General features: G+C 37.1%; 65 protein-coding genes and 1 pseudogene (1 of these 66 running past the window's edge). 39 read left to right on the top strand and 27 right to left on the bottom strand.

The window, feature by feature from the left end; translation table 11 throughout:
• Positions 1 to 496 carry the 3' portion of a ZIP family metal transporter gene (locus G6R08_RS21530; RefSeq protein ID WP_079524998.1) on the top strand. It extends 320 nt beyond the left edge of the window, so only the last 496 of its 816 coding nucleotides appear in the window; its start codon lies off the left edge, out of view; it ends in the stop codon at positions 494 to 496.
• Between the two features lie 262 nt (positions 497 to 758).
• Here the strand turns inward: G6R08_RS21530 and mntR are convergent, their stop codons facing one another.
• The gene (mntR, locus tag G6R08_RS21525; protein WP_079524996.1) at positions 759 to 1184 is read right to left on the bottom strand and encodes a transcriptional regulator MntR; all 426 of its coding nucleotides are present in this window, start codon (positions 1182 to 1184) and stop codon (positions 759 to 761) included.
• Positions 1185 to 1498: 314 nt separating this feature from the next.
• Here mntR and spoIIP point away from each other — a divergent pair, with 314 nt between their 5' ends.
• Positions 1499 to 2635, top strand: a complete 1137-nt coding sequence (gene spoIIP, locus G6R08_RS21520) for a stage II sporulation protein P (RefSeq protein WP_079524994.1) — start codon at positions 1499 to 1501, stop codon at positions 2633 to 2635.
• Positions 2636 to 2812: 177 nt separating this feature from the next.
• Here the strand turns inward: spoIIP and G6R08_RS21515 are convergent, their stop codons facing one another.
• Both G6R08_RS21515 and G6R08_RS21510 read right to left on the bottom strand, forming a co-directional pair.
• Positions 2813 to 3802, bottom strand: a complete 990-nt coding sequence (locus G6R08_RS21515; protein ID WP_163531427.1) for a class F sortase — start codon at positions 3800 to 3802, stop codon at positions 2813 to 2815.
• Between the two features lie 570 nt (positions 3803 to 4372).
• Positions 4373 to 5812 (bottom strand): NAD-dependent succinate-semialdehyde dehydrogenase, encoded by a 1440-nt coding sequence (locus G6R08_RS21510; RefSeq protein WP_079524991.1) that lies wholly within the window; start codon positions 5810 to 5812, stop codon positions 4373 to 4375.
• Positions 5813 to 6101: 289 nt separating this feature from the next.
• On the opposite strand from G6R08_RS21510, the gene G6R08_RS21505 reads away from it, so the two are divergent.
• Positions 6102 to 6266, top strand: a complete 165-nt coding sequence (locus G6R08_RS21505; RefSeq protein ID WP_163531426.1) for a hypothetical protein — start codon at positions 6102 to 6104, stop codon at positions 6264 to 6266.
• Between the two features lie 470 nt (positions 6267 to 6736).
• Positions 6737 to 7345: a recombinase family protein gene (locus G6R08_RS21500; RefSeq protein ID WP_079524987.1), complete on the top strand. Its 609-nt coding sequence runs from the start codon at positions 6737 to 6739 to the stop codon at positions 7343 to 7345.
• Positions 7346 to 7515: 170 nt separating this feature from the next.
• Here G6R08_RS21500 and G6R08_RS21495 read toward each other — a convergent pair whose 3' ends face one another.
• The gene (locus G6R08_RS21495; RefSeq protein ID WP_139377029.1) at positions 7516 to 8115 is read right to left on the bottom strand and encodes an ATPase; all 600 of its coding nucleotides are present in this window, start codon (positions 8113 to 8115) and stop codon (positions 7516 to 7518) included.
• Positions 8115 to 8315, bottom strand: a complete 201-nt coding sequence (locus tag G6R08_RS21490) for a hypothetical protein (protein WP_079524985.1) — start codon at positions 8313 to 8315, stop codon at positions 8115 to 8117. Before G6R08_RS21490 ends, G6R08_RS21495 begins: the two co-directional genes overlap by 1 nt.
• A 230-nt stretch (positions 8316 to 8545) precedes the next feature.
• Between G6R08_RS21490 and G6R08_RS21485 the strand changes: the two genes are divergently transcribed.
• Positions 8546 to 9100 (top strand): recombinase family protein, encoded by a 555-nt coding sequence (locus tag G6R08_RS21485; RefSeq protein ID WP_079524983.1) that lies wholly within the window; start codon positions 8546 to 8548, stop codon positions 9098 to 9100.
• Between the two features lie 118 nt (positions 9101 to 9218).
• On the opposite strand, the gene G6R08_RS21480 is transcribed toward G6R08_RS21485, so the two are convergent.
• The 5 genes from G6R08_RS21480 to mobQ all read right to left on the bottom strand — a co-directional run bounded on the left by G6R08_RS21480 (position 9219) and on the right by mobQ (position 16476).
• The gene (locus G6R08_RS21480) at positions 9219 to 10793 is read right to left on the bottom strand and encodes a hypothetical protein (protein WP_079524981.1); all 1575 of its coding nucleotides are present in this window, start codon (positions 10791 to 10793) and stop codon (positions 9219 to 9221) included.
• 210 nt (positions 10794 to 11003) lie between these two features.
• Positions 11004 to 11879, bottom strand: coding sequence for a DUF6414 family protein (locus G6R08_RS21475; RefSeq protein ID WP_079524980.1), 876 nt, complete (start codon positions 11877 to 11879; stop codon positions 11004 to 11006).
• A gap of 596 nt (positions 11880 to 12475) precedes the next feature.
• Positions 12476 to 14023, bottom strand: a complete 1548-nt coding sequence (locus G6R08_RS21470; protein ID WP_338035457.1) for a type IA DNA topoisomerase — start codon at positions 14021 to 14023, stop codon at positions 12476 to 12478.
• Positions 13966 to 14499, bottom strand: coding sequence for a toprim domain-containing protein (locus G6R08_RS22400; protein WP_338035456.1), 534 nt, complete (start codon positions 14497 to 14499; stop codon positions 13966 to 13968). Before G6R08_RS22400 ends, G6R08_RS21470 begins: the two co-directional genes overlap by 58 nt.
• A gap of 27 nt (positions 14500 to 14526) precedes the next feature.
• Positions 14527 to 16476 carry a MobQ family relaxase gene (mobQ, locus tag G6R08_RS21465; protein WP_163531425.1) on the bottom strand — a complete coding sequence of 650 codons (1950 nt, stop codon included), beginning with the start codon at positions 16474 to 16476 and terminating at the stop codon, positions 14527 to 14529.
• Between the two features lie 237 nt (positions 16477 to 16713).
• Here mobQ and G6R08_RS21460 point away from each other — a divergent pair, with 237 nt between their 5' ends.
• Both G6R08_RS21460 and G6R08_RS21455 read left to right on the top strand, forming a co-directional pair.
• Complete coding sequence (locus G6R08_RS21460) at positions 16714 to 16950, top strand: hypothetical protein (protein WP_079524976.1); 237 nt, start codon at positions 16714 to 16716, stop codon at positions 16948 to 16950.
• Between the two features lie 11 nt (positions 16951 to 16961).
• Positions 16962 to 17216 (top strand): hypothetical protein, encoded by a 255-nt coding sequence (locus G6R08_RS21455; protein ID WP_079524975.1) that lies wholly within the window; start codon positions 16962 to 16964, stop codon positions 17214 to 17216.
• A gap of 193 nt (positions 17217 to 17409) precedes the next feature.
• Here the strand turns inward: G6R08_RS21455 and G6R08_RS21450 are convergent, their stop codons facing one another.
• Genes G6R08_RS21450 through G6R08_RS21440 form a run of 3 tightly spaced genes read right to left on the bottom strand, consistent with a single transcriptional unit; the run spans position 17410 to position 18672 of the window.
• Positions 17410 to 17586, bottom strand: a complete 177-nt coding sequence (locus G6R08_RS21450; protein WP_163531424.1) for a hypothetical protein — start codon at positions 17584 to 17586, stop codon at positions 17410 to 17412.
• Positions 17587 to 17638: 52 nt separating this feature from the next.
• A complete protein-coding gene (locus G6R08_RS21445; RefSeq protein ID WP_079524973.1) occupies positions 17639 to 18466 on the bottom strand; it encodes an ArdC family protein in 828 nt (275 codons plus the stop codon).
• Positions 18466 to 18672, bottom strand: coding sequence for a hypothetical protein (locus G6R08_RS21440; RefSeq protein ID WP_079524971.1), 207 nt, complete (start codon positions 18670 to 18672; stop codon positions 18466 to 18468). Before G6R08_RS21440 ends, G6R08_RS21445 begins: the two co-directional genes overlap by 1 nt.
• Positions 18673 to 19389: 717 nt before the next feature.
• Between G6R08_RS21440 and G6R08_RS21435 the strand changes: the two genes are divergently transcribed.
• The 5 genes from G6R08_RS21435 to G6R08_RS22555 all read left to right on the top strand — a co-directional run bounded on the left by G6R08_RS21435 (position 19390) and on the right by G6R08_RS22555 (position 21407).
• Positions 19390 to 20172, top strand: coding sequence for a ParA family protein (locus tag G6R08_RS21435; protein ID WP_139377028.1), 783 nt, complete (start codon positions 19390 to 19392; stop codon positions 20170 to 20172).
• Positions 20165 to 20605: a hypothetical protein gene (locus tag G6R08_RS21430; protein WP_079524967.1), complete on the top strand. Its 441-nt coding sequence runs from the start codon at positions 20165 to 20167 to the stop codon at positions 20603 to 20605. The genes G6R08_RS21435 and G6R08_RS21430 overlap by 8 nt, the downstream gene beginning before the upstream one ends.
• A gap of 15 nt (positions 20606 to 20620) precedes the next feature.
• Positions 20621 to 20842, top strand: coding sequence for a hypothetical protein (locus G6R08_RS21425; RefSeq protein WP_079524965.1), 222 nt, complete (start codon positions 20621 to 20623; stop codon positions 20840 to 20842).
• 24 nt (positions 20843 to 20866) lie between these two features.
• Positions 20867 to 21064: a hypothetical protein gene (locus G6R08_RS21420; RefSeq protein WP_079524963.1), complete on the top strand. Its 198-nt coding sequence runs from the start codon at positions 20867 to 20869 to the stop codon at positions 21062 to 21064.
• Positions 21065 to 21329: 265 nt separating this feature from the next.
• Positions 21330 to 21407: a putative holin-like toxin gene (locus G6R08_RS22555; RefSeq protein WP_420810429.1), complete on the top strand. Its 78-nt coding sequence runs from the start codon at positions 21330 to 21332 to the stop codon at positions 21405 to 21407.
• 452 nt (positions 21408 to 21859) lie between these two features.
• On the opposite strand, the gene G6R08_RS21415 is transcribed toward G6R08_RS22555, so the two are convergent.
• The 4 genes from G6R08_RS21415 to G6R08_RS21405 all read right to left on the bottom strand — a co-directional run bounded on the left by G6R08_RS21415 (position 21860) and on the right by G6R08_RS21405 (position 24330).
• A complete protein-coding gene (locus G6R08_RS21415) occupies positions 21860 to 22216 on the bottom strand; it encodes a YhjD family protein (RefSeq protein WP_079524961.1) in 357 nt (118 codons plus the stop codon).
• 99 nt (positions 22217 to 22315) lie between these two features.
• A complete protein-coding gene (locus G6R08_RS22325) occupies positions 22316 to 22450 on the bottom strand; it encodes a hypothetical protein (protein WP_275897963.1) in 135 nt (44 codons plus the stop codon).
• 464 nt (positions 22451 to 22914) lie between these two features.
• A complete protein-coding gene (locus G6R08_RS21410) occupies positions 22915 to 23205 on the bottom strand; it encodes a hypothetical protein (RefSeq protein WP_079524959.1) in 291 nt (96 codons plus the stop codon).
• Between the two features lie 24 nt (positions 23206 to 23229).
• Positions 23230 to 24330 carry a hypothetical protein gene (locus G6R08_RS21405; protein WP_079524958.1) on the bottom strand — a complete coding sequence of 367 codons (1101 nt, stop codon included), beginning with the start codon at positions 24328 to 24330 and terminating at the stop codon, positions 23230 to 23232.
• Positions 24331 to 24694: 364 nt separating this feature from the next.
• Here G6R08_RS21405 and G6R08_RS21400 point away from each other — a divergent pair, with 364 nt between their 5' ends.
• The 16 genes from G6R08_RS21400 to G6R08_RS21325 all read left to right on the top strand — a co-directional run bounded on the left by G6R08_RS21400 (position 24695) and on the right by G6R08_RS21325 (position 37578).
• Entirely contained in the window at positions 24695 to 25336 is a 642-nt protein-coding gene (locus G6R08_RS21400) for a hypothetical protein (RefSeq protein WP_079524956.1), read from the top strand.
• Between the two features lie 97 nt (positions 25337 to 25433).
• Positions 25434 to 25574: a hypothetical protein gene (locus tag G6R08_RS21395; protein WP_163531423.1), complete on the top strand. Its 141-nt coding sequence runs from the start codon at positions 25434 to 25436 to the stop codon at positions 25572 to 25574.
• Positions 25575 to 25609: 35 nt separating this feature from the next.
• A complete protein-coding gene (locus G6R08_RS21390; protein WP_079524954.1) occupies positions 25610 to 26116 on the top strand; it encodes a hypothetical protein in 507 nt (168 codons plus the stop codon).
• Positions 26117 to 26194: 78 nt separating this feature from the next.
• Positions 26195 to 26431, top strand: coding sequence for a CagC family type IV secretion system protein (locus tag G6R08_RS21385; RefSeq protein ID WP_079524952.1), 237 nt, complete (start codon positions 26195 to 26197; stop codon positions 26429 to 26431).
• A 12-nt stretch (positions 26432 to 26443) separates the two neighbouring features.
• Complete coding sequence (locus tag G6R08_RS21380; protein ID WP_079524950.1) at positions 26444 to 26791, top strand: hypothetical protein; 348 nt, start codon at positions 26444 to 26446, stop codon at positions 26789 to 26791.
• Positions 26792 to 26804: 13 nt separating this feature from the next.
• Positions 26805 to 27470, top strand: a complete 666-nt coding sequence (gene trsD, locus G6R08_RS21375) for a TrsD/TraD family conjugative transfer protein (protein WP_079524948.1) — start codon at positions 26805 to 26807, stop codon at positions 27468 to 27470.
• A 26-nt stretch (positions 27471 to 27496) separates the two neighbouring features.
• Positions 27497 to 29476 carry a VirB4 family type IV secretion system protein gene (locus tag G6R08_RS21370; protein ID WP_079524946.1) on the top strand — a complete coding sequence of 660 codons (1980 nt, stop codon included), beginning with the start codon at positions 27497 to 27499 and terminating at the stop codon, positions 29474 to 29476.
• Positions 29477 to 29496: 20 nt separating this feature from the next.
• Positions 29497 to 30879, top strand: a complete 1383-nt coding sequence (locus tag G6R08_RS21365; RefSeq protein WP_079524944.1) for a coiled-coil domain-containing protein — start codon at positions 29497 to 29499, stop codon at positions 30877 to 30879.
• 18 nt (positions 30880 to 30897) lie between these two features.
• Positions 30898 to 31929: a bifunctional lytic transglycosylase/C40 family peptidase gene (locus G6R08_RS21360; protein WP_079524942.1), complete on the top strand. Its 1032-nt coding sequence runs from the start codon at positions 30898 to 30900 to the stop codon at positions 31927 to 31929.
• 141 nt (positions 31930 to 32070) lie between these two features.
• Positions 32071 to 32634 carry a hypothetical protein gene (locus tag G6R08_RS21355; RefSeq protein ID WP_079524940.1) on the top strand — a complete coding sequence of 188 codons (564 nt, stop codon included), beginning with the start codon at positions 32071 to 32073 and terminating at the stop codon, positions 32632 to 32634.
• A gap of 13 nt (positions 32635 to 32647) precedes the next feature.
• On the top strand, positions 32648 to 33055 hold the full coding sequence (locus tag G6R08_RS21350) for a hypothetical protein (protein WP_079524938.1): 408 nt from the start codon (positions 32648 to 32650) through the stop codon (positions 33053 to 33055).
• 1 nt (position 33056) lies between these two features.
• The gene (locus G6R08_RS21345; protein ID WP_240339845.1) at positions 33057 to 34559 is read left to right on the top strand and encodes a VirD4-like conjugal transfer protein, CD1115 family; all 1503 of its coding nucleotides are present in this window, start codon (positions 33057 to 33059) and stop codon (positions 34557 to 34559) included.
• A 12-nt stretch (positions 34560 to 34571) separates the two neighbouring features.
• Positions 34572 to 35057 (top strand): hypothetical protein, encoded by a 486-nt coding sequence (locus G6R08_RS21340; RefSeq protein WP_079524936.1) that lies wholly within the window; start codon positions 34572 to 34574, stop codon positions 35055 to 35057.
• A 19-nt stretch (positions 35058 to 35076) separates the two neighbouring features.
• On the top strand, positions 35077 to 35922 hold the full coding sequence (locus G6R08_RS21335; RefSeq protein WP_079524934.1) for a conjugal transfer protein TrbL family protein: 846 nt from the start codon (positions 35077 to 35079) through the stop codon (positions 35920 to 35922).
• A gap of 271 nt (positions 35923 to 36193) precedes the next feature.
• A complete protein-coding gene (locus G6R08_RS21330; protein WP_079524930.1) occupies positions 36194 to 36964 on the top strand; it encodes a hypothetical protein in 771 nt (256 codons plus the stop codon).
• A gap of 356 nt (positions 36965 to 37320) precedes the next feature.
• Positions 37321 to 37578, top strand: coding sequence for a hypothetical protein (locus tag G6R08_RS21325; RefSeq protein ID WP_079524926.1), 258 nt, complete (start codon positions 37321 to 37323; stop codon positions 37576 to 37578).
• A gap of 190 nt (positions 37579 to 37768) precedes the next feature.
• On the opposite strand, the gene G6R08_RS21320 is transcribed toward G6R08_RS21325, so the two are convergent.
• The 7 genes and pseudogenes from G6R08_RS21320 to G6R08_RS22195 form a co-directional block, all read right to left on the bottom strand.
• Positions 37769 to 38026, bottom strand: a complete 258-nt coding sequence (locus tag G6R08_RS21320; RefSeq protein WP_079524924.1) for a hypothetical protein — start codon at positions 38024 to 38026, stop codon at positions 37769 to 37771.
• A gap of 94 nt (positions 38027 to 38120) precedes the next feature.
• Entirely contained in the window at positions 38121 to 38615 is a 495-nt protein-coding gene (locus tag G6R08_RS21315; RefSeq protein WP_240339844.1) for a hypothetical protein, read from the bottom strand.
• A gap of 217 nt (positions 38616 to 38832) precedes the next feature.
• Positions 38833 to 39531, bottom strand: coding sequence for a SprT-like domain-containing protein (locus tag G6R08_RS21310; protein WP_079524922.1), 699 nt, complete (start codon positions 39529 to 39531; stop codon positions 38833 to 38835).
• Between the two features lie 103 nt (positions 39532 to 39634).
• The gene (locus G6R08_RS21305) at positions 39635 to 40150 is read right to left on the bottom strand and encodes a hypothetical protein (RefSeq protein ID WP_079524920.1); all 516 of its coding nucleotides are present in this window, start codon (positions 40148 to 40150) and stop codon (positions 39635 to 39637) included.
• 616 nt (positions 40151 to 40766) lie between these two features.
• Positions 40767 to 40892 (bottom strand): annotated as a pseudogene (locus G6R08_RS21300) (DUF3231 family protein); the annotation flags it as partial.
• Between the two features lie 378 nt (positions 40893 to 41270).
• Positions 41271 to 42434, bottom strand: a complete 1164-nt coding sequence (locus G6R08_RS21295; RefSeq protein ID WP_079524918.1) for a D-alanyl-D-alanine carboxypeptidase family protein — start codon at positions 42432 to 42434, stop codon at positions 41271 to 41273.
• A gap of 554 nt (positions 42435 to 42988) precedes the next feature.
• Entirely contained in the window at positions 42989 to 43705 is a 717-nt protein-coding gene (locus G6R08_RS22195) for a ZIP family metal transporter (protein WP_079524916.1), read from the bottom strand.
• A 163-nt stretch (positions 43706 to 43868) separates the two neighbouring features.
• On the opposite strand from G6R08_RS22195, the gene G6R08_RS21285 reads away from it, so the two are divergent.
• The 6 genes from G6R08_RS21285 to G6R08_RS21260 all read left to right on the top strand — a co-directional run bounded on the left by G6R08_RS21285 (position 43869) and on the right by G6R08_RS21260 (position 48504).
• Entirely contained in the window at positions 43869 to 44249 is a 381-nt protein-coding gene (locus G6R08_RS21285) for an ArsR/SmtB family transcription factor (RefSeq protein ID WP_079524914.1), read from the top strand.
• 35 nt (positions 44250 to 44284) lie between these two features.
• On the top strand, positions 44285 to 45238 hold the full coding sequence (locus G6R08_RS21280; protein WP_079524912.1) for a cation diffusion facilitator family transporter: 954 nt from the start codon (positions 44285 to 44287) through the stop codon (positions 45236 to 45238).
• A gap of 382 nt (positions 45239 to 45620) precedes the next feature.
• Complete coding sequence (locus tag G6R08_RS21275; protein ID WP_079524910.1) at positions 45621 to 46235, top strand: copper resistance CopC family protein; 615 nt, start codon at positions 45621 to 45623, stop codon at positions 46233 to 46235.
• 13 nt (positions 46236 to 46248) lie between these two features.
• Positions 46249 to 47397, top strand: a complete 1149-nt coding sequence (locus G6R08_RS21270) for a copper resistance D family protein (protein WP_079524908.1) — start codon at positions 46249 to 46251, stop codon at positions 47395 to 47397.
• A 569-nt stretch (positions 47398 to 47966) separates the two neighbouring features.
• Positions 47967 to 48287 (top strand): YnfA family protein, encoded by a 321-nt coding sequence (locus tag G6R08_RS21265; RefSeq protein WP_079524904.1) that lies wholly within the window; start codon positions 47967 to 47969, stop codon positions 48285 to 48287.
• 16 nt (positions 48288 to 48303) lie between these two features.
• Positions 48304 to 48504, top strand: coding sequence for a hypothetical protein (locus tag G6R08_RS21260; RefSeq protein WP_079524903.1), 201 nt, complete (start codon positions 48304 to 48306; stop codon positions 48502 to 48504).
• Positions 48505 to 48657: 153 nt separating this feature from the next.
• Here G6R08_RS21260 and G6R08_RS21255 read toward each other — a convergent pair whose 3' ends face one another.
• The 3 genes from G6R08_RS21255 to G6R08_RS21245 all read right to left on the bottom strand — a co-directional run bounded on the left by G6R08_RS21255 (position 48658) and on the right by G6R08_RS21245 (position 52131).
• Positions 48658 to 49512, bottom strand: a complete 855-nt coding sequence (locus G6R08_RS21255) for a cation diffusion facilitator family transporter (protein ID WP_079524901.1) — start codon at positions 49510 to 49512, stop codon at positions 48658 to 48660.
• A gap of 128 nt (positions 49513 to 49640) precedes the next feature.
• Positions 49641 to 51755 carry a heavy metal translocating P-type ATPase gene (locus G6R08_RS21250; protein ID WP_079524899.1) on the bottom strand — a complete coding sequence of 705 codons (2115 nt, stop codon included), beginning with the start codon at positions 51753 to 51755 and terminating at the stop codon, positions 49641 to 49643.
• Positions 51742 to 52131 carry an ArsR/SmtB family transcription factor gene (locus G6R08_RS21245; protein ID WP_079524897.1) on the bottom strand — a complete coding sequence of 130 codons (390 nt, stop codon included), beginning with the start codon at positions 52129 to 52131 and terminating at the stop codon, positions 51742 to 51744. The genes G6R08_RS21250 and G6R08_RS21245 overlap by 14 nt, the downstream gene beginning before the upstream one ends.
• Before the next feature lie 290 nt (positions 52132 to 52421).
• Between G6R08_RS21245 and G6R08_RS21240 the strand changes: the two genes are divergently transcribed.
• The 5 genes from G6R08_RS21240 to ccsA all read left to right on the top strand — a co-directional run.
• Entirely contained in the window at positions 52422 to 53360 is a 939-nt protein-coding gene (locus G6R08_RS21240; protein WP_163531422.1) for a cytochrome c oxidase assembly protein, read from the top strand.
• 533 nt (positions 53361 to 53893) lie between these two features.
• Positions 53894 to 54583: a DsbA family protein gene (locus tag G6R08_RS21235; protein WP_079524893.1), complete on the top strand. Its 690-nt coding sequence runs from the start codon at positions 53894 to 53896 to the stop codon at positions 54581 to 54583.
• A gap of 4 nt (positions 54584 to 54587) precedes the next feature.
• On the top strand, positions 54588 to 55004 hold the full coding sequence (locus G6R08_RS21230; RefSeq protein WP_079525051.1) for a disulfide oxidoreductase: 417 nt from the start codon (positions 54588 to 54590) through the stop codon (positions 55002 to 55004).
• 93 nt (positions 55005 to 55097) lie between these two features.
• Complete coding sequence (resB, locus tag G6R08_RS21225; protein ID WP_079524892.1) at positions 55098 to 56720, top strand: cytochrome c biogenesis protein ResB; 1623 nt, start codon at positions 55098 to 55100, stop codon at positions 56718 to 56720.
• A 30-nt stretch (positions 56721 to 56750) separates the two neighbouring features.
• A partial coding sequence (gene ccsA, locus G6R08_RS21220) for a cytochrome c biogenesis protein CcsA (RefSeq protein WP_163531421.1) occupies positions 56751 to 57671 on the top strand: 921 nt, incomplete at its 3' end.

The raw sequence follows: 57671 nt of genomic DNA, 5'->3' as shown, positions 1-57671 counted from the left end.
TATCGAAGAAGCAGAGGGGATTCACCCGAATCAAAAAAGGCGAAGTACTTTATTAGTGCTTGCGATTACGTTACACAACATACCCGAGGGGCTTGCCGTGGGTGTTGCATTTGGAGCTATCGCAGCTGGGTTCCCGTCAGCTTCCTTGGCAGGAGCTATTGCTTTAGGAATCGGAATCGGTATTCAAAACTTTCCTGAAGGAGTTGCGGTTTCGATGCCCCTTCGTAGGGATGGAATGTCACGCAGGAAGAGTTTTATGTACGGACAGTTTTCAGGGATGGTTGAGCCTGTTTCTGCCATTATAGGGGTGATGGCTGTTACATTAATCGAGCCTCTTTTACCCTATGCTCTAAGCTTTGCTGCTGGTGCAATGATATTTGTTGTTGCAGAAGAAGTCATTCCAGGTTCCCAGGAAGAGGGAAATAAAGATTTAGCATCGATGACCTTAATGATAGGTTTTACAGTAATGATGATTTTAGACGTCGCACTTGGATAAATAAACTACTCGAAAAAGCTAGGATGGTCTCAAAAAAGTAAATGTTAGTCAGAAGTACACTGCTTTAATAAATCATTCTTTATTAATTGTCTAGAACACCTGGAATACTGCTTAAAGCTAGTCGATAGAAAGCAAATGAACACAGGTAGTCAAAATAATGATGACTGCCTGTGTTTTAAAATTGTATAAAACCCTACCTCTTTTTTAGTTTGCTTATTTAACTTTATGAGATTTGAAATTAGCTATTCAGATTAGAAATACATTACTGTTCACTATTATTTTTTCTTTGAATTTCCTGTAAATCCTGAATCCGTTGTTCATCCTCTCGAAAGAATTGGACCAAGTCGATAATACGACCTAACGTTTTCGAGCTAAGATGATGTTCAATCCCTTCCACTTCCTCATAAATATTTTCCTCTTCAACACCGATAATGCGAAAAAGGCTTTCCAATAATTCATGTCTATAAAGTAGATGTTTTCCCATTTTCTTCCCAAATGGGGTAAGTGTAATTCCACGGTATTTCTCATAAATTAGGTAACCTTCTTGATCTAATTTTTGAACCATTTTTGTTACTGAGGAGGGTTGAACACCCAGAATTTCTGCAATATTGGAAACACGAGCATATCCCTTCGTTTTAATAAGTAAATAGATTTGTTCAATATAATCTTCCATGCTAGGCGTAGGCATAAAACTCCCTCCAAAATATCTAATCCTTTTTACATTATAACGAAATTAAACTCATTGTTCCTCCTCCATCAGAGGTCATAGAAGCTATTGGCTCCTTTGCTATTCTCGAATTTGAAGAAGGAGATATAAGGTCTTTATAAGATACTTGCTCTGATACTTGCTATCACTCCAGAATGAAACAAGTATATTTGATAAATATTAAACCAAAATATTCTAATAATAAAAAGATTAACGCAAGGAATTTAAAGGATTAATATAGATTAATAGAAATGCATAGACTAAACTATTAAATTGTTAGTTTAGGAGAGGTATAAATGCATAAAAAACGTATCCCAAAATCTATGCGACTAATTATCAAATATACTTTGCCTATGATTATTGCTCTATATCTAATCATTACTCTAATCACAAGTACTGGATTAAAGGAATATTTCGTTTCTCCTTTTATTTATTCCATTTCAAAGGCAGCGCCTAAGGAGACGGCACTTTTTATCATGGCGCAGGAGATGACACCTTTAAGGGTGCATTATTCTGACAAAGTAACGAAACAGTTTGACTGGATGGAAATGGTTACAGACGTAGATGTTGGAGATATTCGTAGTTTGTTAGGAAGAGAGATTCCAGGACTTGAACGTTATCACACTGAAATTGCCATAGCAGGCCAAGGAACTGATTTAAGTACTCTTCCGATAGAGTCCCCTCCACCAACAGAAGAACAATTACAGAACCAAGAAGTCAACCAAAGCCAGCTAGAATTAACTGAAGAGGAAGACCCTCCGCCCAAAAAAGAAATACCCAAAAAGTCAGTTTATATCTATCAATCACACAGCTGGGAAGCTTTTAAACCCTTAATTAAAAGTGATCTCCCTCAAGATGCATCTAGCACGAATGAAAAAGTCAATGTCATAGCAGTCGGTGCTAAACTGAAGAAAGAATTAGAAAGTCGGGGAATAGGTGTTAAACATAATAAAACAAACGTAACGAAAGGATTAAAGAAGAAAAATTGGGATTATACTCAATCATATGACTTTTCAAGAGGACTTGTCCAAAAAGCTCTTTCACAGAATGAAAGCTTATCATATTTAATTGATATTCACCGAGATTCTCAACCCAGAAGTGTTACCACGACAACGATAAACGGAAAAGACTATGCACGACTCTTTTTCGTAGTCGGTAAAGCAAGTGAAAAGTTTGGACGAAATTTAGAAGTTGCTAAGGAGATTAATGCGGCACTTGAACAAAAGTATCCCGGGATTAGCCGAGGAGTCTTTGTCAAATCGAAATTAGAAGGAAACGGGGTCTACAACCAAGATCTAACGAACCGTGCTATGTTGTTAGAGTTTGGCGGCGTTGAGAATAACTTAAACGAACTTTATAATTCGATCGAGGCTTTTGCTGAGGTTTTTTCTACCTATTATCGGGAGGATGCAGAGAAGGTAAATGCGAATTAATGTTCCCACTAAAATGAAACTATAACCAGACTGGGGATCTTGACGAACACTGTTTGCTCTAATTCTGCAATCAGATAGCAAATGTATAAAATCCACCTCAGCACTTCCATACTTTGGATGTACTGGGGTGGAGGTTCATGTTAAATAGTGTACTAATGGTATGTTTAGGTGACTGTTTTATTCGGCTTTGGCGAGATTGGATGGGGCAGATTCAGTTCCATCCAAATATACCGTTGTTACATAATAAGTGTATTTCGATGCTTTAGGATCGGTATACGTTTTGCGTTCATGTTCGGAGATGCTTGCGACTTTTTCAAAGTCTTCTCCGTTTTCACTGCGGTATACGCGGTAACCTGCTACACCATCTACACGTACGGCATGCCATGTGACGAAGGTTCCGTTTACTTCGACATTGGTTGGTGCCTTTATGTCATAATTTGTATCTTTTTGCGTTTTTTCTTTACCTTTCTCTTCGTCAAGTGATGATTTTAGCTCAGAATAAACGACGAGTCGATCCAGATACGTTCTTTTTTCATAGTTAAAGACACCTGTGCAGGTGATCAAATTAAGCCTTTTCTTGTCTGTTTTTCCGAAGATCTCTTTAATAGGTGCTTCGTCCGCTGGATAGCTTTCCAGCTTCTGGACCACGTAGGTCAGCTCTTTGCCTTCGTCGTTTGTGACGATGATTTCGTCGCCTTTTTGCAAATCTTTCAAGTAGTAGAATACAGCTGGACCTGATTGGTTATCAACGTGTCCGGCGACAACTGAATTTCCTGTATTTCCTGGTTTCGTTCCTGGCTCAAACCAGCCCACGGTTGTATCATCTTTCGGCACACCCATTTGTCCGTTATCGAGCACGCCTACTTTAGTAACAGGTGCGTTGATATCGATACTTGGGACCTTCAAATTGGTAGGGACAATACCGTTGTTTTGGTCTGGTGTTTCCGTTTCGAAATCAACATCTTTAATATCCCCTGATTCATTAATGACAGTAAATTCTTCTGATTTTAATGAGAGATCAGAATCCTCATTTCCTGAAGGAACGTTCTTGTCTGCCTGCTGAGCTGGATCATAGCGAGAGGTGAAATTTGCCCACACATTTGAGTTGTACCCCGCAAGCAAGAGGGCTGCCAAGCCTACAATTGTAAAATATGTTCTCCACTTCATATTCATCACCTTTTCTGCTTAATTTACAAAAAGAAGAGAAGGTTTCCCCTCCCATCTTGCTTATCAGTCATCCGACAGTCTTGGGAGAGTTACTTTTGAAAAACTCATAAGTAAGTTACTTGGTAGTAGTCGGCAACACAGTGACCAAATGTTTGAATCACACATTGCCAGAGAGCGTAGATCAGCTGCTGTTGCCTCTACATATCAACATATACTTAAATCTTTCGCGGAAAGTCTGGGATACTTTTTCCCTCAACTGCATAATGATCAAATATCTTTAATGTTCGTTTCGCGCGGTTAACAATTTTCCTGTTTTCCCTTTAAGGTATTGATCTGCCTTGTCTTACTTAGCTATCGTGATTTGATGACAATTGGATCACTTTTTCATATCTTTTTTGTGATGGTTGTCCTGTTCGTTTAGTAAACTAATACTTTCTGAAAAGTTTGGGGTATGTATTTATGTGATTTACTACCTCCAATGGGATGATTGAAGGTTGGAGGTACTAAAAAAAGCATCCAGTAATAATTAGAAAAGCATTTGTCCTCCAAATAAAGACAAATGCTTCTTCATTAAATACTAAGCGATATATATTTTACCTCTAAGTATTCTTCGATGCCTTCTTGCCCGCCTTCACGACCCAAACCACTTTGCTTCATACCGCCAAATGGTGCTTGGGCTGCCGATGGAATGCCATCATTCCATCCAATAATTCCGTATTCAAGTCCCTCTGAGATACGGGTGCCCCTTGATACATTTTGGGTAAAGAAATAAGCTGCAAGACCAAACGGGGTATCGTTGGCTGCTTTTACTGCTTCATCATCTTGGTCATATTTTGCAATGGGAAGAATCGGCCCAAAAGTTTCTTCATTCATAATAACCATGTCATGATTGGCATCAGCTAGTATGGTTGGCCTGTAAAAGTAAGTCCCTTTATCTGTATCTGCTTGACCTTCACCACCAGTGGTTACCCTAGCTCCTTTTTCCTGGGCATCCTTTACATGACGTCCTGCTTTTTCAAAACCTTCTTTATTGATTAAAGGGCCGACATCAATATCATCTTCAAATCCGTTGCCAACGTTAAGCTTTTCAACTTCGGCGGTCATTCGTCTAACAAGTTCGTCGTAAATACTTGATTGAGCATAAACGCGGTTAGCCGCGATACAGGTTTGGCCACTATTTCTAAACTTAGCCGCCATTAACATTTCGACGGTTTGATCGAGATCTGCATCATTACATACAATCACCGGTGCATGGCCGCCGAGTTCAAGGGAAAGTTTCATGACTTGTTCAGCGCTCTGTTTTATTAACAACTTACCGACAGGCGTTGAGCCGGTGAATGTTAACTTACGAACGCGCATATCAGACATAACCGTTTCTGAGAATTTTTCTGGATTACCATTCACGACATTGAAAACACCTTTCGGAATGCATGCTTCTTCGGCTAGTTCTGCTAGTTTCATACATGTTAAAGGTGTTTCTTCAGGTGGCTTTACGATAAATGTACAACCTGCGGCTAAAGCAGGGCCAAGTTTTCTTGTAATCATAGCTGCTGGAAAGTTCCATGGTGTAATGGCCGCAACAACGCCGACGGGTTGTTTAGTCACCTTAATACGGTGGTTTTCCCTTTTTCCAGGAACGATCCGTCCGTAGATGCGCTTACCTTCCTCGGCGTACCATTCTATGAATGAAGCCGCATATTGTACTTCTCCTTTAGATTCTTTTAACGGCTTGCCATTTTCCTTCGTCATAATTTCAGCGATTTCATCCTCATGCTCCATAATGAGGTCAAAATATTTTCTAAGCACATCACCCCGATCAGCTGCTGACTTCTTAGACCATTCAGGAAGTGCTTGAGACGCTGCTTCAATTGCTTGTTTGGCATGTTCTTCATCAGCATTAGGGACCGAACCGATGTTTTCTCCAGTTGCCGGATTAACCACTTTAACCTTATTAAAACCGTCGCCAACCCATTCACCATTAATATAGTTTAAATAGTGGAGTTGTACCATAAAACCCCTCCTTTTAAAGTATTATTAAAATTTATTTAGCATAACCTTGTTTACTTTTCCATAATTTTCGTTTTTCATACAGTTTTAGGCGTTTTCCTTTTTTTATCCATGATGAGACATTCTCCTGTTTCTGAAATTCTCTGAGGTTCAGAAAATAGTCAAAGAGAAGCATCGAGGGGGATCCCCCCCTTTGGGCCTTACGAGAACGCCAATAAAAAGTATATAAAAGAATAAATTTTTGTATTAACACCATCCTATAAGTAAAACAAAATTTTGGATGGTGAATATTTTGGATATTTTAAAGGAATTGACTGAAGCTAATGGTGCTCCGGGTTATGAAGGTCACATTCGGTCTATAATGAGACGGGTAATTGAAGATAATGGGGCACAGCTTATTAATGATCATATGGGCAGTATTCTTAAGTCCTTCCCTATCCAACAAAGCAATCTTTGATTCAAATTCAATTTCTGAAATTGCCAGAATCCTTATAATTTCACCCTTACTTACTCTTAGGTGTAATAGAACACAAATTAAATTCAGCATATTCTTTGATGTATCAACTGAAGGAAAATTATCTCCTCTCGAAACAATTTTATTTTCATAATTATAGTTAATGGTATCACTAAGCATTGTGGCATTTTTTCTCCTTTCAGAACTTACTTTTATTAGGTATCTCTTCGATGTCCCCAAAACTAAATCCTTCTTTATTAAACAATCTGGCCCTTTTCTGGAATTGGGTTTTGTTACGTTTGTAAAAGTACACCTTTACGAACAGTCTACAAATATCTTAAATCTATGAAATTAAACGTTCGTAAAAGGATGAAAATTAATTACGGACGTTCGTTGTTTTCTATATACATTTACGAACGGAAAAGGGTACAATTAAAGGAGAAAGACCAAATGAAAGAGAGGTTATCCTTTAAATGGAGAATCGGAAGTATGGATACATACGAGTGAGCAGTAAAGATCAAAGTGAGGAACGTCAAGTCGCTGCAATGAAAGAGCAAGAGATCAATAAGCGTGATATATTTATTGATAAAGTAAGTGGTAAGGATTTTCAAAGGGAACAATACCAGCTCTTAAAACGAATCCTTCGCCCGGGGGATGTGCTGTACATTCATTCCCTTGATCGTTTCGGTCGGAATAAAGAGGAGATTGTGCTGGAGTGGAATGCCATTACAAAGGAGCTTCAGGCCGACATTGTAGTATTGGACATGCCATTACTTGATACCACCCAATATAAGGACAGCATGGGAACCTTTATAGCCGATCTCGTTTTGCAAATCCTTTCTTGGATGGCGCAGGAAGAACGGGACCGGATTCGAAAACGACAGCGTGAGGGAATTGACGTGGCCATGCAAAAAGGAATAACTTTTGGCCGTCCTAAAGCAAAGATTACGGATGAGTTCATGGAAGCTTATTATGAATGGAAGAATGGCAAGATTACAGCAACGCGGGCCATGGAGCAAGCAGAAGTTAAAAAGACCACTTTTTATAAATTGGTCAAACAACTTGAGGAAAGCCAGGTGTAACAGTTTTTATAATACGCGAAGTGGAGTAAAAAACAACTTTATAACCCAAAACCTTCATTATAATAGCTGTTAAATAATTCAATTATAAGACGACACAATAGATCGGGGAAGTTCCATAGATTCGATATTACATAAAAGATTCTCCTCTTACATAAGACAGGAGAATCTTTTTATGTTGTAGCATTGTATTTCTGTTTTATTGGATGTGCCCAGTCAGGCAGGTCGTTGGCTACAAAAGTTATACGGCCATTGGAGGTTTCTAAAACTAGTTCTCCATCTGATTTACTGTTATCGATGACGACGAGATTGTCAACGAGATACAAATTGCGAAGTAAATTTTCTTTGGAAGTCGAATCTCTTTTCAAAATGTCTTTTGTCGGGATATGATGCCCACCATTTCTTACACGTAAGGCCACTCGTTCAATGTTTTGTTCTACGTGGCCCAGTCCAACGTAAAACATTGTGACTTCAAAGCCTTTTTCTCTGGCTTTGTTCATTTGGTGGATAGCATTTTTCCCAGCAAGCGTCGTTTCAATCGAAAAGCTCTTCTCTTCCTCAATACACTCATAGACTAATTTTACTGCTGCTTTTCCTGCTGCGAATTGTTTGGTCTCGGGTGCTTGCGGATTCAACCTGCGAGCAATGGAATCCGGATCAATATTGATGTCTATACCTAACTTATCGATTAACAGGTTACGTAACGTGCTTTTTCCACTCCCATTGTTTCCAGCAAAGATATACATCATGGGAGGGAGCTTGGCGGACCTCATTAATTATCACCATTTGGCTTTTTGTCAAAATTCACAATGGTTCCATCCGGATATTCTTTCACGAGTCCGTCTTCTGTTTCGTAAACAATATATGTGTTATTTGCTTTAGCATCGATTTTTGCTCGATCACCCGTCATTTTCACCCATTTATCTACCCAAGCATATTTCCTTCCTTGGGATTCGCCTTCACGCTCTAGCATATAAAACACCACCTTTGTTTTATATATAAATTATATCAGACGAAATTACTGCTGTCATAAGTGTTCGTTTTTGATACAATCACTCAACGACTCAAATCAAATAATTTTTCATCCTTGTACCAGCATCCGTTAAGTTTCAAAATCCGTACCAAAAACAAAGTATCATTATATACACTAATCATCCTTTTTGATAACATATAAGTAATGAATTTCAAAAGGAGTTACAAAATATGTTATTTGGATATGCCCGAGTCAGTACAAAGGATCAAAATTTACATATGCAGTTTGATGCATTAAAGCAATATGGTGTAGAAGGGAAAAATATCTATTCGGAAAAAATTACCGGAACAAAAAAAGATCGTCCAGCATTCACGGAAATGATGAAGTATCTACGTGAAGGAGATACGGTAGTTGTTTATAAACTCGACCGAATTGGTCGTAGCACAAAACACCTGGTAGATCTAGTCAACGACTTTCAGGATAAAGGCATCAACTTTGTATCCATTAATGAAAATATTGATACCACAACAGCGATGGGAAAATTAGTGTTTACGATTTTTAGTGGATTAGCGCAGTTTGAACGTGACATTATATCTGAACGAACGAGATCTGGTTTAGATGCTGCAAGAGCTCGGGGACGAAAAGGTGGTCGACCAAAAAAAGACCAATCCAAACTGGATATGGCCTTTCGAATGTATGATAGTAAAGAGTATAGTATAGAGGAAATACTGTATGCAGCTGACGTTAGCAGAGCTACCTTTTATAGATATTTAAGTAGTCGTTAACAGCCGGTTTCATTTATGTAACAAAGGTAGAATTATTAAATTCATTATTTCAAATATGGACTTAGGCTGATTCTTAATGAAGTAGACTTCTCACTTTCTTGGGGCGAGAGGTAGTTCATTACCTGCTTTCTTGTTTAAAATATTCCTTAAGGACTTGTTTATGTTCTTTGAATTTTCTGCTTTTACTACTAAAGTAATCTAGTAAACCCTTACGATCATAGTAGATACTAGAGGGAAAATTACGCTTTAATAGTGGCTTCATTTTTTTACTATTATTTTTCTTCTCTAAGTAATTTATTGCGTCTTGCGAAAAACTACCAGAAGTAATAAATACCGGAATAATTGTTTTACCACTATCCTTTTTAATGATAGAGCATGTTCTCTCAAAAAATTTTTTAACGCTGTCCGGCTCTTTTTCGTGTTCACCTAATTTAACTTCTTTTCCTTCATCGTACCCCTTAACTTCACAAGCTATAATCTCATCTACATCTTCACAGACTATGTCGCATTCGCACTTTCGTCCTTCAAGATCCTTATAGCGAAGCCCTATACTAGTTTTATAACCAGCATCATTGAATATAGAAGCCACTAAAAAATTAAAAACGTAACCCTTTAAGTTTCCAAAATCGCCATCTCTTCCTGACTTATTTGCATTATCAAGTATCGTGGATAACTTTTGCGGATCTACCTTTTCTGGGTCGATTTCTTGGAGCTCTTGGAGTGACTGAGCTAATTTCGTTCCAAATACGTCACTTAGTTTCATAATAAGTATTCCGCGCTCTCTAGCAAGTTTATATGCATCTTTTTCAACAGTATCTACAAAGCAAATGGGAATAACTTTTAGATTTTTATTCGACTTTATTGGACCACAATAGTTATCTACCCTACTAATGAAACCTGTAATATCATGACGTTTAGTGGTTCGGTGCAATATAGACTCAATTAAGACCGGGGATCCTGCTTTATTCCGAGTAGGCTCAAACAACTCATCTTTTTGATTTGTCCGATATAGTCCCCACAAGTATGTATAACTTATAGCATCAAAATAGAAACCATTGTATCCAATGTTATAATCTTGTATATCTCTAGTGTAAGAGTTTTCCCAACCAATTAAGTTCATACTTTCTAGCCATTTCAGAAGATCATCAGTTAAGCCTTTAGTAAAGGATAATTTTTGTTTCCTTTTACTTATAGCAACTAATATATCCGTTTTTTGGGGAAACCATTTTTCGGATGCAACTACCACCGGGATGTGTTCATGATGTTTCAATTCCTCAACAATCCCAAGGGATTTCAAATCATTGAATAGGTTGGTTGCCGACTTACGTGAAGATTGGGATGAATCAACTACCCCAGAAGAAATTTTTGCAAATTCGGACCATAACAAGAATCCATTTTCTTCTACTAAGGCTTGATATATTCTATTAAGTGTTGATGAATGATCTGGCATTATTTTTTTTAACTTTGCTTTTAAATCATGAAAAGGAAGGTAGTAGATCAACTCTTGATGTCTTAACTTGACGGGATCAGTGCTAAGGAATTCTCCACTGTTTTTCAACCTGTTTATGATGGCTCTAGCATTCCCCTCCTTAATCCCTTGTCTTTCAACAAGAATTTTGCGAAATTCACTGCCCAAAAGGGGACCTTTTTCTTTTAATATCTGAATACAACTATCTTTATATTTTTTTCCCAACTATACAACCTCCTTTATTTTGTAACACTATGCTTATTATAGATTATAAATATATAAAGGGTAAGATTTCACAAGGATTTTAGGCTGATATAGAGGGGTTTTGGCGTGACAATCAGGAGAAAATAATTGTAACGTATGAGAGTAAGGCATACGCAGATTGCGTTTGTGCTCCAAACCATAAAAATAAAATTAAGCTTTTAATACTTTGTATTATGTTTTGTACAATGCTAATGGTTTAAATTTCATAGCAGGCTTTATTGCGTAAATATCCTGTTCAGTAGAAAAAAACTTTGTCATCATTGGATTATCAATACTTTGATTAAACTGCTTTATAAACTGTTTTATTTCTTTGCTTCTCATTACCTCTAACATCCCAGTTTCAGTAAGGTCAAATACAATTTCTTTCTCAGAAGTCTCAATTTTTTTATCAATTTTACCTATTACAGTGAATTTTTCAGTATTTAAATCCTTTAATTCTACGTCTTCATCTAAGAACCTCTTTTTTATCTCAGACACAAAATAGTATTTATTATTATCTGGCGAAAAGTTGGGTTTAAGAATAATTTTTTGTGATTTCTTATCCTCAATAGTTTCAGCATGATCTACGTATTCATTAAATTGTTCATCATTCCCAGGATTAAATATAGACTTTTTTCCAAGTTTCCTTGTAAACTCAGTGAATAAATATAGATTTGATACCTTTAATTCACAATCGAACTTAATAAATTGATTTTCGGATAGTTGTCCCCAAGATTCTCTATCTAATTTTTCTTTTATATCAATCATTGCAGGTTCCAAATACTTTACCAAACGAGAAAGTTGTGAAACCTCATTTAAGGTCTTGAATTCTTCAATTTTAATTTTTTCAGATTTTCCATCCCTTCGATAAGAAAAATCAGGAAGTGGAACTCCTAGAGTACTAGATAAAATTTCGCCAAGAGCTCCTGTTGAAATTTCGAATGAATGATTTGGACTTCCTTCCATTTTATTTTCATATTTATATTGCGTTAAACCATCTTCTATCTGGGTTAGATAATTTCCAGATAGCTTACTGTCTAAATAATAGAACTCCCGAAGTTCGCTCAAAAGAAACACTCCTACATATATTGGATTTATAACGAAATTATACCACACGATTACTCAATGGCCTTACGGTAGGAACTTTTTTCACTGAACTACTTATAAAACATAAAAAGATTTACGGGATGACTGAACAACTCTGAATGAACATTTTAAACCTTGACATTACAGGGTTTTATTTTGTTTATGCAGGGTGTACTCTAATTGAACAATAAAAAAGACCGAATGGAAAAAACCATTCAGTCTCACATATGAATTTTTCAACTAAAGTGGTAGATTTGCTATATTTTCCAAAGTATCCCCTCAATCTACGTACCCCTTTAGGACACATCTTTTTTGGACGGCGAAAAAACTAGTTCGCAGTCCTTACAATAAAGGTGAAGAAACATTTTGTCTCTTAACCAGATTAAAGTAGTTAGTATTACCGCGAAAATCAATACGCTAAGAATATCGAATATATAAAATGTTGAGATATATGCTACTCCAATAGATATACCTACTATGAAAATGGATCCAAAACAACCTAAGGAACCGCGCTCACCTACTCTACGACTATTGCATCTGGGGCACCTCTGCCACTCCAAAATAATCACCTCTTCCAATCAGGAAACTGTATATTTTTTCTTTCGTCCTGACTTTTTATTATCAAACTCAAAATTGATTTTTCCGGCTGCTGCATCCTCCCATATGAGATAGGCATCAAAGGACTTTCCCTTTTTGCTTGCAAATCCCTTGATGAGATTGGTCTTCCCTTTAGCCAATAACTTTCTAATGTTAGCTTCAGATATATTTTTGCTTGCTATCTTTTTCGGAAATGTGAAACGGCAGTCGTTTTTATATTCTGTGCAACCGAAAAATTTACGTTTATCAACTATATTCCCTTTTCGACAAGACGGGCATTTCCCGAGACTACTTTCTTCCTTCGATTCTTCAATCCTCTGTTCAATGGTTGTTGCATCCAACGCTTCAGGCGTTTTATTAATTAATTCATGGATGAATTTATCGATGTTTTTTAGGAAGCCCTCTTTCGTTTTTTGCCCCTCACCGATCAGCCGCAAAAACTGCTCCCATTTGGCTGTCATTTCAGCTTTTGATAAAAGTGTCCCTTCTACCGACTGACAGAGGATTTCACCTTTCTTTGTGACCTTTACTTTATTTTTCTTAACGCTGATATACTCCTGTTTTTTCAAGGTTTCAATGATATTCGCCCTGGTTGCTTCGGTGCCGAGTCCTTCAATATCCTTTAAAATTTGCTGTGATTCACTATCGTCAATCGCTTTACCGCAGGTTTTCATCATATTAATGAGCTGACCTTCCGTATATGGTTTTGGGGGCTGCGTCATACCATCCTTAATTTCAGGTTTAACAAGTGCGCTCTCACCTTCCGTTAATGGTGGTAACTTTGTCTCCTGCTCCCGATCAACATTTTTGCTTTGTTCATTGGCAAACAACGCTTTCCATCCTCTGTCTTTTTCGACTTTACCTTTTGCATGGAAAACGACCCCTTTTACATCAACTTCAGCCTTTGTCTCTTCATAAAGGTAGTCCGGTGCAAACATGGCCAATGTATTAAGAAGAACTTCAAAGTAAATATTCTTTTCTTTTTCATTGAGTCCATCAATGGTTTGCGTTTTGGGAATCGTCTTTGTTGGAATAATGGCATGATACGTTAACAGCTTTTTTTCGTAAAGGTTTTGCATGATTTTCAATACGTCCGTTGGACTGTATTTCCACTTTTTATTTGCCTTTGTCTGCAAGGTGGAAAGACTGTGCAATTTAGGGGATTTGGTTTTCTTAGATTCTTTGGTGAGCTTTGTAATCGTGGTGTTTTCTTCGGATTGTAAACCTTGATCTTTCATGAAATTTATTAGGTCATCTTTTTTGGAAAAACGATCTTTATATTTTGCTTGGAAGGTACCGTTTTTAACTTTGATATTCGCGAAAAGTTCATAAAACGGTTCCGGCTTGAAATGATGTATTTCCTGTTGTCGAGTGTAGATCAAATATAACGTTGGTGTCTGAACCCTTCCCAAACTGAAGGTTTCCCGAATACCCTTTTTCTGTAACAGTAATGAATATAAAGGGGAAGCATTCATACCCACGATCCATTCACCAATTTGTCGAGCTTGAGCTTCTTCATAGATAGGCAAATACTTGTTTCCATAATGAAGGGTTTGAAATCCTTTTTGAATTTCCTCACCTCTAACGAATTAATCCATAACCGTTTTGTAGGTTTATTTTCAGCTCCGGCCTTCCGAATAATACTGCGAGCAATATTTTCCCCTTCACGATCAGCATCAGTAGCCACGACAATTTCACTTGCTTTCTGTAGTAAGCCCTTCACAATATTGAATTGTTTTTTCTTATCTTTGGGCACCTCAAATTTGTAATGGTCTGGAAGAATGGGAAGATGCTCTAAACTCCATCTTTCCCACTCCTTTTTATAAGCACCAGGCATCTTTAAAGAAACAAGATGACCGAACCCCCATGTAATCACAGCTTTGTTATTAAAGTAACGGCGATCATTCACTTCAATATACCCGTCTTTTTTGCTCGTGTGTTGGAAAGCATCTGCATAAGCCTTAGCCTGACTCGGTTTTTCTGCGAGGATTAATACGTATCCCACTTTAAATCAATCTCCTTGTTTAAAAAGTTATCGTAACCCTTTACGCTTACGTTGACTTTGCAGACGATTCATTTCTTGCAGTTTTTCTCGTTCATCATAATCAGCTTGCTTTAAACTGTTCTCCACAATGTTTTGAGTTGCCTGAACCATGCTAGATAATGAAGTCATTTGCCTTGTATCATTAAAGGAAATATAGTCTTGATGTTTACCTTCATAAGAAGATAAAATATCCTCTAATTTCGACTTCGTATCCGCATCAAAATCTTTTGTTTCCAAACATTCAGCAATAAAATAATGCTGAATGGATGCACTGCCGGAAAGGATGTCAGCGAACCTTGTTTCAGTGTCAGCTTCCGTGTTTAGATGACCGTTTTGATAATCATGAAGCAAGTCAATGATTTGTGCTTTTTCATCGGTGCTAAACTTGAATATCTCGCTAGGATGACCTTCACCATTCAATGGCACGGTCTTATTAAAATACTCATTGTAGCCGACAACTAATTCCTTTTCATTGATGGTCATTTGCTTGCTAACATCTTGGTCATACATCCGAGTGATTTGGTCGTTATAATACGTTTCTAAAAAGTTAACAGCATGCTTCGTTGATTGTAGCGTTTCATGTGTTGATCGGATGTCATTTTGTACTTCTGGTGTAAGCCTTTCGAATGTTCTAGGCTTATTAAAATCGACTCTGTATTTAAGAAGTAAAGCTTCAAATTGATTGGTCAACTGATCTTTTCTTGTAATTAAAGTTTCATAAGAATAATGACGATTTTGAACCAGTTTAGATAACTCGTGATTGACTTCTTCTTGTTGACCCTCTTTTAAAATCTTCATCGTTTCATCTTGGTCAAAAATTTTATTTTCCTTCACTGATACATCAACTAAATATTTCGCAGAAAAATCATTGTACATCTCTTTTGATAATGCAGGATAATGTTTTTCGATGAAACGGTTTGCTTCTTTGTTTAAAATGTTATCAACCACTTCTAACTTATCTTTAATGCTTTTAATTTTTTGCAGTGTTTCACGATTATCACTTTGCCCATTTTTCGTCAAAGTTGAATGTTTCCATCTGGCTAGCATCTTTTCTTTTTCATTAATATTTCTAAAAGAAACAAACATTTTTAATGACTTTGCAGATTTAGAAATTTCCTTTTTCTCTTTCGGAGAAAAGGAACGGGAAAGTTGTTCGGATTTTTCGAGTTTTTGTTTTTCCTGTTTATATTCATTTAACAACTGTACTTTGTCATTATGTCTTTTCACTTGTTTATTAACGGCTACACGATCTGATTCATCACCCATTTTACGTGCTTGATATCCTTCATGAATCGTTGGAACAGTTTCTTTATTAAGAGACTCATGAGAACGATGAGTTATTGTTTCGTTGATATCGTTTTGATCTAACGATTGATTGGCATAATCTGCCCATTGTTTACGCCACTTTCTAAAAGTATCACGGTCGCCCCAATTGTTTTTATTGATTCGTTTTTGTTTGCCATTTTCTAATTTAACTTTCGATGCTTTAGCATCCCATTCTCCATTTTCTTTAAACCCTCTTGTAGTCAGCATGACATGAAAATGCGGATTATTTACATCGTCACGATGAATGGATAGATCGGCAACCATACCCTCATCGACAAATACTTCTTGGACAAATTTCTTTGCTAACTTAGTCTGTTCTTCATTGCTTAATTCAACAGGTAATGCCACGTTGAACTCTCTTGCTAATTGGGCATTTTTTTGATTTTCAACTTTTTCAACTTCATTCCATAATTGCTCTCTGTTGTTTGCCCATTCAGGTGCATGTTTAGGCTTCATCATAAATGATTCAGGTTGTACTATACGTTTGTATTCATTGGTTTTATTGTATCTTTCACTATGTAATTTATCACCAGAACGATAAGCAGCCGCAGCCGTTGCAGATTGTCCCTTACCTCTTGAAATCATTTGACCTGAAAAATGATAAATAGCCATAACATACATCCTCCTTTCTTTTTCAACATGAGCGAAGCGAATTTTACCACATATCATTTGAGGGCGTTATCCTTCTCAAACGTTAGTTTGACAGGTACTGGCGCACCGTTAAAAACGGTGCATAAGTGCGCCCTTCGTTCATTGAACTTGGGAACATTATAGCAAACAGGGAAAATTATTGCAATATTATTTGAATTATGCCACAATAAAATAAAACCCCAAAGGAGCGATTAACTGATGGCAAATAGAATTAAAAGTAAGCAAGAGAAAATCGAAGAACTTCAAAAACAAATCAAAGAAGAAAAACTGAAGTTTGAAAATAAAATTGGTAAACAATTTTTAAAAACATTTAACCTAGATTATGAAGATGAAAAAAAAGCAATTGAACTAATTAGTTACCTTAAAGATCAATTTGACGAACAAAATTCAAATTTAGAAACATCATCTTCAGATCAATACGCAAAACAATATTAAGGTAATTATTCATGAATAAGATTGATCGAATCCAAGCAAAAATTAATGAATTGGAACTTGAAATCAGTCGTGATCGTCAAAAGGTCGAATCAAAAGAACGTAGAGAACGAACCAGAAGAATTATCCAAAAAGGTGCTTTACTTGAAAAGTATTTTGAATGTGAACATTTATCCATTGAAGATACAGAGGCATTACTTAAAATGTTTTCTCAATACGTCAATCAAAATAAACCCAACAAATATCATCCCTCTAATGTTAATCTATAAATCTTACATCATGGAGTCATAATTTGAATTGAATAGTGAAAACTCGTCAGTGTTTTTTCCTTGTTTTCATGGTTGCTTCAGCAACCAATAAGCAGGCTCGATGCCTGCTTTTTAAACCAAAGAAAAACCTTAGTTTTTCATCCATGCGTAACAGTTTACCCGGTCAGAATCGAAACCGGGTAAACAGCGTTTATCATTCAATTTCCTCTAACAATTTATTGTATAACCTTTCTCCATCATCCCAAGTATAGCTACTTAGAAATTCACTTATATTCATTCCTTCAGTGTTTTGTTTCAACCAATTTTCAGAGACTTCAAAACTTCCTTTGTAAGTATTTATTGTTACTGTTTTGTTCGTTTTATATTTCATCTTCTTCAATCTCCTTTATTCCCCTCAAAGGAATCACCATGAAGGGGAATTTTTAATATTTAAATGTTAGGCCCTGAATGTAGTCACTGGCTTTTTGCGCTTGTTGAGACGCCCTTATAATTAATGTTTTATCATTCTTTAATGCTCGCAACCATGATTGAATATACGATGCGCTGTTATCAATTGTTGTATTTTCTATTCCCGTTACTCCACACAACATGGAAGCCCCAAGCTCTGCAATTAATTCTTCTTTGCTGTAGTTTTCACTCCCGAATTTTATAGTCCCTGTGATACCTTCCCTGCTTAATCTTTCTTTGTGTCCAGTTGAGTGAATAAGTTCATGAAACAGCGTACTATAATACTTGTTTACATCCTCGAAATCTTTTATAGGTGGGACATTAACTTTATCTTCGAAAGGCTTGTAATATGCGGCACCAGATATAAAACTAAAGGACGGCGCATTTACATATTCCCGTTTAATTTTTTCAGCTTCTTCGATGGGATTATGATTGTAACTTTCTGTGTCTCGTTTACTTTCTAACCCTTCAACTTGTGTATTAATTTCAAAGACCCGATAATAACGTAAAAATGGGATCTTTTTTTCTTTTTCTGTTTCTTCATCCTCAACCTCTAACCACTTCCAAAAAACAACGATTTGGCTTTTCTCTCCCTTTTTAACCTTTCCCCCACTCTCTTTTATTTGTTTAAATGTGGCGTACTCTCCACCCTCTAAAAGCATGGTATTAATGCCGCGATATGGATTTTGTGTTTTCCAATTAATAGCTACACCATTTTTAAAAGGTTTTTTCCAAGGGACTGTCCCTTCCTCCAACTTCTTTATGATCTGATTCGTAATCATTTCATAGATTTTTTTACTCATTACCGTTCACCACCTTTCTTTTCTATTTCAACAACCAGACCTTTTCCTACCCAAGACAAGGGAACTTTGTTTCCATCGGTTTGTTCATACTGCACACACCATGCAGATTTACCTTCTATCCTTTCAGCATTGCGACTTCCCCCTTTTTTGGTATGAACAAAATATTTTCCTTTGTCTGCTTTGGCACTATTGAAATTTACTATCATTTGCTTTTCGCTCCTTTGAAATTATTTTTGATTTTTGTAACTCCGAAACGGAGTAAGTCCCCTAAAGGGGATTATTTTTCCCTTTTGCTATGGAGAATCTCACAACCCCTATATGAAACTGTCAATAAAACATGGAATACCGTAGCGAAAGCGAAGGCTATGCCGTGAAAGTTTATTGATGGTTTCATAATCTTCTTAGCTTCCAATGGGGAAAGGCATACGGTACCTGCCCCATTGGAAGGTTAGAAGATTTAGGGCGTTGTACGATTCGGAGTGCAAAAGGAAAAATAACCATAATAAAAAGCAGGCGTAGCCTGCTATCCCTTTTGAACGGTCTTGATGGTTTTGTCATCGTTCACCCGTTAAGAAATCGACAGGAACTTATCGGACTGTTTTTGCTTCACGACCTACCCCTTTGCTACAGCCCGTTGTTATCGACGATTTTAGAGGGAAGCGAGATACACCAATTTGTTAGATAGCGTACTTGGCTATCTTAGAAACTGGTAGTAGACCCTTTGGGTGACCCCTATAAACTTATTCTTCACTCCAATAAGATTTAGAAATAAATTTAAAATCACAATTATGATTAGATTTAGTATTAATTTTAATTTTATGGTTAGATTCAATAAAAGTACTTATGTAAGTGTTGACTTTAGAGTTAGTCAAAGTATAATAATAAGTAACAACATTAAATATAATTTGAGAGGTGGTATTAATTTGGGTACTGTTATTTGTATTAATAACAACAAAGGCGGTTCGTTGAAAACGACAACAGCAACGAATTTGGCAGGAGTTTTAGCTACCGAAAAAAAGAAAGTCCTCATCATTGATGCGGACAATCAGTCGAATGTTGCACTAACCTTCGGCTTTAATCCAGATAATGATTTTGAACAGGGATTATACAATGTATTGCTTGAAGAAACGGACCCTAAAGAAGTCATTGTAAAGGCGCATGATTATATTGATATTTTACCTGCTAATGATGATTTAGTAGGATTTGACTTCGGAGTGATCGGAGACAGAGATCAATACCCTGAACCATTTACCATCATGAAAAAGACATGTGCTAAATTAAAAAATGAGTACGATTATATTTTTATAGATACGCCACCTTCTTTGTCCCTGATGGTCGGCAACGCCTTTACATTTGCTGATGAAGTGTTGATTCCTTACAATCCAGAATCATACTCAATGAGATCGTTAATAAAAGTGCTGCAAACCATTGAAGATTTTAAAGAGCAATATAATCCTGACCTAAACTTGCTCGGTGTGTTTGCAACAATGGTGAATTACCAAACAACACTGCACCAAGAAGTCATGCAAGAAACACGCAGATACGCCATAGAAAATGGCGTGAAAATGTTTGATACGTATATTCCTTCAACCATCCGATTTGCAAGTTCCGTGGCGTATGATAATTTACCTGCTACCCTGGGTAAAAATATACAAAAAGCAAATGTCTATTTTGAACTATGGAAGGAGATCAATGAGGATGAGTAATAAAAAAGGGTTGGCCGGATTTGGAAAAGTCGCTAATACTGATAAGAATAAGAACACTAACACTAATACAAATAATGAAACGGATAATAACACTGAATCTAAAAACAATAAGAACGTCAAAGATAATTCTAATATAAGTTTTAAATCCAGTACTAATAATAACTCTAAGTCTAATTCTAGTACTGAAAATAAAACTAATGAAAGTGTTAACACTAATACTAATGATAATAATGAAACCAGTTCTAACACTAACAACATAGAAAGTATTGTTTCTGCGGTCACAGGAAAAGAGAAGCCAGTAAAGAAACGGCAAGTGAGTATTCATCTCGATGAGGATATCGCAAAAGAATTTGAGAAATTCGGAAAGAAGCACGGGAAAGGGGCACGATCTAACCTCGTTAATGAGTTCTTGAAATCCGTTTTTAAGTCATAGATGAGAGGTACCTGAATGACTAAAAAAAGAGCAGCATTAAAAGCATTCAATAGAAGGTATGAAGAAACAATTACATGTGGTTTATCAACCGGAGAAAAGGATCGTCGTTTTGCCACGCTCATGACGGAAATGGAACAAGCATTTAATATTCCAATGCTGAAAAATCAGGAATGGGAAAGAGAAAACAGAGCTGTCATTGCTTTGTATAGAAAAGTGTCTCGTAGTAGAACGACTTAGCAAAAGGAAAGGGGAAATAAGGTAATGGGAACTAGCGAAAAGAAGAAGTACGGGTATATCCACAAAATAGGGGAAAACATTTCGATTTGTTTTCTTGATGGAAAAGTGATGAAAGGGAAGTTACTGAAAGTATTCCAGTATGAAATCATTCTGGAAACGGAAAAGAACGGAGAGGCTGTAGAAGTGACCGTTTTCAAAGGGGCCGTTAAGTATATTATTTAGCACTAATGTAAGTGTTAACATCAATACTCATATTAGTACTGAAATCGAATCTAATATGAATACTAATAACAATATTAAATTTAATTTTAAATGTAGATGTTTTTTATAAATTAAAACTACAAATCATTGTATAAGCCCCATTTAACAATGGTTACATGTTATAATTAATGTACAATGGTTCGGTTTTTCTCAAGGTCGGGGTCGGCGCATTCCTGCTGTTTGTCGTGTCTTTTGGACATGTCGGATGCAAAGGGGGTGTTAGCCTTTGACAACCTTTGAAGTTCTATTTTTGATGATCGCCTTCGCAACACTTGTTGTTACGATCATAAACCATAAAAAATAGACCCCACCTTCTGAGTTAGCGGCTCGTGGTGAGGTCTGTTCCTTACTGCTCCGTCCCCCCTTGTAGGGGAACTGATCATATTGTATTTAGACCGTATGGTGTTAGTAGCACCTGCGGTCTTTCTTTATTTTATGATTATTTGTTGTTTCTATGCTTATTATACCACGGACAGCAACTTTGTACACCTGAACGACCTAAACCGCCCTTGAGTAGTTTGTTTCAGCCTTTCCTTAATGGGAAAGGCTGCTTGCCTATATCATGTTCAATAGCACTAACAACAGACCCCCTTATGTGATGGCAAAAGGACACCATTAAAGCCTTATCCTCTTGATAGTTCGGTCTGTTGTGACCTGCGTTGTTAAAGCACCGTGGGCCTTCTTAATTTAGCTACTTCTATGTTTAGTGTACCTCGAAAACAGGACATATACACATTTCCTATACTTAAGAACATGTTATTCATCCCATGTTCGAACTTTTGGTTTATAAGGTTTTGCTAAGGAGCCATAGAAGTATTCTTGCAGCATATTTTTTGTATGTTCCCGGAGTTGGCTAGACGAAAGCTCAATAATCCCGTCCTGGTCTCTTGTAGTCCATTTGTATTGTAATACTTCACCTTTTTGATTCAACTGTTTGATATCTACATGATAAACCGAATACATTTGTTGTTTCACATGGTTGAGATCAGTTTGTACGGATTCGATAACCGAATCCACTTTGTCTAAGTAGACATTCCTCATTTTGAATTCTTGGAAAAGCTTTTTATCATTCTTTAGCACTTTTATGACAAGGGGGAAAATAATACATTTCATCAAGATATCTTCCCATGTCTTGATTCATACTAATCACCTTTTTGTATCTTAATTTCACAATATAGCTAGAAGAGGTGCTGCCTGATTAATCGTTGCCTTCTAAATCCTTCCGTCGTCGGTAATATCAACTTCTTCATACAATCCTTTTCCTGTTTGTTTTTTCAGGATTTCGCTTTGTTTTTCCTCTATCTGCCACAATCGTTCAAATTCACTTTGCTTTTCTTCTTCAGTCATTATTCTTTCGAATCATAAAATCCCTCCACAAAGGTGGATTAATGAAGTTTCGTCCCATCTCAATAAATATTGATAGGGTGCAAATTGCCATTTTAGGCTTTATAGGCGTTTTTAAACAATTCCCCTTATAAATAACCCTTATTTAGACATAAAACACCACACATAGCAAATATGGGCGTTTTAAGCGTCAATCATGGTGAACGTAAATACTCAATCTTTTCAGGGGCCTCCTCTGTCCACTGAATAAATTTATGTTTCCTGAAGAGTTAGCACCTGGTAGACATCCTTTTCATCACGTCCAGTCCAAGGCACAGCACGCCTATGGACGGGGATCGACCGTGTACACCGCAATTATAGATGATACCAGTGTTTTTCTTCCAATATTAGAAAGCATGGTTCACCCGTCCTGTTTAACCGATCATAATAATTCATTATTTGCTTTTTCAACAGCTTCAGTTATCTATTTATTGTAAAGGGTTATTGCTATTACCTTTTAAGAATTGAATGAAACCATCTGTATCTATAGAAACACTATAGCCTTCATAGTTAAATGGTTTATCTTCTAAATAAATATCTATCATTTTTCCAATCATTAAGTCATCTTCTATTCCCAATTGGTTAGATATATATACCTTGAGTTGATCGTCTATCAACATAATAACATCACCTTCAGGGGATGGAGTTTTTGTTTCTTTTAATACGTATCTATTTTTTCTTATTAAGTCCAAACAATTAAAAATAGAGTATTTATCCATTACATTTTTCTCCTTACGGACTTATTAGGATTCTTCTAACCAGTTATAATAAAGGGTTGATCTTAACTGCTGTCTTGCTCGTTTTCTTTCAACATCTTCATCTTGATCCCGTTGGACTTGTTCATGATGATTTTTTCTGATGCCCTTATTTTTTTTGATTATAGCAAGACCCTTAGCAAAGAATTTACTAAAAACTGTAATACTTCCCTTGTCAAGTTGCTCTATAACTCGTTGCCATTGTATATCAAGATCGGCCCTTGTGAATGATGTGATTTCAAGCTCGGAACATTTAATAATGGTGTCTTCAATATCCCGATGGTTAACTTTCTTATTGTCAAGGTAATCATAGAGATATTGATAACTACTATTTTCATTGAATAAGAGATTTAGTTTTTTTATGTTCTCATCATCATCAATATTTTTTTTAGGTGATTCTCTATGTATGGTGTTATCTCTATCTATTGATGATGATGAATTATTTAAAACATTATTACTTTCATTTGATACATTACTAGATTCATTTGATACATTATTGGGTTTTATTTTTGAAACGGTCAACCGTTTTACTTTTGAAACGGTTACCGTTTTACTTTTGAAACGGTTTAAGTGGTATTTACCTACCGTTTTATTTTTAAAACGGTTAGAAGTTGTGTCCTTTTCTATTTTTGGACGTCCTCCTTTTTTGCCGAACTTGGTTCCACTTGATTTATAGTCTGTTTCGTAATCACGTAGTTTTTCTAATGGTTTAATAGCAAGCCCATAATCATTTTGAGGATATTCATATATAATGACATTCACAGGTTTTTGAGTTTTTCTTGTTGATGCTTCATATTCAATGAGATCAACAAGCCCATAATTCCAGAGGGGTTTTATCAATCGGTAAAATTTTGCCTTACTCATTCCTAAGTGTTTTTTGGCTAAAGATTCAATATCATAAGGTACTATATCTTGGATTCTCTCTGGATCACGACGGTCGGCATGGGTTAATAATTTCAACCAGAGTACAAATGATTTTTCTCCTAATTTGTCAACCCAATCGTCCATTGCAACAAAGTGAAGTTGCGGTAACCGTAATTCTCCTCTTGGTTTCTTTGGCTTTGTTAAAATTGCTGTTTGATTTTCCATTATAAAAACCTCCATTTTTTGTTCCCTGCGCTAATAACGCCCAAAATGTGACAAGGAAAAAACAGAGGTTTTATCTTCACTTTCATGAATATTTCTGATACAATGAACAAAGAATATAAATGATAGCTATATAAAAACCTTCTGCTTTCTTGGGAGTTTCATTTGGTGCTGTCGCCAAACAAGAACCAAATGAAACTGAGTGCAGGGGTTTTTTTATTTTTGTAGAATTTTCTAAATAGGCAGTTTGTTCTGCTATTTAAGACATGGTATCATATTTTATGAAATATCCTTGATACGAATTGTCTTTGAATAATATTATAACAAAACTTTCCTTCAAATAAAATAGAGAATTAGGGGGCAGGACATGCAGTTGCAAATCAGCGTCCTTGTAAATAAAGAAATAAATGAAGTGATTAGTCGTTTAGCGAAAAGAATGGGGACGAGCAAACGAAATATAATTTCCCTTGCTTTATCTAATATATTAAAAGGTGAGATTACCAGAAAAAAAGTAGATCAAATTAAGATGGATATTCATGGTTTGACTCATGCCACAAACATTACCGTAAACCAACAGTTTAAAGACCGATTAGATCAGCTCGATCACTTTGGATTATCAAGAAGAAGGTTTTTCGGTTTATTAGTCTGTGATTACTTCTACAAACATTCCCATGAGTTTTTAGGGGAGGATATATTAAAAGAGGATGCAACAATTTATAGTGCAACAAAAGCTAATGTTCAAATAACAATTGATAAAACAATCAAAAATAAACTTATGAAATATTGTACTGAAAATGCAATATCATTAAATAGTCTGATCGCTCATTATGTAATGAACAAAACATTAACTGTAAAATCTTTTCATACAACTAATAAAGATTTTTTACATCTAACATTTGGGGAAGAAGTAAAAGAACAAATCCAAGATAATGCTGAAGAAATGAACATGAGTGAGCGATATTATTTAAATTTAATAATGGCACAAATCAGCATTGATTTGGGACTTTAAAAAACAGTAAGAATTTGCTGTTTTTTATTTACAAAATAATTCATACTTGATATGATGTTATTAAGGATGAAACCAAAAAAAGAAAGGAGAGAAATCAATGGGCCAAAGCGAACGTAGCACCATTATTGAGTGGCTTTATGTCATTACAGGGACACCTCGTTCGTTCTGGAAGAATTATGATAGTGATGTTCTCGATCGGTTGTTTGTGAAAACGATAGAGGATCATCAAGCTGTGTGATAGACTCGAATTGGATATAACTGGAGGTGAATATCATGGTAAAACTGTCATTTGAAACCTTCATGGGTGAGAAAATCCTCACAGATCGTAAGAGAGAAAAGGGCATTTTATATAAGGACTTTCAGTCACTTCCGGAAACCCAAAAGGAACATTGGGCTCATACTTACGGCAAGCCGGTGCCATCCCTTAGAAAAAAGGTGATGCAAAATCGGTCTGAAACTGGAATCGATATCAGTAAATACAAACTGGAAAGACACATGCTGAACAATGGGGCCTCATTAAAAGAAGTTAAAGCGCTGGAAAATGTCTCTATGCCCGATTTGACAGAACAAGTATTGAAGATGAAACGAGGGGCATCCGAAGTTCAATTTGCCGGAAATGCTATGTTGGAAGGTATGTTTGATTTATTTGGAGTCAACCAACATAAAGCTTTGGAAAGATACCAGTCACAAATACATGAGATTGAAACCGAGGAAGGTAATCAACAAAGAAGGAAAACTCAACAAATTAACCGAGCTTTTGACGAAGGAAGACACCCGTAAGAGGTTGGAAGATTACCAATCTAATACAAAAGAACAAAGAACAACACTTTCAATCAGGCGGATTAAGGAGGATGACGAATGATAGAACAAAAGATAGATAGTGCTTTACTAACGATTCAAGGCGTTTTGACAGGGTTAGTGGTCAGTGTGGGCATAGTCGTCAGTCTTTATATCATCGTGACGAGTATGCACAAGTTGAAGAATCCACAAGAGAAAGATGAAGTGTTTCGTTCCATCGGTCGAGTGATGGGGGCAGTTGCTTTAGGGGCTGCGATTATATGGGTTGCTCCGTGGGTCTACAATCTCTTTACGTAAGAAGGTGTTTGTATGGAAGAACCGCAAGAAAAAGTTTTTATTTTTCCTGAAGAAGTCGAATCAGACTACAACATTATTACAGGTATTTCTTTAAAGAACTTTGTGACTAAAGTGTTGCCTTTCGCTTTGATCGGTGTGGGTATTGTGTTAATTCCCCCGTACCCACTCTGGTTGTTAATTATCAGGGGGGTTATAGGTTTAATTGTTGGCTCTATTGGATTCGCTCTTGTCTTGATGAAACCTATACGAGAACGTATGAATATCACACTTCTGCAATGGCTGAAATATCAGCAAGACTATAAGAATCGTCAAAAGCTATTCTATACCAAAACAAAACCGAGAAATCATTTTCTTGAATGAAGGATGAAAAGCAATGTTTCTTCAGAAAAACAAAGCGAGTAAAAATAAGCCTTATGATATGTCTTTGCATGAAAGAGAGCAGCAAAGGCAAACCCAAGTGCAACAATCGATTCAAGACATGTCCTTAATTAAAGCGCAGTATCTTGAATACATCGTTTTAAATAATAATCATTTAGTTGCGGCCATGTCCGCAACAGGCATTAATATGGAACTCTTCAATACTGTTGAACAGGCAAATGTATTTGATGATTATGCAGCGTTTCTCACCAGTCACTTTTCGGGAGATACAACGAATACATCCTTACAGACATTGGATATGACTGTTCCTGTCAATTTTGTGCCGTACATTCTGGCTTGGAAAAAACGGTATATTGAAGCAGAAGAACGAGGAGACACCGTTAAGCAAAACTTGATTGCTTCTTATATTGAACATTTTGAGCGATTCAATGACACATCGGAAATGACAACAAAAGAACACCTTATTGTCATCAGCGAGAAAATGAAAGATCAATCGCTAGAATCGTTGGAAATGGCAAGTAAAAATCTGGATGAGAAAACGGCTGAATTGAAACGATCACTAGAAAATACGTTTTCGAACTACGACTTAGTTGTACGAAAATTAAGTGCCGATGAATACAAAAACATTCTGTATTGGTTTATGAACTTTAACCACAGATAATCAACACAGAAGGAGGGAGAGATAATATGTCAGCTATTCGATCATTACTGTTCCCTTTTGCAAAACCGAAAAAGCGTGAAAGCGTTGAGGAAGATATTCAAATCGATGATTCCCTGTCTTCAGATGAAATTGATAACGTACTAGATACACACACGCTAGATGAAATCTATCCCTTTTCGTGGGAAGAAAAAACAGAACATATTGAAGCAGGAAGTAACTACATTCGAGTAATAGCAATAACAGGCTATCCTAATCAGCGAAGTGGAAACTGGTTAAATGACTTAAAAAGAAAAAGGGGAAATATCACCATTTCACAGCACTTGGAATCAGCCGATGATTCCAGGATGGTTCACCATTACAATGAATCCATTAAAAACAAGCAAGTGGAAATGGAAAAAAGCGTTGACCCGTATCTGAAGAAACAGTTAAAAAAGCAGATTGAATCTGCCAATCTTCAACTGGACAAATATTTAAATGCCGAAACGACTTACATTAAACAACATACGTATCTGTTTCTTCAAGCTAATAGTTTAACAGAATTAGATAACTTGAATGACTCAGTAGTGAGAACGTTGACAAGGTTAAGGCTGCAACAACTCACACCAACGAAAGCCATGTATCACGCTTTCTGGTCCTCGTTGCCGATCGAACAAAACTTGTTGACCGATTATACATCCCGATTAAGTAACACGGAGGCTGCATCCTCCTTTATGCCGTTTGACGATGCAGAAATATTGGAGCTAACCCCTACGGCTCAAGTGGAAGGGGTCAATCGGGAAACAGGGTCGTTAATCGCTGTAGACTACCTTGACCGTAACAAGACATTAAACCAAAACATGACGATTATTGGGACATCGGGTGTTGGAAAAACCACCTATATGACGCAAAAGATCATGCGCCTATTTGCTATGGGAAATCGCATCTTCATCATTGACCCTGAAAATGAGTATTCAAGCATTGTCAGCAAATTAGGGGGGCAGGTTATTAACCTTTCTTCTAATTCGGAAACGAAGATTAATCCGTTTCAAATCTTTAGTTCGGATACAGGCAGCGATGAAGTCAATGAAACAATTGAAATGATTGTGAAGAATAAAATTCAACGATTGAAAGCGTTTTTCAATGTATTAAAACCTGATCTATCAAAAGTGGAAAAGGCGCTTCTGGACAAAGTCATCAGAGATACTTACGATGCAAAAGAAATTTTTCAATACAAAATGATCGAAGAGGTCCCGTCAGAGGGATTCCCGACATTAAGTGATTTATATGAACAGCTACAAATATTAAGGCAAAAGGATATCGAGCGTTTTGAACGATTACAAGACTTTTTCTACATCCTAGAAAGTTACTGTTCAGGTTCGAACACCATATTCGATGGTCATACCAATGTGAATCTGAACGATCAGCTCGTCAGTTTCAATTTAAAGCGACTGCAAAATGAACACGATGTTCAAGCTGCAGCTTATCTCAATACGTTTTCGTTTTTGTGGGATGAAGTAACCAAAAATCGAGATGAAGCCGTTTATTGTTTCATTGATGAGTTTCACTTTCTTTCCAAAAACCCTGATTCGATGGAATTTTTCTATTCGGCTTACAAGCGATTTAGAAAATATAATGCAGGGGCAATAGCCGGTACACAGCAGATTCAGGACGTATTAGATGCTGCTAATGATTTAGGGGCTGCTGTTATTGAAAACAGCTTTACCAAAGTCTTTTTTGGACTTGATAATGTCGGGGTAGAAGAAGTCACTAGCCGATTAAAAGAAAATTTCTCGAAGGAAGAAAAAAGGTTGTTGAGTGCCAAAAGGCAAGGGGAAGCCCTCTTTATCCACGGGTCAAACCGAGCCTTTATGAAGGTGCAATTGACACAAGAAGAATTGCGCTTATGGGATCAAGCAAGGTACGAAAAAGAGTATGATCTACCGGCTGTCGATGAGCCTGACTATACGGAGAATATCAGAATTTCAAACGCAGAAATCGAAGAATCCAAAGAACATGTTATGTCATAAACGAAAGGGAGGGTGAAGCCTTGAAAATTGCGAATTTTGGTGAAGGAAATATTAAAATTGCCAAAGATCAGGCGGTTGTACAACTAATCGAAAACGGAGAAGCTGAGGAAATCAATTTAGATAGTCTACAACACGCTCATAATCAAGAGCCGGATACACTTCATCTTCAACAGGCAACGATGGAAAAGGGCAGGGTGCAGTTGACGTACGATATTCCCGACCAGTTTATATCTCTTGAACAATTAAAAAAGGAAACCTTACCTGTTCGAATAGCAGCGATTAAATCAGTTTTAGAAATTGACCCTTTAAGCCGTAAATATACCTATTCGCTGCATCCAAGTACCGTTTTCTTTCGCCCGATGACCAGTGTTCGCTTTACCTATGTGGATGTTATAAATAAAGGCGCACTTGGAGAACACGAAGCTATCGACCAATATAAAGCCCTAGCGTATGCGCTTATCTCCTGTCAGTCTTATGAAGCCTTTTTGCGACACGGGATGAAAGCCTATAAGCAGAAAAAGTTAGTTTTTAAAAAGAGGGAACAAGAGCAAGTCATTAAGTTACTTAAAACCATTGAGGAATCTGAAAACCTTTCCGAACTAAAAGCCGACCTACAACAAAGCTACGAATACACCCAATATCAATACTTCCAAGACATTGCATCTATTGAGAAAAGATTAAAGAATCGTTTCTATGCGGTTGTCGTTTGTTCGCTTGTCGCTTTGTTGTTAGGGGTGACAGGGGCTTACACGTTAACCAACGCCCAAAGTAAAGCCATTGCTCAAGAGTATAGTGAAAAATTAGAACAGAAGGAATTACAAATTGAAAAAATCCAAGCTGTTCACGATCAGGACTATAAGCAAGTGGTAGACATTATGAAAAGGGCAGGCAAAAGCGAAAAAGAGATTGCTGCTTTTCTCATCAAAAAAGAACAATACCAACTTGCCCTGGATACGAACCCGACAAATAAAACCGTAGAAAACGTTGTATCAACTATGTATGAACAAGAGAAAAAGGAAAAAATACTTGATTTAAAACTAGAGGAAAATCAACGTTTGTCTGATGCAAAAGCTGTTGTGGCTTATAACAAATCAGTGTTAGATAGCCGTAAGAGTTTTATTGAGGATGCAACACTAGCCCATCGAATGGGAAAAGCATTCATAGAAAACGGCGATTTACACTCTGCGGAATATTTGGCCAATCAATTTGATGATAAGGAATTAACGAAGTTAATTGAAGAAAAGAGACAAGAAAACGAACGGCTTAAAAAAATCGAAGGAATTGAGAAGCAAATTGATGATCTGAAAAAGCAAATAGAGGATACGGACGATGAAAAGGAAAAGGAAAAATTGAACGAAGAACTGAAGAAAGCTGAAAAGAGATTAGAAGAATTGAAGAAATAGAGCAGGGAGGAAGTGAACATGTCTGCTGTTGCTACAGTCAAAGGAGCAATGATCGCTAAAAAGCACTGGAAAAAAGCCGTGTATGCATTTTTGATTTTAATCCTGCTTCTAGCTTCAGCCGCATTGGGTTTAAAGAGTGAACAGCAACCCAATTATGGAAACGTTGGAACGATTCACGGAAAGGCACAAGTTCCGGATTATATTGCCAAATGGAGACCTCTCTTAGAAACGTATACAGAAAAGTATGGAGTAGCCGAATATACAGAGTTTTTATTAGCTTTGATGGCTCAAGAACTTGGAGCTTCTGACACATTGGATATTATGCAAGCATCAGAGAGCTTGGGATTACCACCCAATACAATACAAGATCCAATAAGAAGTGTTCAAGTGGGAGTACAATATTTTGCTGATTTACTTCAAAGAGGTGAAGAAGCAGGAGTCGATTTCAAAACAATTGTGCAAAGCTATAATTTCGGTGTTGGCTATATCGACTTCATCGCTGAACATGGAGGAAAGCATACACCGGAGTTAGCCAAAACATTCGCCCAACAACAAGCAAAACGCTTGGGTTGGGATGATTACGGCGACCCACAATATTTAGTCCATGTCATGGAGAATTTAACAGGCGGCAACAATCAAGGCAACACCAACATAAAAATGGCTGATAATGCTACTCTGCAAAATATTCTTGACAACATGGTTAGGTTCGAAGGAGACCCTTACGTGTGGGCAGGGGCAAGCCCATCGGTCGGCTTTGATTGTTCTGGTCTAATGATGTGGGCGTTTGGGCAGGCAGGCATCAATATTCCTCGTACAGCACAAACCCAATACGTTGCTAGCATGAAGATTCCACCCGGGCAAGCGCAAGTAGGGGACTTGGTTTTCTTTACGGGAACCTATGAAACGCAAAAACATATTACGCATGTTGGTATTTATGTCGGTAATGGGAAAATGTTCAATGCAAACGGTTCAGGTATCGAGTTTTCAAATTTAAACAGCAGCTACTGGTCAAAACATTTTGTTGGGTTTGGTAGAATTGCAAATTTTTAAAGTTAAAATTAAATTCAACAATAATATCTACATTAGGTTTAATAATAAAGTTAGGTTTAGTACTTAACTTAGTATTAAAACTAATACATAAGTTAACACTAAATATAACACTAAAACCAATATTAATGGGGTTGAGATAAGGTGAAACAATACTTCATTATAGGAGCGTTGATTCTCTCAAATGTTATTTTCTTATTGCTCTATATCGGTGCGTTAAGTACCGATCATCAAGCATCAGCGAATGAAAAAGAGGAAAGAGAAATTACAAAAGGGGAGAAACAAGGTAAGACAGAAAAGGGTTCTGAAGAATCCCTATCACAAGACAAAGAGAAGTTCATTAAGGATACATTTAAAACGCTTTTCGATTATGGAAATGAAGATTATTTAACACGATTTGAAGTCGTAAAAGGAGAAGTTAGTAAAGACGTTATTCAAACTTTAAATGGCATGGGTGGGGGAGAAGTTCCGAAGGTTAAATTTCAGAATAACGTCAAAGGAATCAAGGTTTATGTTGCTTCTTCTCCACCAGATAAAGAAAACACAAAGGATGTCCTTGTTTATATGACGAGTTCTTACGAAATCGAGGGCAGCACACCGAGTGAACGGCATCAGCTTTTCCGAGCAGGTGTGAAAACAAAAAATGATGGCTATATCATCACAGCCCTTGAATCATACGGGTATATCCAACCTGTCAGCCAAAGTTAAGGGGGAGTTTAAAATGATAAAGCAAAAGATATTGGTTTTCGTTCTTTGCTTTTTATTCCTTTTTGAGATCACCATGCAAATCGGACACCTGCTTCCTTTCATTGCTGAAAACATGGGGAATCTCAATCTAAACATGATTAAAGATAAAGCTTTCACTATTTTATTGAATCCTTTGGATGTGAATCCAAATCCTCTTTTTTACATGCTGCTGATTGGAAGTATATTTTATTCAGCTTACCTTGCAGTTACATTAGGAAAGGAAAAAGAAGGGTGGGAAGTCGATCCGAACGAACGGTATCATGGTTCAGCTCGCTTTGCTAAACCGAAGGAGATATTTACAGGCAACGAATTTAAAGGAGCAACAAGAAAGGATGTCTTTCATGAATTAATGGAATCAATAGAAACCAAGGGAGGGGACTAAATTGAAAACGAACGGCATCATCTTAGGGGAATTTCAAAAAAATCTCATGATACAGCCAACAGACAGTAGTGCCCCGAATCGTAACCACTTTGTTGTAGGTGGTCCAGGTTCTTATAAAACGCAAAGTTATGTGATGACAAATGTGCTGAATGAACGAGAGTGTTCGATAGTGGTCACCGACCCGAAAGGTGAGGTATATGAGAAGACATCTGAAATCAAGCGCAAACAAGGCTATGATGTTCGTGTCGTCAACTTCAGTAATATGGTTAGCAGTGATCGTTACAATCCCTTTGATTACGTAAAGAAAGATATACATGCAGCAACGGTTGCTAATACCATTGTTGCAGCTAAAAACGACCCGAAGAAAAAGGATATTTGGTATAACTCACAATTAAGTTTACTCAAAGCATTGATTCTTTACTCAATCAATGAAATGAAGCCATCAGAACAGAATATGACAGGGATACTGGACTTTTTGCAGGAATTTGACCCCGAAAGAGACAAAAGCAAGGGTGTAAGTGAACTCGATGAACAGTTTTTAATGCTTGATCGGCGTAACCCTGCCAGACGTGCTTATGAACTCGGTTTTATGAAGTCACAGGAAGAAACCCGTGCAAGCATCGTTATCTCTTTACTTACTACGATTGGCGATTTTGTAGATGATGAGGTTGCTGCTTTTACTTCATTCTCTGACTTTTTTGTGGGGGATGTAGGAAAGCGAAAAATAGTTGTCTATGTAATTATTCCCGTGATGGATAGTACATGGGAAGGGTTGATTAACCTATTTTTTAATCAGATGTTCAATGAACTTTATCGTATCGGTGCAGAGAACAATGCAAAGCTCCCTCAATCTGTTTTTTTTATCTTAGATGAGTTTCCCAATCTTGGGCGATTTGATGACTATGAACGATTTTTAGCCACATGCCGTGGCTATGGTATCGGTGTGGGAACGATTGTTCAAAATATTACTCAGCTACAGGCGATTTACGGTAAAGAAAAATCGGAATCCATTATTGGTAACTGTGCGGTGAAAATCTGTTTGGGGAACGTGAATGAAACAAGTGGTAAATTTTTCATGGAACAAATGGGTAAAGCGACAGTCAAGGTGGAAACAGGGTCAACATCAAAAAGTAGGGGGAAAAGTGAAAGTAACTCCGCATCTGAAAGTTTTAATTACACAGGCAGGAATTTAAAAAACTTGGATGAAATCCTTACCATGCCCGATCACGAATCAATTGTGATTATCGCTGGCAAAAGGCCTGTAATTGCTAATAAAGCATTTCAATATAAATTGTTCCCGGGTATTATCCCCCAATCAAATCAAGACAATAAATTTTTAGTTCGTCAAGTTGATTATGAGAATGAACCGACAGAAGAAGTACTGACAGCGTTTGAAGAAAAAATACAAGCCTTCGATCAAAGTCAGGAACAAAAGAGGGAAGAACAACAAGAGAATCAGATGGATGCTGCCGAAAACTTCTTTAATCAAGAGGCGAACGGATAGGGAGTGTTGACGTTGAAAAAATACTTATTGCCATTGTTAGTAATGACATTGTTACTTGCTGCTTGTGGTGGGGGAGGGTTTAACCCTGAGAAAGCAGCAAAAGAGAGCAAGCAAGCACTGAAGGACTTTTTCTCACTTTATGAGAATGGAGAATCCATTGCAAGTCTCAACAATGGAGAAATCAAAAATGCTGTTGATAAAAAAATGATTGATTATTTCACTGATGATTTCAAAAAGGAGGTCTATCAAGCTATAGATAACCGAAAAGAATATAACAAATCTTATCAAAGTGAATCTGCTTTTTTTCTTAACACAAAAATTAAGGAGAAAAAAACTACTTTTAGGAACATTTATGAAATAACTGATTACCGAATAAACGAGGAACAAAAGCAAGTATTGTTAAGGATAGATGCTACTGAATCTACTTTAAGAGATAGTGCATTGAAAATAGAAATGGTTTTAAAGGATGGGGGATGGAAGATCAATAAGGTTAGTTAAATATGAGGGAGGGAGTTGAGTGTTTAATTTAACGGATAATATAAAGGAATTCTTTGAGAACTTAATTTCGGATGTCTTAGAATCAGCCCTACAATGGTTAGCAAACATAGTTTTTACTCACAAAGGATTGACAGGGTTCTTAAATGAAACGTATCTATTATTTATTAGCTTTGGTGCAGGAGTTATGCTCGTGATTCTTCTATGGAAAATCCTTGAATATACGATTCAAACTAATGCAGGTGCATCCCATCAAGTTGGGTTATCGGATATTCTCCTTCGTGCTGTGCTAGCTTCTGCATTGATACCCATTCTCCCTTTCATTTTAACTTTTCTTGTTAGAGACATAATAACACCCCTTGGAACTTGGATGTTTGGGGAAATGGGAAAGTACACCGCAGAAGGTGTAACGGATTACTTATCAAAAGGAAGTATTGGCGACATCATCGGTGATGGCTTTGTGTTTCTAATCGTTTTAGGGTTTGTAACAGTTGCTATTGTTGCATTTACAATCAAAATATGTATCTATCATGTCGATTTACTGGTTCTGGAATTACTTTCAATTTGGGCTGCTATCTCTGTCTGTTCAGATGAAAACAATTACATGTCGGTTTGGTGGCGTGAAGTTTTATCGCAGCTAACAACAATTATTGTACAAATGGCGTTGATGGTTGCCATAACAGAAATTTTAACAAGTGACAGCTTTACATGGTGGAAATTCATGTTGCTAATTGGCATGTGTGTGTTAATCATTCGCGGACCATCTGTTCTCCGTCATATGTGGTATGGAACAGGTTCTTCCAGAACCATGATCAATGGGGGGAAAATGGCTACTCGCTTTGCCATGGTTAGAGGGCGAACAAGATAATGATAATGGATTTTTTGGAGAGTACAATTGGTCCATATAATGTATTTACTTATCTATTTTTGGCAGTGGTTAGCTTTTACGTGACTCTTAACGTAAAAAGACAAATTAGAATGATAAAAGAAGACAATGAAGCGAATCAAACATGGAATAAGTTTAAACAAAAGAACCGTGAGATGTTTACTAAAAAGAATTTTGTAATGGTAAAAAAATATTACCTTAAAAAATTCAAGAATTATTTTTTAAATAAAAAATAACAAAGGAGAGATGCACGATGAATCAAAGAATTATGAATGAAGCTATGGAGCAGCACGGTCAGGAATTAATGAACGTCATTAACCGCCAGTTGGAAGCAAAAGATAACGGTCAATCTTTATTAAGTGAAAATCAAGTTGAATCTATGCTAGATAAGCATTTCGAGAAAGTTGAGAGTTTGCTTGAATCCTATACACAACAGCAGCAACAAAATAAAGGGGTTTCCGTATCAGAATGGATTCAAGATTTTCAAGAGAAATTAAAAGAACTGGCCAATGAATTTGCCAAAAAGTTTAAGGCAAAGGTTTTGGAATCGAAGAATAATGTTGCTGAAAAAACCCGAGGAAAAGTCGAAGACGTACAAGAGAAGGTTAATGAGAAAGTAGACCATGTTAAAGAGCTTGCTCAAAGCAAGATCGACAATGCTGTTTTAAATTTGAATAATAGAGTGAAAGAAATAACTCAAAAGGTAGAAGATCACCTTAACCAGAAGGAAGACGTTCCGCCAGAACAAAGTCAAACAAATAATGACGAACAAACATCTAAGGCTTCGGAAATTGAAGATTTAAAAGAAGAGATCAAGAATTTAAAAAAAGAAAATGAAAATCTCTCTAAAAATAATAAAGGCCTTCAAGGTAAAATGGATAAGGTTCAGCAATTTTTTAATGAAGATCAAGATGCACGGCAAAGTTTAAACAAGTTTTTAACAGGCAATGAGGCGAAACAGGAAAAACAGCAGGATAGGAAAGAAGAAGTGACGGAGGAAGCCAAGCAAGGTATCAAATTGTAATAGAAGGGGTGCTACCCCTTCTTCATTATTTTACTGTCGAGTGACAATAAAGATGTTTCCGTTACAATAAAAATGTTCCGCAATAGACAGTTTGTTGAATAAGTAACCAAAGTAGGTGAGTGTATGTGGGAAGGATAGCAGAGAAAAATAGAAAGTTCATAACCAAATCGGGATATGGTTAAATCGCTTTCAAAAATTTATCAACTCTATACGTTGTCCGAATTGCCACTAGCTAATGTTCATATATTGCTTGATCACTTTTTATGGGCTTGGACAGAATATGATGGAAAATATAAAGGTTGTACATGGTGGTCTGAGAAAGCTTATGAACAATATGTTAAAAGAAAAAAGACAGAATGAAAGGACATGACCATGTTGTACCTCGTGATGTAATTAGACGAGAAATATTAAAAATGCTGGGTAACAAAAGTAGTGATGAACAATTGTATGAATTTCTTGATAAGAATCTCATCGGATGTGTGATAACAAAAGAAGAAGATAATATGTTGAATAGATTAGGTTTAAGAGATGTATTGGGTTGCACTTTAGATAACCATACGACTTGGAAAAGATACGAAGTTGCTAGAATATCAAGGAAAAAAGTTAAATGGTAAAATGAAAGAGTATTTTTAATAAAGTTTTGTTATTCCGGAAAAGAGGCGCGATTGTTGAGCAACACAGGTAAAAAATAATCAAACTTTTTTATAAAAACAAAATTGAAATCTGTCGGGAAGAAGCCATTTTGAAAAAACGATCGAAAATGGCTTCTTTTTATTTACCATAAAATGTGGGTTTTTGAGGTGTTTACTTTGCATTAACTTTATAATTTAGCTTCAATTCTTTAATGATTTTCTCTACAACTTGTACAATCTTTTTATTAAAGCTGATTTCTCCGTACTTCGTTTGTTGTTCAATTTGCTCATTTAATTCTCCTGTTAGATCTAATGTAATGTTGTAATTGAAATTTACAGCAGAAATATGTAATCGCTGGTTTTCATCATCCATTACTGCGTACACTTCTTCAAAGTCAGTAATAAAGAATTCAAATAATTTTGCTTTCATACCTATTAATACCCCTTCGCATTTTTGTTCCAGTTCAACCACGTTTTAAACAACATTGTTGTGACTAGATACGCTCTATTATATTTTTCGTCTCCTAAATACTTCTAGCCTTCCTTAGTGTCATCCTCTTTTTTGTCGATTCTTCCATTCTTGCAGCAAGATTTTGAATATAGGATTCTGTTAATTTGTGTGGGATGTATCCAATCCGTTCACGTATCAGATTTTCTAGGACAAAGCACTTTCTTGTCCAGTAATCATACATATCATAGGTGTAACGTTCACCGTTTTGAAACTCATCAGCACCCGTTTTCATGGCTTGAATAAACGTATGACGAGCATGGTAGGTGTCTGATCGCTCTTTACGAGCGATTTTGAGCATGAACATAAGTTCAATAGTTGTATAGGTCATTAATTCAGGTGTGGACTTCTCTGCATCAATATTGGATGGTTGGGATTCCGGCAAGAAGTTTTTGCGCTTGCCGTCATGTTGTACATCCGTCTTTCCAATTTTCATTTCACAAAAATCACAGTAGTAATGTTGTTCGTAGGGTTCAACCGGACTTCCGCAGTAACAGCACGTTTTCATCATAACAAAACTCCTTTTTATTGTAGTAGAAAAATTTAATTTGCTTTAGATTTGTGCAATGTTCGTCTTTCCATCTCAATTTTGTTGTTTTTGTCCAGGAATACTAGAACAATTTCATTCAAAAAGACGAACGATATTTTGTCCTGGTTGATTGACCAAGTTCCGAATAAGCGAACAATGTTTTTTGGCCATAATTCCGGGAGATAAAAAAACTGAATGTTTATTGCTTTTCTAGGGTTATATCACAGTCACCACATTTTACATTCACTTCTTGTTTTGATGACCGCATAATAAGCCCGCAGCCAGAACAAACCCACTTGTAGGATGATGGTTTACCTGCCGATGACGTTTCCCTCCCTGATTGGGCTTCGGCTTCTTCTGCTGATTGACCGTTTTCTAAGGCATTAAAGTACATAGAACCACGCCGTGAGATGGTAAATACATCAGCGTTTATATTCATGTTTGAAATTTCATACTTTGCTTTTTGCCCCAACCTTGCATAAGTCCAACCGTGAGTAGGGTCGGGTTTGTCGCTTTGATATTCAAATCCAATTTCTAGCACTTTCTTTTTAAAATGTTTATTATGGTACGTCCCTTTACGGCTACAATCCTGAATGTCATTAACTTTGTGATAAAGATGTACCATTTCATGAAGCAAGGTGTCCATCGTTTCGTGAAAGTCCAAATCAAGGAACTCTGCTGATAAGTTGATTTCATACATTTTGGTTTTGCCTTCTTTATCTCCCCATACGGGTACAACCGTACACCATCCCATCGATTTCCGTTTGTGTCCTGATGATTGTATGGTGATTGCCGGAGTCGGCAACTCATCATTGAAATAGTGTTTATTGAATAAGTAAAAGGCATTGTGCAGCTCCTGCGTAATTTTATCTATATTGACCTCATGAATTTCAGGCATTTGGTTCAACCTCCATTTTTGAACCATATGGTTCAATTTTATACTTCATTATATCAGAAGGAGGAAGATGAATCCCCCTTCCTTATCTAGTGTTTTAGCTGGTCTACAGTTTAGGCCCATAGCTTCGGGTTTTTATAGAACGTCTATCTTCCTTTTCTTGCTCTTTTTCCTTCTCCACTTGTTCTGATATTCCACATAAAACTACGTACACACTACGCAATCCCTGTACTGTCTCCTCAACACCCTTGTATTTAAGGGAAATGACCCTGACTACTGATTGATCAGAGAAACCCCCGTTATCCTCGATCAAATGAAGATTAATTAACATGGTGTAATGGGGATAAACCCAATCGTCTCCTTGTTTAATATAGATGGGGAAACTTTTATCCAAAAAATCAATCTCACCTTCACGGTTGGTGATGTCCCTAAGCTCATTCATTGTAAGGATAGGCTTGTGTTTAAACACTTCTCTCTCTAAAACAGCTAGGGAAACATTTTTCCCAACAAGTGGTTTTAATGTTTTTGCGACCGCTTTAACTCTTTCAGGAACCTCGGCCTTCGCTATAACCTTCGAATTTTCATCTGGAACCACTACTGGATTAACGAATTCATTCTTCATGATATTCACTCCTATTTTTAAATTCTTCCTTTTCTCTTTGCATGTTTTTACTCCTTTCCTTTTGCATCCGAAACGGATGGTTCCCCAAAGGGAATTATTTCTGCCCTTTTGACATGGAGAACGAATCTGGAGCATAGACAGCAGCGCAAGGGTTTCCGCACAAAAAAGTTTTCGCTTCCGCTTTTACTTATTAAAAGCGAAAAGTTTTTTTGCCCCTTGCGCTGCTAGCTCGTTCACTTAGAAAAAATAGGTAGGGCATACGGGACCCGACCTGTTTTTTTCTTAGTGGACTTGCGAGTGATACGATTCGGAATGCAAAAGGGACAGAAATGCTGAAGCAAAAATAAAAAGCAGACGTCAAGTCTGCTTATCGTATCTAACGCAACCTTGAAGTCCTGCTTTTTGACTTCAAGGTGTGCCCTCTTCGATTTTGCTATCAATGCCGACTCGTTCACCCCTTAAAAAATTGACAGTCCGTAGTTATCGCTAATTTTAGGGAGAAGCGACACGTACAGAATGACGGAAAGCGTTCTTTGCTTTTCGGTCAGTCTGTACGTGCAGTAGGCCAACTAGAACTGAATTAATATAAGTTCTTCCCACATCATGTAATAGGGTATTATTTTTTCTTTGCCAATTCATCCCTGTCTAATGCTCTAGGTGGTTCCTCCATCCATCCATTTTTGATCATGATGTTTGCCCCATCCTCTGCTAATTTCTGTATTTCTAAGGACAATTTGTTATACGTTTGTGAAACCTAGTTTTGCTGCTTTTGATGCTCCATAAAGTGCATCTCAACTGCCTTCTAACCCGGAAATAGGGATTTGTTCACAATAACATTTTGATGCTCATCGTCCAGAACTAACCTTCCGAATTCTTGTGAAAAAGGGTGTTTTTGTCCCCCGTGTTCTTGATTAGTAGTTTATCCAGGTTAGGATTTGAAAATTTTGAAGTATGGTTCTCCATTCTGATGGTTAAGCTTTTATTTGTCTTAGTGGTGGGCGTAAACTACGAGGAATTGAAATAAGTCCTGGGTTTGCACTTTTTTCGAACCGCAGTATGGTATGAAAAAGGTCACCTATCGATGCCAAGCATACCAACATCTATTAAAATCGATAGGTGATTAGAGCGAAAGAGTATTCAATAATAACGGGTGATGCAATGCCTTACCAAGGAGTGATACTACCCCTGGGAGGTTACTGAGAACTGCCCCTACGGTATCAACGTTCTTAGATGTTAAATCTTGTTCCTTTAATACCTTTTCTCTCTTAGGTTCAACCTTATCCAATTGAAGGGAAGTTAGGATTGAACCATTTTTTTGATCAATAATCTTTAACTTTCCATCTTTTATTTCTTTACTTACCTTTCTATTCAAGGGTTTTGTATAGGATAGTCTTTCGGGGACCTTATACTTTACACCATCAACTATAAACGTGGTTCCTTCGGGAATAGTAGAAGTTTGAAAATTTTTGAATCCATAGTCTAGTAGTTTTGTAGTATCGTTATAAGCCCCTCTTTGGAAATTGCTATTTAGAGTGATTACTATTAAGCTTATGTTTTCTCTTTCTGCGGTAGTTGCTAAAGTAAATCCTGATTGGTTAACAAATCCTGTCTTTCCACCAGTTACTCCTTTATATGGATTTTGCCTCATTAATTTATGATGAGTATAAAGGGTAGTATCCCATGATTCGCCGTTCCATTTTAGTTTCTTTGTGCCAAATATTTCTCTAAACACTTCATTCTTCATTGCATACTGTGTAATTTTAGCTAAATCCTTCGCTGTAGTTACATGTTGAGCATCAAAAAGACCGTGTGGATTTACAAAATTGGTATTTTTAACGTCAATGACGTTTTCTAAATATTGGTTGAGCTCAGTGGAGAAACGCTTTACACTCCCACTCAAGTGTTCCGCAATCGCAACACCCGCATCATTACCGGAATTAATCAGCAGCCCTTGAAGCAACTTTTTTAGGGTAACTTGTTCTCCTTTCTCCAAATAGACTTTTGTGCCCACCGTGTTTCTTGCATTTTCACTAACGGTGACAACGTCATCCAAATCACCCGTTTCTATCGCATAGATAGCTGTTGCAATTTTGGTTAGACTAGCCGGATACATTTTTTTATTGGCATTTTTTTCGTAGAGCACTTCGCCCGTCTCTGAGTCTATCATGATAGCAGATTTGCTCATTAAATTTGGCTGGAATTTATCTGATGCACCAAAAGCTGTGGAAACAATTGATACATTCATGATAACCATCATGGCTACAATTAATGTGATTCTTTTCATGTTAATACCCCTGTCCAAAGTTTTTCTGTACCACAAAGTTACTTAACTAGATAAAAATGCTAGTTTTGAATGTATCAAGCTTTATGGTTCCTCAATAAGTATTAAGGTTGCTAGATTACATAATATCACTACCTATAATTAGAGTGTATAGATTAAATGATTGTAATGAATACTTAAAATCATTAACCCTTTTGTAATAAATCTGGCGAATGTTTCCACTATCATGATGGTCACTTTATGTTTTCTCTAAACAACTTACACATAATCCCAATTCGTTAAGGGATAAGACGAGCAAGGGTGATCCTATAATATGGCCGTTCCATCGTTAAATAATGGTTTTCCCTTCGGTAGTTGAATCAGTAGCATAAAAAAGAGGCTGTTGGGATCATCTCAACAGCCTGTGGCTTTAGTAGGGTTTAATTAGTGGTCCTAAGAGTTAGAGACATATATTTTTTCAATTTTATATCCTTTCCCCTCAATCTTAAACTGTAAATAAAGTGAGATGGTAAGGATACTTTCTCTTGAATGTTTTCTTTTAAAGAGGTTATTTTGGCTCAGCTTAATGTTAAATATAAATAGATCCCCCCAATTCCTACCATACCCACAATAAGGCTATACGTCCATGAGGATTGTTGTATAGACTCTTTAAAAATCTCCTGTATGGCAACCATGAAAATAATGGAAATCGTTATATTTACAATGAAGGCTAACAAAAAAGGGAAACTAATATCGATAAATTGTCCCAATAGAGAACCTATGATGATGGGGAGCGTAACAACCATTGTACACAACATCCAGGTTAGAATCCCAAACCCCGATAAAAATAAGGGTGTGAATATGATAATCCCCTCGGGAATGTTATGTAAAAGGAGAGTTAGCACCATGGCACCAGCTAACTCTGTTCCTATATTTGAACCAAGTACAAATCCCATTGGAAAATTATGAACAGAAATACTAATGGTTAAGATAATACCTGTTCGAACAAAGATATCTTTTTGAGGGCTTCGGGTAATGATTGTAACCTTATCAATAGAGTGATGAATATACCGAAAAAGAGTGATTCCAGCAATGGCCCCTACAAAAAACACCCCCCATCCGCCCAGGCGGAGGCTTTCAGGAATCATTTCAAAAGCTAACAATCCAATGATAAGGCCCGTGCACAAAGCGTATATAAAGCTTTGTTGAACTCCTTTAAAAATCCAAGCAAAAATTCCGCCGATTCCTATTCCTAATCCAGAGGCAAAAGCCCCCATAATCCATGCTGTTCCCATTCTATCTCTCCATAGTTGTTTTGACATTAATCAGAAGCGTAAAATGAATGTATCCCCCTAATAACTTATTTATGTTTGACGTTGATTTATCATGCGTGTAATATGTTCATATGTTAATGTATACATATGTAGGGGATAACTTCAGAAAGGGAGAGATATTGCTATGAATGATGCAACACAAACCAAAAATAATGGTAAAGCCGTGGTAACGGAGTTACATGATTTTGAGGATAAAGTGGACGACAGGTCCCTAAAAGAACTTGATGAGGAAACATTATTTGTCGTTTCACAAACCTTTAAAGCATTGTGTCATCCAACGAGAATTCGTATTCTCCATTTACTGTTTCAAAATGAATATGCTGTGAACGAAATTGCTGAACATCTAAGCCTAAGTCAATCAACAGTTTCCCATCAGCTGACTTTTCTAAAGAACTTACGGTTAGTAAAATTCCGCAGAGATGGGAAAAGTCTGTATTATTCCCATGATGATGAACATGTTATGAATATGCTAAACCAAACGATTAAGCACGCAAGTCACTGTTAATAAACATTTGAAAATAAGGGATTAACATAGGAGGTATGAGTTTGGGACACGATCATGGTCATGATCATACGCATGGCGCAAACAAAAAAGCTTTAATGATTAGTTTTATTATTATTACTTTGTATATGATTGTGGAGGCCATTGGGGGAATCTTAACCAACAGTCTTGCTCTCTTGGCTGACGCAGGACATATGCTAAGTGACTCCGTATCGTTAGGGGTTGGCCTTTTAGCCTTTATAATGGGAGAAAAAGTAGCCAACTATAGCAAGACTTATGGATACAAACGATTTGAAATCCTAGCCGCCCTCTTCAACGGGGTTACACTCATATTAATTGCATTGTACATTTTCTATGAAGCCTATCAGCGCTTTTCGGATCCGCCTGAAGTTGCTTCTGCTGGAATGCTTACGATAGGTTTTATTGGTCTCCTTGTAAACGTAATTGTTGCGTGGATTTTGATGCGTAAAGGGGATACCAAGGAAAACATAAACTTGCGAGCTGCTTTTCTACATGTATTAGGTGATTTATTAGGATCTGTGGGTGCTGTTATTGCTGCGCTACTCATCATGTTCTTAGGATGGGGGTGGGCCGACCCTCTCGCAAGTGTCATTGTAGCTGTCCTTGTATTAATTAGTGGTTGGCGTGTAGCCAAAGATTCTGTTCACGTCTTAATGGAAGGCACACCTAAAAACGTAAACATTCAAGACGTTACCGACACGATCGAAGCGATTCCCGAGATTCTAGGTATTCACGATCTACACGTATGGAGTATTACAAGTGGGCAAAATGCTCTCTCCTGTCATGCTGTAGTTACGGAGAATTTAACAGTCCAAGAGTGTCAGGAACTATTAAGAAATGTTGAATCCCAACTAAAGGATAAAGATATAGGCCATGTAACGGTCCAAATGGAAACACGTGAGCACCCTCATGATGATTCTCTTTTATGTAAAAATGAAGGTGAAGATCATTCCCACCAACATGACCATTAAATCGTATGCCTCCATTGCTTAGCCTTGGGGGCATTTTTTTGGGGGAAAAAGTGACCTATCTTTCGTTTTTGAACACTTTCAAACAATTATCAGATTTGAAAGCGTTCTTTATTGTTAAGGTGTTATTCTGATTAAGAATTCGTTAAGAAAAAGGGGGCAAGCATGAGTGAAAGGATATTCATTCCATTTATCTAAATTGAAGAAACATGTTAGGTAAATAGACCTTTACGGGTGGATTCATTCACGGGACCAGTTTCTTTAAGTCACGCCAGAAGGAAGGAGGAGTCATAAAAAGATAGGAGTAGATGTCGGTGAAATGGATGCTATTGTTAGAGACTTAAGAAAACTCCTTTTAAAAAAGAAAAGATGAAAGGAAGATTCGATGAATAAAAAACTCTTAGCTTCGTTTATAGTATTAGCATTGATGGTAAGTATGATCCCAATGAATACCATAGAAGCACACTCTGTATTAGAAAATTCCACACCTAAGGATGGTGCAACTCTAGAAGAGCCCGTAGAACGTATCAAATTATCTTTTAACACGAAAATTGAAAAAGGAAGTACGCTGTATGTTCTGAATCAACAGGGAGAAAGTATTGAACCAAACTCAGTTACCGTCAAAGGTAATACTTTGGAAGCTAGTTTTAAAGAAAACCTTGCATCAGGTACATACCAGGTAAAGTGGAAGATCCTTGGGGCCGATGGCCATTTAATTGAAAAACAATATAGCTTTACGATTTCGACGACTCAAGAGGCATCACCTGACACAGAGAATTCAGGCAACTCTGAACAAAAAGAAAAGGCAAATTCAGAAACCGAAAACCCGGATAATTCAGCCTCCAAACAACAAGGGACGGATGGAAAAAATGCTTCACAGCAGGTTAAGAGTGAAAATGAATCCAATCCATCTCCATTCATGTATGAAATGATTATAGTTATACTCATTGCCGGGGCCTTATTATTGTTCTGGATGCTGTTTAGTAAGAAAAGACAATAAGGGTGGGTTCAACATGATAATTGTATTAACGTTAGCTGAAATTTTATTATATATTTCTTTTTCAGTATTAGTCGGGGCACTCATCCTTCTGCTCGTGCCGGATACCCATAAACCACCGATTAACATACCTAAAAAGATACTTTTTATAGCAACAGGGGTTATCCCTCTAGCTGCTTTATTTCCCGTTATTCGAACAACGGCCATCTTTTCGGGAGATCGTGACATGTGGTTCATTTTTAAAAATGTCTTATTCACGTTTGAAGTGGGTCAAGCCTGGGTGTTCATTACCCTTATTTCAGCGCTTCTTATTCGAGTTTTACTACCTAAAAACTTCAAAACTAATCCTATATTGCTTGGTTTAGCTCTACTATTGACATTGTTAATGCTTGTTGGCTACACACGATCCAGTCATGCAGCAACGATTACAGAATGGCAGGGTTTTCTAGCCCATACGTTTCACTTTTTAGCTGTCATAGTGTGGATAGGGATTCTTTTTGTAGCAAGTTGGTTTTCCAAAACAAAGGAGAATTGGTTACGATTCCTTAAATGGTTTACCCCAGTTGCAGTGGTTTGTTTGATTATTGTTTCTGTGGCAGGTTATTTTACGATGAGTATTGATATTAATTCATATGATGATCCTAATGCCTCCATTTTTCAAGAGTATCAGAATAGTTTAACCGTAAACTATGGACAGGCCTTGCTTTTTAAGCATTTATTCATGGTTTCCTTAGTATTATTCGCGATAATTAATGGAATTATTTTTCGAAAAAGGAACAATGATGTATCTTTTAACCCCTTGAAGTGGGCACGATTAGAAAGTATGTATGCTTTGGTTATCTTTGGCCTGACCGCATTCATGGGGCAGTCATGGCCTCCGCATCAAATCTATAGTTTAATAAAATCTTATGGGGCTTCCCCCCTATACACAACTTTTACGCAAAGTGATCTAGTTGAAACCATTCAAAATGCAGAGTCTTTAAGAATATTTAACGTAAGCTTTTCTTTTGGACCCATGAGTCTTCTTTTAGGTATTATGGGCGTGTTATTTACGACGATAACTATTATGGCAGCCGTTAAACGGGAATCGGTAGCCATGACTTCAAGCGCTACCTTACTTATGGTTTTATCATTCTATTTTGCTTTGATGATAGGAATTCAATAATATAAAGGTCTTTTGTCTGTGACAAAAGACCTTGAAACATTAAATATTCTAACTATAAAAAGGAGAATCTATGTTTCATGAAATCAGCTCATAAACTTCCTTATTTTTTTATTGTTATTTACATTGTGTTTTTTTATATTTCCAGTTTCATTACGGGCTTACTATTAGATTCTAAAAACATGATCTTTCTTACTGCACTGGTTGTTATATACTGGTTTACAGCCACTACTCTTATGAGATTGTTTAGTAAACCCCAAAGGTTGAAGCAGCTCCTTCTTAAAACAACCATTAGTGTAGGGGTGATTATGTTAGTTACTTCACTCCAACAAGCGCTTTTTATTAATACCCCTTACAGCTTTAGCTTTTTGTTTTTCGCTATAAGTCTAATCCTATTGTTATTGCTACACACCTTATACTTCAGCTGGAAGTTAACTTCAAATATCCCTGACTAGATCATGTGAAAGAAGAGAATTCCCCTTTATGGCCAATCCATCTTTTTGTCCGGGCAAGTTTGTAGAATGTCTTATGTAAAAGGTTAAAAACGGTAAAAAATGAAGTGAGGGTTGGTTATGACAATTGTATTATTCCTTTTAGCTGGGTTAGCTGAAATTGGTGGTGGGTATCTTATTTGGCTGTGGCTGAGAGAAGGAAAACCTTTTTATTGGGGGATGTTAGGTGGCTTATCCTTAGCTATGTATGGTGTTATAGCTACGTTTCAAACGTTCCCTTCTTTCGGGAGAGTTTATGCGGCCTACGGAGGTGTTTTTATAATATTATCTGTCCTTTGGGGATGGGGTATTGATAAAAAAACGCCTGATTTTTATGACTGGGTAGGTGCAGGTATATGCTTAGTTGGAGTTTCTGTTATGTTGTTTGCCCCACGCCAATAAAAAGGAGGTTATCAAAGTGATTATACAATCAAATATGTCACCCAAAGCTATCGTTGAAGTTTGGGGGAATACAGTCGATGTTTTTAAGAAACACAATATTCCACTAGCTGAAAAAGCTTTAGGGACAATGGTTGAAGCTAATGCGTTGACTCCTTTACTTCAAGAACTCAATGCTATTGTTGGAAGTTCAACGACTACTTGTATAGAAGGTGGCTGACAAATGCCATCTCATAAGGAGTAGGTTACTCCTTTAAATGTACATATTCTAGTTCCACAAAAGGGACGCGATTGCTAAATAACGAAATAATTTTTTAAAACAGCCGCATTCTTTATTGAAAATGCGGCTTTCAGACGTTGAAGGCAAGTAACTTTATTTGCATTGAACAGTTTCTACCAACGTGACAAGACTATCATGCTTTTCTTTTGTTAATTCTTTTATCTTATTAACAATATGGGTAACTTCTTTAACCGTAAGATTTGGGGGAAGTGTAATGGCTACATCTATTATAACCTTACTACCTGAAGTCCTTGCTTTTATGTCTTTCACACTTTCGACTTCATCAATATTGGAAATAGTCTCCTTGTATTTTTGTATGTCATCAGGGTTAATTCCATCTGTTAAAATCAAAGAAGTTTCCTCAAAAATCTCCCATGCTGCCCATAGGATTACAAGACCAATCACAACACCTGTAATCGGATCCAACCAAGAAAGACCTAACTGTGCTCCTAATATTCCAATCCCCGTACCAATACTCACTAAAGCATCGGAAAAGTTGTCTTTCGCAATGGCCTTTAAACCTTGGCTATTGGCTTTAGAAGCTATATTACGATTTATAAAATAAACAATAAACATGAAGGCTCCACTTCCAAAAGCAATCCAAGAAGCTAAGGGGTCTGGGGTAGCGTAATTATTATTAATAATGGAACGAGTTGTATCAAATAAGATTTGAAAACCGATCATAGCAATGACAAATGAGGCTAATAGGGAAGCTACGTTTTCAGCCCGTAAATGTCCATAAGGATGATTATCATCACGCTTTTTCTTAGCTATGTATAACCCAATAATAAGCGCTACAGAGGTGACAATGTCGGTAAGATTATTTAAGCCGTCTGCTAATAACGCAACTGAGGCAGCTTGTAAAGCAATTATAACTTTAATGGCAGCAACCAATAAATAGGCAAATGTACTAAACCATGCTCCAAACCTAGGGCTGTTCAATTTCATGTTTGATCCTCCCCTTACTTCCTTCCCTATATGTTCCACTCAAAAAAATGATTTATTCGGTTTTAACGAGATTACGATCGTTTAATTATTAAAAAATCCCCTTCCAAAAAGGAAAAGGGGATTTATATTTAACCACCATATTTTGACTTCATTAATCGTAAGGAATTTAAAATGACAATAAGCGTGGCTCCCATGTCAGCGAATATTGCCAACCATAGAGTCAACCAACCGGGTATAACTAGTAACAAAGCTATAACTTTTATTCCAAGGGCAAAGGTCACATTTTGTTTAATCACATTTAAAGCTTTCCGGCTTAAGGATATGGTATAAGGAAGCTTATCTAAATCATCAGCCATTAAAGCGATATCGGCTGTTTCTAGGGCTGTATCTGTTCCAGCTCCCCCCATAGCCACACCAACCGTAGCCGTTGCTAAGGCAGGGGCATCATTCACACCGTCTCCCACCATTGCGACATTTCCATGTTGTTCCCGAAGAGACTTAATGGCATCCAGTTTATCTTGGGGCAAGAGTTCAGCTTTCACTTCGGTTATCCCTAACTGTTGACCAATGGCCTTTCCTGTACCTTCATTATCTCCTGTTAACATCACCGTCTTTTTAACACCTAACTTGTGCAGTTTTTGAAGGATGGACGGACTATCCTTGCGAACTTGATCAGCCACAGCTATTAAGCCGTTTATTTCTTGTTCGTTCCCAACCAGCATGACAGTTTTACCCTGTATTTGTAGGTGTTTGACTTGTTGTTGTATTTCGTTTGAAATAGAGCTTAGTTCATGGAATAAAGATGGACTTCCAATATAGTACGTCGTTTGTTTGATGGACGCTTTTGCACCTTTGCCTGTAATGGATTGGAAATCTTCAGCTGTATAGGACTCCGTATTATCCTGTTCAGCCTTACGAATAATTGCTGAAGCAAGGGGGTGTTGTGAATATTCTTCAATAGCAGCTGCAACACCTAACAACTTTTCCTGTTCGATTCCTGATATAGACACTATATCTGTCACTTCAGGGACACCTTCAGTGAGGGTCCCCGTCTTATCAAAAGCCACGACTTTTAAACGCCCGGTTTCCTCTAAATGAATTCCACCTTTAATAAGCACGCCCCTACGTGCAGCATTTCCAATCGCCGTAACAATGGCGACTGGAGTTGAAATAACAAGCGCACAAGGACAACCAACAACTAGAACAGCTAGACCCTGATAAATCCATTCGGACCATACCCCACCCATGAAAAGGGGAGGAATAACACCGACAAGGAAAGCAATCGTTATAATAGCCGGAGTATAGTATTTGGCAAATTTATCGACAAACTGTTGAGACGGTGCCTTTTCAGCTTGTGCTTCCTCAACTAGATGAATGATTTGGGAAATCGTTGTATCTTCTACGTGCTTGGTCACACGAACTTCCAACACACCTTCTTCATTTAACGTTCCGGCAAATACTTCATCTCCAACGTTTTTATGGGCTGGTATGGATTCTCCTGTTATCGCTGATTGATTAATCGACGATTGACCTTTGACGACCTCACCATCCATAGCGATTTTCTGCCCTGGTTTGATAAGCATAACATCATCGATTTGAACATCCTCAACGTCCATTTCCATAACTTCATCGCCACGTCTAATGGTAGCCCTATTGGGGGCGATGTCCATTAAAGATCGAATGGACTGGCGTGCCTTATCCATGGAGTAGCCTTCCAGTGCTTCACTCAAAGCAAATAAGAAAACAACAACAGCACCTTCCCCCCATTCTCCAATAACAGCAGCACCGATAATGGCAATGGTCATTAAGGTTTTCATATCAAATTGAAACTTGGTTAGGTTCTTCAGACCTACCTTGAATAATTCAAAACCCCCAACTAAGATTGCTGTCGCAAACGTGCCAATCGTTATGACGTCATCTTCCCCTAATTGAAACGATAGAACATATCCAATCACAATGAAGAATAAAGAAACCATCGTCATGACATTTCCACGGTTCTTCCAAAAAGGTTCCTTCTTCTCTGGTTGTCGTTGGCGTTCAGGATAAACTTTGATTCCATCAAAGGCTCCTGCCTGTTCCAACTGTTCAACCGATGCATCCCCATGGACTGTTATTTTAGATGCGCCAAAGTTAAGATCGACATCATTAACGGTTTGAATATCGCGTATGTTTTTTTCAAATTTGGCGGCACAATTTGTACAGGATAATCCTTGAAGACGATAAACGTTTTTATGGTCTTCCATTAGAATCACCTTCTTTTGAATGAATCATCGCGATAGACACTAACTGATGGACATGTTCATCAGCTAGAGAATAAAAGACAAGCTTCCCCTCTTTTCGATACTTAGCCAATTTCATATTTCGTAATAATCGTAGATGATGGGAAGCCGTTGCCGTGGTTGAACCAATGATGTTGGCCACATCACACACGCATAGCTCCGTTTCTAATGTTAAAGCATAGGCAATTTTTAAACGTGTGGCATCGGATAATGCCTTAAAAATCAACTCTACACCCTGAACGTTATCCATTTGAGGTTGTATCCGGTTAACGATCTCTTCATCGTAACAAAATGTATCACATGTATCGGGAGACCCAGCGTTCACTATATCTTTACTCATTTTACCACCCTCATTCAAATAATTATTTGATTATTAGTTTATATTTTATGCGTTTACTGCGCATATGTCAACGCGGGTATTTACACCAATTATGTCACTGATTTATTGAGGAGGTTTATCCAGTTGGTCCGTAAACCAAACTTATAAGTAAACACAAAACGCACTTCAAAAAGTTTATAAAGCATGTTAAATTCAGAGACAACGTTTGTTTACATTGTTTTTTGAAAATACCAATTCGGAATTTTTTTCTATGTAAATAGGAAATGGCCGAAAAACAAGGAGATAAAAATATGAAAGTAAAGAATCGATTAAACATACTAGGTTTAACACTGTTCTTGTTTATCTTTTTACCCATTCAAGCATTTGCTCATAACCCAGATGTAAGGGCAACTGGTGAAGGGAATTTATTTCAACAGTACACTTGGTTCGAGATACTAAATCCCATTTTACTTTTGTCTTTAATAGTGGTTTACATTGCTTACCTTAGGACAATGCGTAAAATATCAAAGAAACGTTTAGGAGAACGTAATCTTAGGAAGAAGATATGTTTTCTATTAGGGTTATTAACCATTTATATTACATTAGCAGGCCCTCTTGCTATCTTATCCAACAATCTTGTATTTAGTGCGCATATGCTTCAAACATCTTTGATGTATATTGTCATGCCCCCCCTTATTCTATTAGGTATGCCACAAGGGTTTTATCATTTTTTGGACGAAAAAATATTCAAACCAAAAATTTTACGTATTTTAAAGTCTCCTTTGATTAATTTAATATTATTTAATGCACTTTGGTCCTTTTACCATATACCATCAATCTATGAATACTTTCTGGAGGAATTTATTCTACTGGAGATCTTACATATTGTCTTGAACACATCTGCATTCTTAATGTGGATCCAAGTTTTGGCACCAGAAGGTCAAATTAACGACATGTCCTATTTAAAGAAACTTGGTTATATGTTTGCGAATGGACTGTTAATAACACCAGCCTGTGCTTTAATTATTTTTGGGGGAGATGTAATATATCCTTCTATCTTTGAATCACCCCAACTTTTCCCATGGCTTGGCCCACTACAGGATCAGCGACTAGGGGGTATCATTATGAAGGTCGTTCAGGAGTTTTCCTATGGTACGGCGATAACCTATGTATTCTTTAAATGGGCACGATTGGAGAGAGCGAAGGATGCACAAATTGATGAATTACCAGAGCATTTTGTAAACGAGTAAATTGATTTGTTCCTTTAATAGCTATTTTTCATTTATGAGGCACTCTTTCCCAGAGTGCCTTTTGTTATTTTCGAGATCACATTTCATAATGCTAGATCTTAAAAAGGAATGAGATACTCATCGGTTAACACTAGTTTCCTCTCAACTAGAACATAAGGTTGTAAAATGAAAGATAACATTATGCCAACATTCAAATAATTATTTGAATGGGTATATATTTGGGTGTTAAACTATAATCGGTTCAATTGAAAAAGTTTTAAAGAAGTAGATTTTTTCAAAGAAAGGAGTTCTTTTATGATTGATCCATTTTTTGTGTCTATAACCCTCATGGCTGTAGGTATATCTATTATATACACGATATTCATAGTCATCCTTTTAAAACGAAATAAGAGAAAAAAAGAGAGTGATCGTAGAAAGCCTTAAATGTCATGGAATCGTTATAATCATGCGTAAACCCCAATCAATTTTCATGATAGGGTTGTTCTAAATCTAGCGTATCTTGCTAAAAAATAAACCGTTAAGGAGTGAAGTCCATGTCTAAAAAGAATCCTATGCCTATAATTATGGTGGTTACTTTAGTAATTATAGGGTTGATTACCACCCTTGTTTTATTAAATAACCAAAGCGAAAGTGCAGGAGAAAAAGAAAGCCATACGACAAGTGAATCCCCTTCGATAAAAAACCACCCCACTATGGGAGAGGATAATGCACCTGTACAAATCATTGAATTCGGTGATTATAAATGCCCTGCCTGTAAGAAATGGAGTAAGCGTGTGTATCCGCAATTAAAAGAGGAATTCATTGATACTGGAAAAGCCAATTTTACTTATATTAATACTCCGTTTCATGGAGAAGGATCTAAATTAGCTGCCCAAGCTGGAGAAGCCGTTTACAAACAAAAACCGGAAGCTTTTTGGGATTTTCATAAAGCTCTTTTTGAGGCCCAACCAGACGTAAATCATGATCAAAAATGGTTGTCAGATGAAAAAGTTCTTGAGGTAGCTGAGGAAAGTGTTCCTTCCATAGATCTAACACAAATGAGACAGGATCTTCACTCAGGTGCCATTTCTCAAGAAGTTCAAAACGATACGGATCTGGTCAACGAATATGACGTCCAACAAACTCCAACCATCATGATCAATGGTCAAATCTTAGAAAACCCGTTTGATTACAAAGCAATTACTAGTTTAATCAACCAAAATCTTGATGATAATAATGGATAAGGCTATGGAAAATAAGAAAAACCGTCCGTCTTATCTTCTCTACATGGCTTGGATCATCTCTGTCCTTGCCACCCTTGGCAGTCTCTACTTCAGTGATATTCGGGGGTTTGTTCCTTGTGAGCTCTGTTGGGTTCAGCGAATTTTTATGTATCCGATGAGTATCATCCTTGGCATTGCTACGTTTTTCAATGATCGGAAAGTTATAAAATATGTATTACCTTTATCCATCATCGGAGGACTTGTTTCCATCTTTCATTATATGGAGCAGAAGGTACCTGGGTTTGCTAAAATAAAGCCCTGTACGCAAGGGGTTCCTTGTAGTTCTGAATACATCAATTGGTTTGGCTTTATAACCATTCCCTTTTTAGCTTTACTTGCATTCAGCCTCATTAGTATATTGCTGCTGTCGGTAAGGAAATAATTCGTAGCAAGGGCGATTAGCCAAAACAACTCCACGGGTATTTACAATAGATAACTTAAAAGGCATAGAACCTTTGAATTGTGAGGTTTGTGTATGACAAACATTAAATGTGAATGCGGGCATGTGAATCCAGAGGGAACGGTACTATGTGAAGCCTGTGGTAAGCCTATAGCAAATCAGCATAACTATGGGGTCGATAATCAATCCTTATTAAATATGAGATATGATGGGAGTGCCAGGAGATCCCAAACGTATAATCGCACAATCATCGATAAAGTATGGAATTTCTTTTCGTCAGTTAAAGTTGGAGTGTGGCTTATTGTACTTACCTTAATCGCTTCAGCAGTTGGAACGATATTTCCACAAGAAATGTATATACCTCCTGGTGTTAGTGCCTCAACCCATTACGTTGATCAATATGGTTTAGCAGGACAGATCTATTATCAGTTAGGCTTTCACAATTTATATAGCTCCTGGTGGTATATGCTTTTACTTGCGATGATTGGCATTTCAATCGTTATTGCTAGTATCGATCGGTTTGTACCTCTTTATAAAACACTGAGAATACAAAAACCTAAACGTCATGATCTATTTATGAAAAAGCAAAGAATATTCGGTGTGACGGAATCTAGTTTTGTTGATAGGGAGAAACTGAAGGCTAACTTGGAAAAGAGACATTTTAAGGTTAAGGAGCAAGATGGTCATATCTTGGCAGAGAAAAACCGTTTTTCTAGATGGGGACCTTATGTCAACCACATTGGTTTAATTATCTTTCTACTGGGGACGTTGCTCAGATTCATTCCTGCTCTTTATGTTGATGATTACATTTGGGTCCGAGAGGGTGAGACGGCTGTTATAAACGGTACGGAGGGACAATATTACATCAAGAATGAAAAGTTTATTCTAGAAACATACGACGAGGACGTCGAACGATTTCAGGAGGCCCTTGAAAACAATGGAGGGCCCGTACCGAAGACCTATCAAACGAATGCTGTTATTTATAAAAGAACAGATCCTATTTTAGTCGGCGGAGATCCTGAGCTTGAAAAAATTAAAGAAGATCAAATTCGCGTGAATCATCCCATTAAATTCGGTGGGTTTGCTCTTTATCAGGCAAGCTATCAATTAAATGAATTTAAAGAAATGACGTTCAAGATTCATGATAAAAACAATGAAGATAGCTCTTATGGGCAATTTACTGTGAATTTGTCTGAACCAAAATCGGAATACCAACTCGATAGTGGCTATCGTGTGGTTCTTGATTCTTACTACCCGGAATATGAACTCCAAGACGGTGAACCCGTGTCTGTATCTAAATATCCAAAAAACCCAGCATTTGTATTTAATGTGTATCCACCAGGTGAATCGAAACCAGAGATAAGTTTTGTGGGAATTGGTGTCAATGTTGATGCGACGGGTCAAAATAATTATAAAATAGGCCTAACCGAATTTGATGTACGGGATGTAACCGGACTGACGGTTCGTAAGGATTATACGCTTCCTTTCATTGCGTTAGGTGGAGCCATTTTCATGATTGGCGTCATTCAAGGGATGTACTGGAATCATAGAAGGATATGGATTAAACCAAAGGAAAATGGAGTATGGATCGCGGCCCATACGAACAAGAACTGGTTTGCATTAAAACGTGATATTGAACGAGTGATTGACGGTACGGGGATAGAGTCACCTAAGGATCAACAAGAGATGGATAATTAGCCTCTAAGGGGCCATCAAGGAGGATCTAAAATGGAGTTGACTACAATAAGCAGTAACCTGCTTTATGCTGCTTTTATTATCTATTTAATTGCTACATTTTTCTTCGGAGGAACGATTCGTGATAAAAAAAGGAAGAATGCGGGAACGGCAGGTAACATTGGCATAGTATTGACTATTATAGGTTTCCTTAGTCAAGTCGGCTACTTCTTTACAAGATGGGTTGCGAGTAATCACGTTCCTGTTAGTAATTTGTATGAATTTACAACATTTTTTGGCATGATGCTTGTGCTGGGGTTTATTGTTATATATTTTATTTACCGTATCAACATTCTAGGATTGTTTGCACTGCCTATAGCCCTGCTAATTATAGCTTTTGCGAGTATGTTTTCAAGTGAAATATCCCCACTTGTTCCATCATTGCAATCCCATTGGCTTTATATCCATGTAACAACGGCATCACTTGGGGAAGCTATTTTATCGATTAGTTTTGTCGCAGGATTGATCTTTCTAATCCGCCAAACGGATCAAAGTAAAGGGTCTAAGCATACTTTTTGGTTAGAGAGCGTGATTTATATGCTAGCTGCAGCTTTAGCGTTTATCATCATCTCTTCAACCTTCAATGCGATGAATTACGAAGCCACATTCGAAGCTCCTGTTGAAGGACAAACTGTGGAGATTACTTACCAAATGCCAGCTATAGCTGGGCCAACGGACGGCGAGTTACTGACCGATAATATGACTCCACTTTTTAATGTGCCAGAGTGGATGCGTGGTGTGGATGCAGCTGTTAAATTCAATACCATACTGTGGGCCTTCCTTGGGGGCCTCGTTATTTACTGGCTTGTACGTTTATTTTTAAGAAAGCGCATTGGAGCAGCAATTCAGCCTTTCTTGAAAAAAGTGAACCCAGAACTTGTTGATGAAATATCTTATCGCGCAGTGGCTATCGGG

Origin of the sequence: Halobacillus ihumii, from assembly GCF_902726645.1 — a bacterium.
Taxonomy (GTDB): domain Bacteria; phylum Bacillota; class Bacilli; order Bacillales; family Halobacillaceae; genus Halobacillus_A; species Halobacillus_A ihumii.
The sequence above is the reverse complement of the archived record's forward strand: the minus strand, read 5'-3'. Positions and strand labels throughout refer to the sequence as shown.

Bases quoted from the DNA above. Each gene is read 5' to 3' on its own strand.
- mntR (WP_079524996.1), bottom strand. From the start codon at position 1,184: ATGCCTACGCCTAGCATGGAAGATTATATTGAACAAATCTATTTACTT.
- spoIIP (WP_079524994.1), top strand. From the start codon at position 1,499: ATGCATAAAAAACGTATCCCAAAATCTATGCGACTAATTATCAAATAT.
- G6R08_RS21515 (WP_163531427.1), bottom strand. From the start codon at position 3,802: ATGAAGTGGAGAACATATTTTACAATTGTAGGCTTGGCAGCCCTCTTG.
- G6R08_RS21510 (WP_079524991.1), bottom strand. From the start codon at position 5,812: ATGGTACAACTCCACTATTTAAACTATATTAATGGTGAATGGGTTGGC.
- G6R08_RS21500 (WP_079524987.1), top strand. From the start codon at position 6,737: ATGGAGAATCGGAAGTATGGATACATACGAGTGAGCAGTAAAGATCAA.
- G6R08_RS21495 (WP_139377029.1), bottom strand. From the start codon at position 8,115: ATGAGGTCCGCCAAGCTCCCTCCCATGATGTATATCTTTGCTGGAAAC.
- G6R08_RS21490 (WP_079524985.1), bottom strand. From the start codon at position 8,315: ATGCTAGAGCGTGAAGGCGAATCCCAAGGAAGGAAATATGCTTGGGTA.
- G6R08_RS21485 (WP_079524983.1), top strand. From the start codon at position 8,546: ATGTTATTTGGATATGCCCGAGTCAGTACAAAGGATCAAAATTTACAT.
- mobQ (WP_163531425.1), bottom strand. From the start codon at position 16,476: ATGGCTATTTATCATTTTTCAGGTCAAATGATTTCAAGAGGTAAGGGA.
- G6R08_RS21460 (WP_079524976.1), top strand. From the start codon at position 16,714: ATGGCAAATAGAATTAAAAGTAAGCAAGAGAAAATCGAAGAACTTCAA.
- G6R08_RS21455 (WP_079524975.1), top strand. From the start codon at position 16,962: ATGAATAAGATTGATCGAATCCAAGCAAAAATTAATGAATTGGAACTT.
- G6R08_RS21450 (WP_163531424.1), bottom strand. From the start codon at position 17,586: ATGAAATATAAAACGAACAAAACAGTAACAATAAATACTTACAAAGGA.
- G6R08_RS21445 (WP_079524973.1), bottom strand. From the start codon at position 18,466: ATGAGTAAAAAAATCTATGAAATGATTACGAATCAGATCATAAAGAAG.
- G6R08_RS21440 (WP_079524971.1), bottom strand. From the start codon at position 18,672: ATGATAGTAAATTTCAATAGTGCCAAAGCAGACAAAGGAAAATATTTT.
- G6R08_RS21430 (WP_079524967.1), top strand. From the start codon at position 20,165: ATGAGTAATAAAAAAGGGTTGGCCGGATTTGGAAAAGTCGCTAATACT.
- G6R08_RS21425 (WP_079524965.1), top strand. From the start codon at position 20,621: ATGACTAAAAAAAGAGCAGCATTAAAAGCATTCAATAGAAGGTATGAA.
- G6R08_RS21420 (WP_079524963.1), top strand. From the start codon at position 20,867: ATGGGAACTAGCGAAAAGAAGAAGTACGGGTATATCCACAAAATAGGG.
- G6R08_RS21415 (WP_079524961.1), bottom strand. From the start codon at position 22,216: ATGAAATGTATTATTTTCCCCCTTGTCATAAAAGTGCTAAAGAATGAT.
- G6R08_RS22325 (WP_275897963.1), bottom strand. From the start codon at position 22,450: ATGACTGAAGAAGAAAAGCAAAGTGAATTTGAACGATTGTGGCAGATA.
- G6R08_RS21410 (WP_079524959.1), bottom strand. From the start codon at position 23,205: ATGGATAAATACTCTATTTTTAATTGTTTGGACTTAATAAGAAAAAAT.
- G6R08_RS21405 (WP_079524958.1), bottom strand. From the start codon at position 24,330: ATGGAAAATCAAACAGCAATTTTAACAAAGCCAAAGAAACCAAGAGGA.
- G6R08_RS21400 (WP_079524956.1), top strand. From the start codon at position 24,695: ATGCAGTTGCAAATCAGCGTCCTTGTAAATAAAGAAATAAATGAAGTG.
- G6R08_RS21395 (WP_163531423.1), top strand. From the start codon at position 25,434: ATGGGCCAAAGCGAACGTAGCACCATTATTGAGTGGCTTTATGTCATT.
- G6R08_RS21390 (WP_079524954.1), top strand. From the start codon at position 25,610: ATGGTAAAACTGTCATTTGAAACCTTCATGGGTGAGAAAATCCTCACA.
- G6R08_RS21385 (WP_079524952.1), top strand. From the start codon at position 26,195: ATGATAGAACAAAAGATAGATAGTGCTTTACTAACGATTCAAGGCGTT.
- G6R08_RS21380 (WP_079524950.1), top strand. From the start codon at position 26,444: ATGGAAGAACCGCAAGAAAAAGTTTTTATTTTTCCTGAAGAAGTCGAA.
- trsD (WP_079524948.1), top strand. From the start codon at position 26,805: ATGTTTCTTCAGAAAAACAAAGCGAGTAAAAATAAGCCTTATGATATG.
- G6R08_RS21370 (WP_079524946.1), top strand. From the start codon at position 27,497: ATGTCAGCTATTCGATCATTACTGTTCCCTTTTGCAAAACCGAAAAAG.
- G6R08_RS21360 (WP_079524942.1), top strand. From the start codon at position 30,898: ATGTCTGCTGTTGCTACAGTCAAAGGAGCAATGATCGCTAAAAAGCAC.
- G6R08_RS21350 (WP_079524938.1), top strand. From the start codon at position 32,648: ATGATAAAGCAAAAGATATTGGTTTTCGTTCTTTGCTTTTTATTCCTT.
- G6R08_RS21330 (WP_079524930.1), top strand. From the start codon at position 36,194: ATGAATCAAAGAATTATGAATGAAGCTATGGAGCAGCACGGTCAGGAA.
- G6R08_RS21325 (WP_079524926.1), top strand. From the start codon at position 37,321: ATGAAAGGACATGACCATGTTGTACCTCGTGATGTAATTAGACGAGAA.
- G6R08_RS21320 (WP_079524924.1), bottom strand. From the start codon at position 38,026: ATGAAAGCAAAATTATTTGAATTCTTTATTACTGACTTTGAAGAAGTG.
- G6R08_RS21315 (WP_240339844.1), bottom strand. From the start codon at position 38,615: ATGATGAAAACGTGCTGTTACTGCGGAAGTCCGGTTGAACCCTACGAA.
- G6R08_RS21310 (WP_079524922.1), bottom strand. From the start codon at position 39,531: ATGCCTGAAATTCATGAGGTCAATATAGATAAAATTACGCAGGAGCTG.
- G6R08_RS21305 (WP_079524920.1), bottom strand. From the start codon at position 40,150: ATGAAGAATGAATTCGTTAATCCAGTAGTGGTTCCAGATGAAAATTCG.
- G6R08_RS21295 (WP_079524918.1), bottom strand. From the start codon at position 42,434: ATGAAAAGAATCACATTAATTGTAGCCATGATGGTTATCATGAATGTA.
- G6R08_RS22195 (WP_079524916.1), bottom strand. From the start codon at position 43,705: ATGGGAACAGCATGGATTATGGGGGCTTTTGCCTCTGGATTAGGAATA.
- G6R08_RS21285 (WP_079524914.1), top strand. From the start codon at position 43,869: ATGAATGATGCAACACAAACCAAAAATAATGGTAAAGCCGTGGTAACG.
- G6R08_RS21280 (WP_079524912.1), top strand. From the start codon at position 44,285: ATGAGTTTGGGACACGATCATGGTCATGATCATACGCATGGCGCAAAC.
- G6R08_RS21275 (WP_079524910.1), top strand. From the start codon at position 45,621: ATGAATAAAAAACTCTTAGCTTCGTTTATAGTATTAGCATTGATGGTA.
- G6R08_RS21270 (WP_079524908.1), top strand. From the start codon at position 46,249: ATGATAATTGTATTAACGTTAGCTGAAATTTTATTATATATTTCTTTT.
- G6R08_RS21265 (WP_079524904.1), top strand. From the start codon at position 47,967: ATGACAATTGTATTATTCCTTTTAGCTGGGTTAGCTGAAATTGGTGGT.
- G6R08_RS21255 (WP_079524901.1), bottom strand. From the start codon at position 49,512: ATGAAATTGAACAGCCCTAGGTTTGGAGCATGGTTTAGTACATTTGCC.
- G6R08_RS21250 (WP_079524899.1), bottom strand. From the start codon at position 51,755: ATGGAAGACCATAAAAACGTTTATCGTCTTCAAGGATTATCCTGTACA.
- G6R08_RS21245 (WP_079524897.1), bottom strand. From the start codon at position 52,131: ATGAGTAAAGATATAGTGAACGCTGGGTCTCCCGATACATGTGATACA.
- G6R08_RS21240 (WP_163531422.1), top strand. From the start codon at position 52,422: ATGAAAGTAAAGAATCGATTAAACATACTAGGTTTAACACTGTTCTTG.
- G6R08_RS21235 (WP_079524893.1), top strand. From the start codon at position 53,894: ATGTCTAAAAAGAATCCTATGCCTATAATTATGGTGGTTACTTTAGTA.
- G6R08_RS21230 (WP_079525051.1), top strand. From the start codon at position 54,588: ATGGAAAATAAGAAAAACCGTCCGTCTTATCTTCTCTACATGGCTTGG.
- resB (WP_079524892.1), top strand. From the start codon at position 55,098: ATGACAAACATTAAATGTGAATGCGGGCATGTGAATCCAGAGGGAACG.